At 40.8% G+C, this 57,671-nt stretch carries 51 protein-coding genes and 2 pseudogenes (2 of these 53 only partly in view); 38 read left to right on the top strand and 15 right to left on the bottom strand.

Features of this window, described 5'->3' with window-relative positions:
• The 5 genes from ftsI to A9J31_RS05845 all read left to right on the top strand — a co-directional run.
• Positions 1-720, top strand: partial view of a penicillin-binding protein PBP3 gene (gene ftsI, locus A9J31_RS05865; RefSeq protein WP_067763014.1) — the end only. It extends 1,110 nt beyond the left edge of the window; 720 of the gene's 1,830 nt are visible here — the last part of the coding sequence; the start codon falls outside the window, past its left edge; it ends in the stop codon at positions 718-720.
• 7 nt (positions 721-727) lie between these two features.
• Positions 728-2,224, top strand: coding sequence for a UDP-N-acetylmuramoyl-L-alanyl-D-glutamate--2,6-diaminopimelate ligase (locus tag A9J31_RS05860; protein ID WP_067763012.1), 1,497 nt, complete (start codon positions 728-730; stop codon positions 2,222-2,224).
• 9 nt (positions 2,225-2,233) lie between these two features.
• A complete protein-coding gene (locus A9J31_RS05855; RefSeq protein ID WP_067763011.1) occupies positions 2,234-3,643 on the top strand; it encodes a UDP-N-acetylmuramoyl-tripeptide--D-alanyl-D-alanine ligase in 1,410 nt (469 codons plus the stop codon).
• Positions 3,643-4,761: a phospho-N-acetylmuramoyl-pentapeptide-transferase gene (mraY, locus tag A9J31_RS05850; protein ID WP_067763009.1), complete on the top strand. Its 1,119-nt coding sequence runs from the start codon at positions 3,643-3,645 to the stop codon at positions 4,759-4,761. The genes A9J31_RS05855 and mraY overlap by 1 nt, the downstream gene beginning before the upstream one ends.
• Before the next feature lie 76 nt (positions 4,762-4,837).
• Positions 4,838-5,641 (top strand): putative RNA methyltransferase, encoded by an 804-nt coding sequence (locus tag A9J31_RS05845; protein WP_067763252.1) that lies wholly within the window; start codon positions 4,838-4,840, stop codon positions 5,639-5,641.
• A 42-nt stretch (positions 5,642-5,683) separates the two neighbouring features.
• On the opposite strand, the gene ponA is transcribed toward A9J31_RS05845, so the two are convergent.
• Complete coding sequence (ponA, locus tag A9J31_RS05840; protein ID WP_067763008.1) at positions 5,684-8,221, bottom strand: penicillin-binding protein PBP1a; 2,538 nt, start codon at positions 8,219-8,221, stop codon at positions 5,684-5,686.
• A 165-nt stretch (positions 8,222-8,386) separates the two neighbouring features.
• On the opposite strand from ponA, the gene A9J31_RS05835 reads away from it, so the two are divergent.
• From A9J31_RS05835 to A9J31_RS15950, 15 genes and pseudogenes are all read left to right on the top strand, one after another.
• Entirely contained in the window at positions 8,387-9,445 is a 1,059-nt protein-coding gene (locus tag A9J31_RS05835) for a pilus assembly protein PilM (RefSeq protein ID WP_067763007.1), read from the top strand.
• Positions 9,445-10,131: a PilN domain-containing protein gene (locus tag A9J31_RS05830; RefSeq protein WP_067763006.1), complete on the top strand. Its 687-nt coding sequence runs from the start codon at positions 9,445-9,447 to the stop codon at positions 10,129-10,131. The genes A9J31_RS05835 and A9J31_RS05830 overlap by 1 nt, the downstream gene beginning before the upstream one ends.
• Complete coding sequence (locus tag A9J31_RS05825; RefSeq protein ID WP_067763005.1) at positions 10,128-10,886, top strand: type IV pilus inner membrane component PilO; 759 nt, start codon at positions 10,128-10,130, stop codon at positions 10,884-10,886. The genes A9J31_RS05830 and A9J31_RS05825 overlap by 4 nt, the downstream gene beginning before the upstream one ends.
• Positions 10,886-11,413, top strand: coding sequence for a pilus assembly protein PilP (locus tag A9J31_RS05820; RefSeq protein WP_067763004.1), 528 nt, complete (start codon positions 10,886-10,888; stop codon positions 11,411-11,413). The genes A9J31_RS05825 and A9J31_RS05820 overlap by 1 nt, the downstream gene beginning before the upstream one ends.
• 61 nt (positions 11,414-11,474) lie before the next feature.
• Entirely contained in the window at positions 11,475-13,592 is a 2,118-nt protein-coding gene (locus tag A9J31_RS05815; protein WP_167348719.1) for a type IV pilus secretin PilQ, read from the top strand.
• A gap of 36 nt (positions 13,593-13,628) precedes the next feature.
• Positions 13,629-14,171: a shikimate kinase AroK gene (aroK, locus tag A9J31_RS15825; RefSeq protein ID WP_067763002.1), complete on the top strand. Its 543-nt coding sequence runs from the start codon at positions 13,629-13,631 to the stop codon at positions 14,169-14,171.
• A gap of 18 nt (positions 14,172-14,189) precedes the next feature.
• Positions 14,190-15,269, top strand: coding sequence for a 3-dehydroquinate synthase (gene aroB / locus A9J31_RS05805; RefSeq protein ID WP_067763001.1), 1,080 nt, complete (start codon positions 14,190-14,192; stop codon positions 15,267-15,269).
• 11 nt (positions 15,270-15,280) lie between these two features.
• Positions 15,281-16,126: a hypothetical protein gene (locus A9J31_RS05800; protein ID WP_067763000.1), complete on the top strand. Its 846-nt coding sequence runs from the start codon at positions 15,281-15,283 to the stop codon at positions 16,124-16,126.
• A 469-nt stretch (positions 16,127-16,595) separates the two neighbouring features.
• The gene (gene gltB / locus A9J31_RS05795) at positions 16,596-21,071 is read left to right on the top strand and encodes a glutamate synthase large subunit (protein WP_150922956.1); all 4,476 of its coding nucleotides are present in this window, start codon (positions 16,596-16,598) and stop codon (positions 21,069-21,071) included.
• Between the two features lie 73 nt (positions 21,072-21,144).
• Positions 21,145-22,566 (top strand): FAD-dependent oxidoreductase, encoded by a 1,422-nt coding sequence (locus A9J31_RS05790; RefSeq protein ID WP_067762998.1) that lies wholly within the window; start codon positions 21,145-21,147, stop codon positions 22,564-22,566.
• A 227-nt stretch (positions 22,567-22,793) separates the two neighbouring features.
• Positions 22,794-23,679 (top strand): annotated as a pseudogene (locus tag A9J31_RS05785) (metal-dependent hydrolase).
• 149 nt (positions 23,680-23,828) lie between these two features.
• Entirely contained in the window at positions 23,829-24,419 is a 591-nt protein-coding gene (locus A9J31_RS05780; protein ID WP_067762997.1) for a LemA family protein, read from the top strand.
• 29 nt (positions 24,420-24,448) lie between these two features.
• A complete protein-coding gene (locus tag A9J31_RS05775) occupies positions 24,449-25,516 on the top strand; it encodes a TPM domain-containing protein (protein WP_067762996.1) in 1,068 nt (355 codons plus the stop codon).
• Positions 25,510-26,070: a TPM domain-containing protein gene (locus A9J31_RS05770; protein WP_067762995.1), complete on the top strand. Its 561-nt coding sequence runs from the start codon at positions 25,510-25,512 to the stop codon at positions 26,068-26,070. Before A9J31_RS05775 ends, A9J31_RS05770 begins: the two co-directional genes overlap by 7 nt.
• 206 nt (positions 26,071-26,276) lie before the next feature.
• The gene (locus A9J31_RS15950; protein WP_081410279.1) at positions 26,277-26,633 is read left to right on the top strand and encodes a prepilin-type N-terminal cleavage/methylation domain-containing protein; all 357 of its coding nucleotides are present in this window, start codon (positions 26,277-26,279) and stop codon (positions 26,631-26,633) included.
• A gap of 441 nt (positions 26,634-27,074) precedes the next feature.
• Here the strand turns inward: A9J31_RS15950 and bfr are convergent, their stop codons facing one another.
• The 6 genes from bfr to gmk all read right to left on the bottom strand — a co-directional run bounded on the left by bfr (position 27,075) and on the right by gmk (position 31,952).
• A complete protein-coding gene (gene bfr, locus A9J31_RS05760) occupies positions 27,075-27,539 on the bottom strand; it encodes a heteropolymeric bacterioferritin subunit Bfr (protein WP_067762994.1) in 465 nt (154 codons plus the stop codon).
• A 258-nt stretch (positions 27,540-27,797) separates the two neighbouring features.
• Positions 27,798-27,992 (bottom strand): bacterioferritin-associated ferredoxin, encoded by a 195-nt coding sequence (locus tag A9J31_RS05755; protein WP_067762993.1) that lies wholly within the window; start codon positions 27,990-27,992, stop codon positions 27,798-27,800.
• A 219-nt stretch (positions 27,993-28,211) separates the two neighbouring features.
• On the bottom strand, positions 28,212-28,595 hold the full coding sequence (locus A9J31_RS05745; protein ID WP_067762991.1) for a RidA family protein: 384 nt from the start codon (positions 28,593-28,595) through the stop codon (positions 28,212-28,214).
• A 51-nt stretch (positions 28,596-28,646) separates the two neighbouring features.
• The gene (locus tag A9J31_RS05740; protein ID WP_067762990.1) at positions 28,647-30,752 is read right to left on the bottom strand and encodes a RelA/SpoT family protein; all 2,106 of its coding nucleotides are present in this window, start codon (positions 30,750-30,752) and stop codon (positions 28,647-28,649) included.
• Positions 30,753-30,970: 218 nt separating this feature from the next.
• The gene (gene rpoZ / locus A9J31_RS05735) at positions 30,971-31,252 is read right to left on the bottom strand and encodes a DNA-directed RNA polymerase subunit omega (RefSeq protein WP_067762989.1); all 282 of its coding nucleotides are present in this window, start codon (positions 31,250-31,252) and stop codon (positions 30,971-30,973) included.
• A 76-nt stretch (positions 31,253-31,328) separates the two neighbouring features.
• Positions 31,329-31,952: a guanylate kinase gene (gmk, locus tag A9J31_RS05730; RefSeq protein ID WP_067762988.1), complete on the bottom strand. Its 624-nt coding sequence runs from the start codon at positions 31,950-31,952 to the stop codon at positions 31,329-31,331.
• Between the two features lie 134 nt (positions 31,953-32,086).
• On the opposite strand from gmk, the gene ispH reads away from it, so the two are divergent.
• The 12 genes from ispH (at position 32,087) to rplS (ending at position 42,509) form a co-directional block, all read left to right on the top strand.
• Positions 32,087-33,037 carry a 4-hydroxy-3-methylbut-2-enyl diphosphate reductase gene (ispH, locus tag A9J31_RS05725; RefSeq protein WP_067762987.1) on the top strand — a complete coding sequence of 317 codons (951 nt, stop codon included), beginning with the start codon at positions 32,087-32,089 and terminating at the stop codon, positions 33,035-33,037.
• A 164-nt stretch (positions 33,038-33,201) separates the two neighbouring features.
• Positions 33,202-33,633 carry a pilus assembly FimT family protein gene (locus tag A9J31_RS15815; protein ID WP_067762986.1) on the top strand — a complete coding sequence of 144 codons (432 nt, stop codon included), beginning with the start codon at positions 33,202-33,204 and terminating at the stop codon, positions 33,631-33,633.
• Between the two features lie 4 nt (positions 33,634-33,637).
• Positions 33,638-34,081, top strand: coding sequence for a prepilin-type N-terminal cleavage/methylation domain-containing protein (locus tag A9J31_RS05715; RefSeq protein ID WP_067762985.1), 444 nt, complete (start codon positions 33,638-33,640; stop codon positions 34,079-34,081).
• A complete protein-coding gene (locus A9J31_RS05710; protein WP_067762984.1) occupies positions 34,078-34,923 on the top strand; it encodes a PilW family protein in 846 nt (281 codons plus the stop codon). Before A9J31_RS05715 ends, A9J31_RS05710 begins: the two co-directional genes overlap by 4 nt.
• Positions 34,920-35,696, top strand: coding sequence for a PilX N-terminal domain-containing pilus assembly protein (locus A9J31_RS05705; RefSeq protein ID WP_067762983.1), 777 nt, complete (start codon positions 34,920-34,922; stop codon positions 35,694-35,696). The genes A9J31_RS05710 and A9J31_RS05705 overlap by 4 nt, the downstream gene beginning before the upstream one ends.
• A gap of 10 nt (positions 35,697-35,706) precedes the next feature.
• On the top strand, positions 35,707-39,354 hold the full coding sequence (locus A9J31_RS05700; RefSeq protein ID WP_162270477.1) for a pilus assembly protein: 3,648 nt from the start codon (positions 35,707-35,709) through the stop codon (positions 39,352-39,354).
• Positions 39,355-39,356: 2 nt separating this feature from the next.
• Complete coding sequence (locus A9J31_RS15900; protein ID WP_081410277.1) at positions 39,357-39,761, top strand: type IV pilin protein; 405 nt, start codon at positions 39,357-39,359, stop codon at positions 39,759-39,761.
• An 8-nt stretch (positions 39,762-39,769) separates the two neighbouring features.
• Positions 39,770-40,183, top strand: coding sequence for a type IV pilin protein (locus tag A9J31_RS05690; protein ID WP_067762982.1), 414 nt, complete (start codon positions 39,770-39,772; stop codon positions 40,181-40,183).
• Between the two features lie 139 nt (positions 40,184-40,322).
• Positions 40,323-40,580: a 30S ribosomal protein S16 gene (gene rpsP / locus A9J31_RS05685; protein WP_005013161.1), complete on the top strand. Its 258-nt coding sequence runs from the start codon at positions 40,323-40,325 to the stop codon at positions 40,578-40,580.
• Between the two features lie 18 nt (positions 40,581-40,598).
• The gene (gene rimM / locus A9J31_RS05680) at positions 40,599-41,147 is read left to right on the top strand and encodes a ribosome maturation factor RimM (RefSeq protein WP_067762981.1); all 549 of its coding nucleotides are present in this window, start codon (positions 40,599-40,601) and stop codon (positions 41,145-41,147) included.
• 42 nt (positions 41,148-41,189) lie between these two features.
• Positions 41,190-41,936: a tRNA (guanosine(37)-N1)-methyltransferase TrmD gene (gene trmD / locus A9J31_RS05675; protein ID WP_067762980.1), complete on the top strand. Its 747-nt coding sequence runs from the start codon at positions 41,190-41,192 to the stop codon at positions 41,934-41,936.
• 198 nt (positions 41,937-42,134) lie between these two features.
• Positions 42,135-42,509, top strand: coding sequence for a 50S ribosomal protein L19 (rplS, locus tag A9J31_RS05670; protein WP_067762979.1), 375 nt, complete (start codon positions 42,135-42,137; stop codon positions 42,507-42,509).
• A gap of 68 nt (positions 42,510-42,577) precedes the next feature.
• Here rplS and A9J31_RS05665 read toward each other — a convergent pair.
• From A9J31_RS05665 to A9J31_RS05645, 5 genes and pseudogenes are all read right to left on the bottom strand, one after another.
• Positions 42,578-43,561: pseudogene (locus A9J31_RS05665) on the bottom strand (esterase/lipase family protein).
• Between the two features lie 222 nt (positions 43,562-43,783).
• Positions 43,784-44,749 carry an esterase/lipase family protein gene (locus tag A9J31_RS05660; protein ID WP_067762978.1) on the bottom strand — a complete coding sequence of 322 codons (966 nt, stop codon included), beginning with the start codon at positions 44,747-44,749 and terminating at the stop codon, positions 43,784-43,786.
• A 181-nt stretch (positions 44,750-44,930) separates the two neighbouring features.
• Entirely contained in the window at positions 44,931-45,941 is a 1,011-nt protein-coding gene (locus A9J31_RS05655; protein WP_067762977.1) for an esterase/lipase family protein, read from the bottom strand.
• A gap of 376 nt (positions 45,942-46,317) precedes the next feature.
• On the bottom strand, positions 46,318-47,301 hold the full coding sequence (locus A9J31_RS05650; protein ID WP_067762976.1) for an esterase/lipase family protein: 984 nt from the start codon (positions 47,299-47,301) through the stop codon (positions 46,318-46,320).
• Positions 47,302-47,340: 39 nt separating this feature from the next.
• A complete protein-coding gene (locus A9J31_RS05645) occupies positions 47,341-48,369 on the bottom strand; it encodes a lipase secretion chaperone (protein ID WP_067762975.1) in 1,029 nt (342 codons plus the stop codon).
• A 152-nt stretch (positions 48,370-48,521) separates the two neighbouring features.
• Between A9J31_RS05645 and truB the strand changes: the two genes are divergently transcribed.
• The 3 genes from truB (at position 48,522) to A9J31_RS05630 (ending at position 50,835) form a co-directional block, all read left to right on the top strand.
• The gene (gene truB / locus A9J31_RS05640) at positions 48,522-49,433 is read left to right on the top strand and encodes a tRNA pseudouridine(55) synthase TruB (RefSeq protein ID WP_067762974.1); all 912 of its coding nucleotides are present in this window, start codon (positions 48,522-48,524) and stop codon (positions 49,431-49,433) included.
• 31 nt (positions 49,434-49,464) lie between these two features.
• Entirely contained in the window at positions 49,465-50,238 is a 774-nt protein-coding gene (locus A9J31_RS05635) for a sulfite exporter TauE/SafE family protein (RefSeq protein ID WP_067762973.1), read from the top strand.
• A 135-nt stretch (positions 50,239-50,373) separates the two neighbouring features.
• The gene (locus tag A9J31_RS05630) at positions 50,374-50,835 is read left to right on the top strand and encodes a hemerythrin domain-containing protein (RefSeq protein WP_067762972.1); all 462 of its coding nucleotides are present in this window, start codon (positions 50,374-50,376) and stop codon (positions 50,833-50,835) included.
• An 85-nt stretch (positions 50,836-50,920) separates the two neighbouring features.
• On the opposite strand, the gene A9J31_RS05625 is transcribed toward A9J31_RS05630, so the two are convergent.
• From A9J31_RS05625 to serA, 3 genes are all read right to left on the bottom strand, one after another.
• Positions 50,921-51,799 carry an EamA family transporter gene (locus A9J31_RS05625; protein WP_067762971.1) on the bottom strand — a complete coding sequence of 293 codons (879 nt, stop codon included), beginning with the start codon at positions 51,797-51,799 and terminating at the stop codon, positions 50,921-50,923.
• A 219-nt stretch (positions 51,800-52,018) separates the two neighbouring features.
• Positions 52,019-52,888 carry an EamA family transporter gene (locus A9J31_RS05620; protein ID WP_067762970.1) on the bottom strand — a complete coding sequence of 290 codons (870 nt, stop codon included), beginning with the start codon at positions 52,886-52,888 and terminating at the stop codon, positions 52,019-52,021.
• Between the two features lie 117 nt (positions 52,889-53,005).
• Positions 53,006-54,238 carry a phosphoglycerate dehydrogenase gene (serA, locus tag A9J31_RS05615; protein ID WP_067762969.1) on the bottom strand — a complete coding sequence of 411 codons (1,233 nt, stop codon included), beginning with the start codon at positions 54,236-54,238 and terminating at the stop codon, positions 53,006-53,008.
• Between the two features lie 370 nt (positions 54,239-54,608).
• Here serA and A9J31_RS05610 point away from each other — a divergent pair, with 370 nt between their 5' ends.
• From A9J31_RS05610 to A9J31_RS05600, 3 genes are all read left to right on the top strand, one after another.
• On the top strand, positions 54,609-56,018 hold the full coding sequence (locus tag A9J31_RS05610; protein WP_067762968.1) for an FAD-binding oxidoreductase: 1,410 nt from the start codon (positions 54,609-54,611) through the stop codon (positions 56,016-56,018).
• Between the two features lie 193 nt (positions 56,019-56,211).
• Positions 56,212-56,583: a hypothetical protein gene (locus A9J31_RS05605; RefSeq protein WP_067762967.1), complete on the top strand. Its 372-nt coding sequence runs from the start codon at positions 56,212-56,214 to the stop codon at positions 56,581-56,583.
• A gap of 345 nt (positions 56,584-56,928) precedes the next feature.
• Positions 56,929-57,671, top strand: the 5' portion of a protein-coding gene (locus A9J31_RS05600; protein ID WP_067763246.1) for a pirin family protein. 139 nt of this gene lie beyond the right edge of the window; the window shows 743 of its 882 coding nt (coding positions 1-743); its start codon is at positions 56,929-56,931; its stop codon lies off the right edge, out of view.

The raw sequence follows: 57,671 nt of genomic DNA, 5'->3' as shown, positions 1-57,671 counted from the left end.
CATACCATTCGCGATACGCATAACTATGGTGCCTTGACACTAGGTGGCATTATTCAAAAATCATCCAACGTTGGTGTGGCTAAAATGGCCTTATCACTGCCGTATGAAACCTTACCAACTTTTTATCAGCGTTTAGGTTTTGGTCAGCGTTCGGCAGTTAAATTCCCTGGTGAAAGTGCGGGTTTAATCTTGCCGAAAAGTAAATGGAATGTCTCAGAAGTTGCGACTATGGCTTATGGTTATGGTTTAAACGCAACCGTGCTTCAGCTTGCAGATGCGTATGCGATGATTGCCAATAAAGGCGTTAAAATGCCACTCAGCTTGTACAAGTTGGAAGAAAAGCCGAAAGGCGATCAAATGATTGATCCAAAAATCGCAGACCAAGTTTTATTGATGATGGAAACCGCGACTTTACCGGGCGGTACGGCAACTCGCGCTGCGATTTCGGGTTATCGCGTGGCAGGGAAAACAGGTACAGCACATAAATTACGTGCAGACCGTAAAGGCTATTCAACTTCTGAGTATCGCGCTTTGTTCGCTGGGGTTGCACCTGTGAGTGATCCACGTCTAGCGATGATTGTCGTGGTGGAAAACCCGCAAGGTTCTTATTATGGCGGCACAGTCTCAGCTCCTGTATTTGCGCGCGTGATGCAAGAATCCTTACGTTTAATGAACGTTCCTTTAGATAAACCTTTAGATACTCCCAATATCCAGAAATAGGTGATGAATGAAAATTACGTTTCAAGATCTATACACCGTTGAACAGCCTGCTGAATGGATGAAACAATCCATTCAGGGGTTCAATCTGGATAGTCGCAAAGTCAGCACAGGGCAAATTTTTATTGCCCTGACTTCATTTTCACAACCTGAAAAAACGGCTCAATTTGCGCAAGCGGCATTAGACTGCGGTGCTATGGCTGTGGTGTCGGAAATGGATTTGGGCGTTAGTCCAAGTATTGTGATTGAAGATGTACGTCATTTGATGGGGCAATGGCAAAAGCAGTATTTGCAAACCACGCAACCTGTACAAGCAGCACGTATTTTGGCTGTAACAGGGACCAATGGTAAAACAACCATTTCACGTTTAATTGCAGAATTGTTAATGCTGCAAGGCAAAAAATGTGCAGTGATGGGCACGACAGGGAATGGTATTTTACCAAATCTTGAAGCATCGTCACACACGACATTAGATGCTTTACATATGCAAAATGCCTTGCATACTTATGCACTTGAAGGCGCTGAATTTGCTGCAATTGAAGCCAGTTCTCACGGTTTAGAGCAAGGCCGTTTAAATGGTTGTGCAATTGAGATTGCCGCTTATAGCAATTTAAGCCGTGACCATTTGGATTATCATAAAACGCTTGAAGCCTACGCCGAAGCTAAGTCGCGTCTATTCAAATTTGCATCGTTAAAAGTGGCGATTATCAATATTGATGATGAACACGCCAATGTGATGTTTGATGCTGCACGTCAAAATCCCGCTCAACCTAAAATTTTAACTTATTCAACGCGTCAAGCAGCTGATTATCAAGTGACGGATATTCAATACAGTTTAAGTGGGGCACAATTCAAATTACGCACGGCTGATGGCGAGTTTGAAGTGAGTAGCCCATTACTTGGACACTTCAATATTGAAAATATTGTCGCGAGCTTAATTGCAGCTGAACAAGCCGGTTTTGATTTGGCGGCATTGATTGCGACAGCGCCCAAATTGAAAGGTGCGCCAGGTCGTATGCAAGTGATTCGTGATGACGCGCGTTTATTTGTGGTGGATTATGCACATACTCCGGATGCTTTGATTCAAGTTTTACAAACATTAAAACGTCATGTATCGCAGCAGCTTTGGGCTGTGTTCGGTTGTGGTGGTGACCGTGACCGCGGTAAGCGTCCTTTGATGACACAGGCGGCATTAAATCATGCTGATGTGGCGTTGATAACATCGGATAATCCACGTACGGAAAATCCTGAACAAATTTTTGCAGATATGAAGGCGGGTGTAGGTTTTACTGGAAAAACTGTCCATGAAATTCATGACCGCCGTGAAGCGATTAAATTCGCAGTAAACCAAGCGCAAGCGGGTGATATTGTGGTGATTGCTGGTAAAGGTCATGAAAACTATCAAGAAATTGAGGGTGTTCGTCATTGGTTTGATGATGTAGTTGAAGTGCAATCGGCGATTGATGCGCAGCACCACAACACTGACTCGGCTTATCCAGCGCAATAGGAAAGAGATATGCATACTTCTACCACCAGTACGGTTCCATTAGAACCATGGACAGCGGCGCAATTCGTTGAGGCGACACAAGGTCACTGGTATAACGATAAAGCACCTACGGGGCCGATCAAGCGTATTTTGACAGATTCACGTCATGCAGAGTCTGGCGATGCCTTTTTGGCTTTAAAGGGCGAACGTTTTGATGCGCATGATTTTGTCGCTCAAGTGGCAGCCAATGGTTGTGAAATTGCCATAGTGAGTCATCCTATCGATGCTGATATTTGTCAGTTGGTGGTGGCAGATACGCGTTTGGCCTTAGGTCATTTAGGCGCATACCGTCGTGAACAAAATTCTCAACTCAAAGTGATCGCATTAACAGGTAGTAGTGGTAAAACCACAACCAAAGAAATGCTTGGTAGTATCCTTTCTCGTATTGCTCCGACCTTAATTACTCGCGGTAACCTGAACAACGATTTAGGTGTACCAATGATGTTGCTTGAGCTACGTGCAGAACATCAATATGCAGTAATGGAACTCGGTGCAAGCCACAAAGGTGAAATTGATTACACCTCAAATCTGGTGCAGCCGCAGGTCGCAGGGATTCTGAATATTGGTACCGCACACATGGGTGAATTTGGCGGCCGTGATGGTATTTGCCATGCCAAATCTGAAATTTATGCACATATTACTCCGACAGGTACATCTATCGTACCTGCGGATGATGATTTTACCGACTCGATCCGTGAAGCAGTACAAACCGAAAACGTTATGAGTTTCGGTCAGGGTGGTGATGTTTACGCAACAGAAGTAACGCTGCAGGCGCAATCTTCAAGTTTTGTTTTAAACACACCACAAGGCTCACGTTCAGTTCAATTGCCATTTGCCGGTGAACATAATGTGCAAAATGCCACTGCCGCGACTGCATTTGCATTATCGATTGGTGTGAGTTTAGACGATATTGTGATTGGTCTAGAACATGCGACTGGTGCAAAAGGTCGTTTGAACTTTATTCCTCACAAAGAACATTTATTCATTGATGATACTTACAACGCCAATCCAACCTCAATGCGTGCTGCTGCAGAAGTACTAGCACAGCAAGCAGGCATCAAAGTGATGGTGATTGGGGATATTGGCGAATTAGGTGCATCAGCTGCACAGCAGCATTACATGTTGGGTCGTGACCTTGTTTCAGTGAAAGACATTAATTTTGTGGTGTCTGTGGGTGAGTTTTCTCCCGCTGTTCAAGAAGGTGCACGCAGTACCCAATATGGTAAAAAATTACAGGCCTTCTTGTCACAAGAACAGGCTTTACCGCTATTAATTAGCCTAGTCAAAACACATCAGCCTCAGTCCATGAGTTTCCTGTTTAAAGGTTCTCGTTATACCCACATGGAAACTTTGATGGCTGAATTGATGGAGAAACTTTAATGCTGTTATGGTTATTTGAGCAGCTTGCGGGTTATCACAGCTCGTTTCAGGTTGTTCGTTATTTAACGCTTCGTTCGCTACTCAGTGTCTTAACGGCATTGGCCATTGGTCTGCTGCTTGGACCGGTGATGATTCGCAAATTGCAAGCTCTCAAATATGGTCAAGCAGTCAGTTCATTTGCACCAGAAAACCATGCAAAAAAAATGGGTACGCCGACCATGGGTGGCGTACTAATCCTGCTATCCATTGGTATTTCAACTTTACTTTGGGCTGATTTGTCTAACCCATACGTATGGATTGTACTCGGGGTAATGGTAATCTTCGGTGCTGTAGGCTGGGCGGATGACTGGATTAAAATCCGTTATAAAGACAACGCAGGGCTACCCGCGAAGAAGAAATTCTTCTGGACTTCAGTGGCATCTTTAGGTGCAGGTATTGCTTTGTATGTCATTGCAACGCAACAAACGAATCCTGTGCATACTGCCAACATGTTGGATTTGTTGATTCCATTCTTTAAAGATATCAGCATTCCACTTTCAATCATTCCTTTGGGTATTGGCTTTATTGTCTTTACTTATTTAGTGATTAATGGTGCGTCTAATGCGGTCAACTTAACCGATGGTCTTGATGGTTTGGCGATTATGCCAATTGTCTTGGTTGCAGCAGGTTTAGGTGTCTTCGCATACCTTGCCGGTGATGTGCGTTTTGCCAATTATCTGCATATTCCGTATGTGAAATATTCATCTGAATTGGTGGTGATCTGTGCCGCAATGATTGGTGCTGGTTTGGCATTCCTATGGTTTAATGCGCATCCTGCTCAAGTGTTCATGGGTGATGTAGGTGCATTATCATTGGGTGCTATGCTTGGTACGATTGCGGTGATGGTTCGTCAAGAAATCGTGTTTGCAATTATGGGCGGTGTATTTGTAGTAGAAGCGATTTCAGTCTTTCTACAAATTGGTTCGCTACGCATGCGTAATAAACGCGTGTTCTTAATGGCACCATTACACCATCACTATGAGAAAAAAGGCTGGCGCGAGACGCAAGTGGTGATCCGTTTCTGGATTATCACAATTATGCTGGTAGTTTTAGGTCTAATGACTTTAAAATTACGTTAAGCAAATAAATAAACGAAACCGGCATTTGCTCCCACAGATGCCGGTTTTTTTATTTCAAAATGAATTGGAGTTAAAAATGAACCTGCTGATGTGTCCAGTATGCCATGAAGCATTAAAACTCACAGAACGAACATGGCGCTGTGAAAACAATCATAGCTACGATGTGGCAAAGCAAGGTTATGTGAACTTACATGTGGTGCAGCATAAGCACAGTAAAAATCCGGGGGATACGCCGGAGTCCGTTCAGGCGCGCCGCGCATTCTTAAGCGCAGGTCATTACGCACCATTGCAGCAAGCCGTAGTGAATATTATTCGTGATTTACGTATTGAAAATTTATTAGATATTGGCTGCGGTGAGGGGTATTACACCAATGCGATGCAGGCTGAAGTCTTACAATGTGTGGGTGTTGATATTGCTAAAAATGCAGTACAAGTTGCTGCTAAATTGAATAAAGACGTGACTTGGGTGGTGGGTACCGGAGCAACGTTACCGGTGCTCGATCAATCCATTGATTTGTGCACCAGTCTGTTTAGCCCCATTCCAAAAGATGAAATATTACGTGTGTTAAAGCCTGAAGGGCACTTGATGGTAGTAACACCTGCGCCAGAACACCTTTATGCAATGCGTGAAGCATTATTTGAAGAAGTGAAGCCTCATGAACCAAACAAATTTGTAGAGCAACTTACAGCAGCATTTGAATTGGTAAGTGAGCAAGTTGTAAAAGCTGAGATGGTTTTACCACAGCAAGATCTGAAAAATTTGATTGCCATGACACCTTATGCCTATAAAGTCAAAGCTGAACGCCGCGAAGCATTGGAGCAAAAAGACCAATTTGCTTTAACTGCACAGTATCAAATTTATCTATTTAAAAAGAAGTAAAAATAGGTATAAAAAAAGCCCTCAAACGAGGGCTTTTTTTATTTATTGCACTTGATCAATCAGGTGGTCAAGTGCATCTGCTTTATGTTCATTATTTTGCGGTTTAGTCGGTTGCATTTGTGGTGGAGCCGAATGCACGGGATTTAAATTGGTTTCCGCCGTGCTTGGTAAATCCTCAAAATCATTTTTAGTGGCTGGTGCTTTAGGTGCAACAGGCGCTGGGCGATATAAAGGTTGTGCCAGAGGCGGTGAAGATGCGCCATCACGCTCAGGTTGAGCTTGATCTACTTTAGCTGCATTACGATTGATCGGATTTTTGGCATGTGTATCAAGGTGTACCCAAGATTCAGGTGTGCCTTTTAACGATTTTGCCATGAAGTCAGACCAAATAGGGAGTGCTGCAACGCCACCATATTCACGGCGTCCAAGTGTTGAAGGTTGATCGAAGCCCACCCACGCAACGGTCACTAATTTCCCGTTAAAACCTGCGAACCATGCATCTTTGGCGTCATTGGTCGTACCTGTTTTACCGCCTAAGTCACCACGGCCAATTTTCAATGCTGCACGGCCTGTACCGTGTTGGATTACATCACGGAGAATGTTGGCCATATCAAATGCTGAGCTTGATTTTAAAATGCGTTGTGCTTGACGATAGTTAGCCGCATCAGGGTCAACAGTTTCAGGTTTAGCCTTTTCGAGATTGGTTACTTCAATGACCTCATCATCAGGTGTTGTTGGTTCAGCAGACTCAACCTCATCCTTTTGATTTATACATTTTATGCAGGCGTACTCTGGATTGGCTTGATAAATGACTTTGCCATAAGCATCTTCAATACGGCTGATGAAATGTGGTTGAACACGGTAACCACCGTTGGCAAAAGTGGCATAACCTGTTGCCATTTGGATGGGTAAAACTTGCGGTGTACCCAGTGCAATGGTGTAGTTACGCGGGATTTGATTTTCTTGTAAACCAAAGTCCATGAATAATTGGCGAGTACGTTCAATACCTACGGTTTGAAGTAAACGTACTGAAACCGTATTACGAGATAAATATAGCGCACGGCGCAGTGGAATCATTCCTAAATAGCGACCATCCGAGTTTTTCGGTGTCCATTTACCAATGGTGATTGGGCTGTCATTGACCATTGAGTAAGGGGTCATACCGCGTTCAAGTGCTAAAGCATAAACAAAAGGTTTGATGGTTGAACCGGGTTGGCGCCAGCCTTGTAATGCACGGTTAAATTTCGATTGATAAAAATTATAACCGCCGACAATCGCTTCAATACCACCGTTATTGGGGTTAATCGCAATTAATTGACCTTGAACTTTAGGAATCTGTACCAGTGACCATGAAGTTTTATTCGCATTTGGGCGTAAACGAATAATATCGTTAACTTTTACAATTTGTGAGGCGTTGCTCGGTCCATTGCCTACGCTATTTGCACTGCGATAGGGGCGAGCCCAAGACATACCCGACCAGAGAACGGTGATTGTACTGCCATCTTGCATTAAAGCATCAAAGCTAGTTTTATTTACTTTTGTGACTTGTGCAGGGTAGGTATTAGCATAGGCGATAAAATTTTTAAGTGGTTCATCATGTGCTTCAGCACCACGCCAACCATGGCGGCGATCATAATCTTCTAAACCATCTTGTACTGCTTGTTCCGCATAGGCCTGGCGTTGACTATTTATTGTGGTATAAACCTTATAGCCAGAATCAGTTGCTTGTTCACCAAACTTTTCCACTAATTCTGAGCGAACCATTTCACCTACATAGGGATATTTATTGCTGACACCACGATCAGGCATGTCTAAGTTAATAGGTTCAGCAATAGCTTTTTGATATTCCGCTTGGTTGATATACCCCAATTGCAACATACGACCTAAAATCCAGTTACGGCGCTCAAGTGCACGTTTTGGATTGGCTACAGGGTTGTATTTCGATGGTGCTTTAGGCAGCCCAGAAATCATCGCCATTTGCGCTAAACTGAGGTCTTTTAAGCTTTTGTTATAGTAAATTTTTGCTGCTGCTGCGATACCGTAGGCATTTTTACCGAGAAAAATTTTGTTGACATATAACGTTAAAATTTCTTCTTTACTGAGGTTTTGTTCTATTTTTCTTGCGAGGAAAACTTCGGTGAGTTTGCGTTTTAGTGTTCGGTCTGAGGTTAAGTAATAATTTTTGGCGACTTGCATGGTGATGGTTGAACCACCCGTTTGCACATCAGAGCCAGTAATACTTTCGCTCACTGCACGCCCCAGACCCTTAAAGCTAATACCACTATGCTCAAAGAAAGACGAATCTTCGGCAGCTAAAAAGCCTTGAATAAAATGAGTGGGGATTTGATCGTACTCGACCGGCACAGAAAGTTTGCCACCATATTCTGCAATCAGCTCATTATCAGCACTATAAACTTGTAGTGGCTTTAATAATGGTGCCTTTTTTAAAGTGGACATTTCAGGCAAAGACGGGGCAATATAGAGATACATGCCATAGAAACCCATTGGAATTGCGACCAAAATAATAATTACGGCCAAAAAAAATGGATGAACAAGGCCTGAACAAGATAGCTTTTTCATAACAAGTAAGTTTTAATAAGAGCTAATGGCAAACTAATTGGTGGTCAGTATATCCTTTCGATATACGGATTGTTAGATGAGTTATTGTATCTGTAGAAAATTATAGACCAATACTAATTAGTGGGTTACTTTTTTTGGGGATAAAAAAATAATAGGAATTATATTGTGCTCAGGTTATATCGTAAGCCAAATAAGGGGTTAATAGGAGTAGATATTAGTTCGACTTCTGTTAAAGTTTTGGAACTTTCTGTTAAAAGTGGACGGTATTGGGTTGAAAGCTATGCTTTGGTCCCTCTACCTGAAGGTAGTGTAGTTGAAAAAAACATCTTAAATCCGGAAGCTGTCGGTGACTGTTTAGAGCGTGCAATTAATTTAGCCAATACTCAGACTTCGAATGCGGCTTTGGCTGTGCCGACATCTATGGTGATTACAAAAGTCATCGAAATGGATGCCGACATGAACGATGATGAACGTGAAATTCAGATTCGTGATGATGCTGAACAATATATTCCTTTCCCACTGGATGAAGCGAGTCTCGATTTTGAGGTCTTGCCTGATCGTTTATCGAATCCAAATCGTGTCAATGTGTTGCTCGTTGCAACACGTATTGAAAACATTGAAGCGCGTGCTGAAGTATTACAGCTGGCAGGACTGACACCAAAAATTGGTGATGTAGAAAGTTTTGCCTTAGAAAATGCATTCAAAGTGTTCTCAGATACATTGCCAATGGGTGTAAATACGGTCGGTATTTTAGATATCGGTCACAGTATGACGACATTGTCAGTGATGCAAAATAATAAGGTCATTTATACCCGCGAACAGGTGTTTGGCGGTAAACAATTGACTCAAGAAATTCAAAATCGTTATGCACTTTCATTTGAAGAAGCTGGTCGTGCGAAGAAAACGCGCGCTTTACCAGATGATTATGATGTTGAAGTACTTGAACCCTTTCTAGAAGCCGTAGTGCAACAAGCGGCACGTTCATTACAGTTCTTCTTTTCATCATCTCAGTTTAACGAAATTGATCATATTTTATTGGCAGGGGGGAATGCCAATATTCCGGGGCTTGCGAAGTTACTACAACAAAAGTTGGGTTACCGCGTAACGATTGCCAATCCATTTTTACAAATGGGTTTTTCACCTCAAATTGACATTAAAAAAATTGAAAATGACGCTTCATCACTCATGGTGGCATGCGGTCTAGCATTGAGGAGTTTTGATTAATGGCAAAGATTAACTTGCTCCCTTGGCGTGATGGGCTAAGAGAGAAACGAAAAAAAGAATTTATTGCAATTTGCATTGGGGCGTTTTTAGTTGGGGCATTAGGGGTAGGTTCTACATGGCTTTACTATGATTATAAATTGCAAGATCAAGAACAAGCGAACCAACTGATTGTCAGTACCAATCAAAATCTTGATGTGCAATTAAAGTCGTTAGAAGGCTTACAAGATCAACGTAATGCCATCATTGAACGCATGAAGTTGATTCAAGGCTTACAAGGGCAGCGTCCGATTGCTGTTCATTTAATTGACGAATTGGTCCGTGTGACACCAGCAAATATGTATATTACGAAGTTTGATCGCTCTGCTGATAAGTTTACGATTGAAGGGCGTGCAGAAAGTCCAAATACGGTGGCTGAATTACTGCGTAACTTAGAAGCGTCACCTTGGTATCGTAATGCATTTATGAGTTCGTTCTTGGTGGTAGAAGAGAAGAAAGATAAAGCGCCAAGTTCAATAGTTCCGCGCGTTGAAGAAAACTATGGAACATTCACAGTGACTGCTGATTTAGATCAAATTGCACAACCTGTTATTGCTGATCCTGCTGCAAATCCTGCCGCTACAACAGCAACTGACCAAGTTGCAACTGGTCAAGCTGTAGCAGCTCCTACGACGGAGGCCGCAAAATGAGTCGTGATGAATTTGAACAATTAAATCAAGATACTGTTGTTGTCCCTAAAAAGAAAATGACTTTTGAAAAGTTCATGCAGCAGTTTAATACCCTTGATCCAAACAATTATGGTAGCTGGCCTTTATCTGTAAAAATCACCTGTTGGATTTTTATTATTATTCTTGTTGGGATTTTGGGTTACTTCTTAGCAATTAAAAACAAGATTGAAGCGATTTCCAGTGCCAATGCACAAGAACAAAATTTGTTAAATGAGTTCCGTGAAAAAGATTCAAAATTGCGTAACTTACAACAGTATCAAATCCAATTGCAGGATATGGAAGCGCGTTTTAATCAGCAACTTGAACAATTGCCGAAGGAAACTGAAATTCCTGGTTTGGTTGAAGATATTAACTTAACTGGTGTGAATTCAGGTTTGAAATTTAAGCAAATTAAACTTGAGCCTGAAGTAAAACAAGAGTTCTTTATTGAGCAGCCAATTAGCATTGATGCAACCGGTGATTATCATGCCTTTGGTTCATTTGTCAGTGGTATTGCAGGTCTATCTCGTATTGTTACTTTGCATAATTTCACAATTACTGCGACTCAAAATAAAGAGAAAAATTCTGATATTCCAAAAGTTGATTATCAATTAAGCGCTAAGACTTATCGCTATGTTGGAAATACAGAATCTACAGCTGTGACCAGTGAAGCAGGAACGGATAATACTGATAAATCTTCTGGCAAAAATAGTAAAAAAAGTAAGGGGAGCAAGTAATGAATAAATCAAAAATTACATGTGCTTTTCTTGTTGGATTACTTTTAGCAGGATGTGAATCGCGTATTGATGTGGTCAATCAAGAAATGGCAAATATTCGCAATCAAGAGCCTTTACCGATTGAGCCTGCACCTGATTTTGTGCCTGTTGAAACCTTCAATTATGCTGCACATTCATTAAAGAGTCCTTTTTTACCAAGTTCTTTAGCAGCAGAGCTAAAAATTATGGCAGGCAAACGTGTTTATCCAAACTTAAACCGTCAGCCACAGCCTTTAGAAAGTTATGCGCTTGAAACCTTGAATATGAAGGGCAGTATGCGTAATCAATCCGGTCAAACACTGGCATTGATTCAAACACCAGATGGTGAAGTTGAGCGCATTCAACGTGGTAGTTATATGGGGCTCAATCATGGTCGTGTTGTGAATATCACACCAACACAAATTGATTTGATTGAGATTATTCCAGATGGCCGTGAAGGATATGTGGAGCGTCCTAGAAGTCTTATTTTAATTGGACCAGCACCTTAAGCTTAAAGGAATAAAAATGAAGAATAGTGTACAAGATTTTATTTTTGGGGATGGCAATACAATGAATCGTATGTTTCGTCAGTTTTCGATGGGTGCTGTGGCAATGGCGATTATGCAAGTGGCCAATGCACAGGTAAGTGTAACGAATATTGTGCCAATGCAAATTCCTGGGCAAGGCACTGAAATTCGTGTGATGTTTAATGGGTTACCACCGCAGCCTCAGGCGTATCAATTAGATCAGCCTTCACGTTTGGTCTTGGACTTTGATAAAGCACAACAAAATTTAAAGCAAAGTTCAATTCCTGTAGCAACAAATGAAGCTACTTCAGTTGATGTTACTTCAGACGCTCAGCGTGCTCGTTTAACAGTCAATTTAGCAAATGCCGGTGCATTTACGACACGTGTTGAAGGTAATACCTTTATCCTAAAAATTAATTCAGCACAGTTAGCAACTTTGTCTCAACCAGTAGTTCAGCGCCAACAGCAAGGTATTTCAAATATTGGATTCCAACGTGGATCGAATGGTGAAGGTCAAGTTGTTGTGGATTTATTGGGGGGTAACACACCTGTTGATGTGCAACAGCAAGGTAGCAAAATTGTGATTCGTACTTTAGGAAATAAAGTACCTGCACACTTAACGCGTCGTTTAAATGTAAATGATTTTGCAACACCAGTGGCTTCAGTAGATGCGCATAATGATGGTGGAAACGGTATCATCACGATTCAATCAACAGGCAGCTATGAATATATGGCATATCAGTCAGACAATAAATTGACTGTGAGTTTAAAACGTCCTGAAGATAAAAATCCTTTACGCCCTAAAGCAGCTAACCATTACACCGGTAAGAAAATTTCTTTAGATTTTCAAGATATTGAAGTGCGTCGAGTACTACAGTTGTTGGCAGATTTCACTGAAATCAATATGGTGGCTGCTGATACCGTACAAGGTAATATTACACTACGCTTAAAAGATGTGCCTTGGGATCAAGCATTGGATATTGTGCTTAAGACGAAGAATTTAGATAAACGTCGTAATGGTAATGTGATTTGGATTGCTCCTGTTACTGAGCTGATCAAAGCTGAAGAGGAAGAAGCAAAAGCTTTACGTCAAAGTGTTAAGTTATCTCCGTTACAAACTGAATACTTGACCCTCAGTTATGCAAAAGCGGCAGATATTGAAAAACTTATTACACAATCAAAAACTGCAAATACAAGTAATAATAGCTCATCTAATAGTAATAATGCTGATGATGACCGAGGAAACTTATTAAGTCCTCGCGGAACAATTTCTGCGGATACGCGTACAAATACGCTGATCATCAATGATACGGCTCAGAATATTGATCAAATTCGTAAAATGGTCGATTTGCTCGATGTATCTGTAAAGCAGGTGATGGTAGAAGCTCGAATTGTTAAAGCGTCTACGGACTTTACCAAAGAAATGGGGGTGAAATGGGGGATTTTATCTCAAGGTATTAATCAGAATGATCATTTGTTGGTAGGTGGTAGTGATACAACGCTTTGGGATCTTAAAACACCTGATGATGATGGTAAATATACCATTCAACGTCCAAGTAATTTAAATGTGGACCTTGGTGTAACGACAGCAGGAGCAAGCCGTATTGCCTTCGGCTTAATTAGTTTATCTGATTTTATGTTGGATCTTGAACTATCTGCGTTACAAGCAGATGGGTATGGGGAAGTAATATCCACCCCTAAAGTGCTAACTGCTGATAAGCAAACTGCAAAAGTTGCCTCTGGTCAAGAAGTACCATATACAACAACGACCAATTCTGGTGGGAGCTCTTCCACAGATACACAATTCAAAGAGGCTTTACTAAGTTTAGAGGTAACTCCTAGCATTACTCCTGATGGAAAAGTCCAAATGAAATTAAATATTGGTAAAAATTCTATAGCGGGAGCGGCTCCAAATGGAGAATTGATTTTAAATAAAAATGAAATTCAAACCGATGTTCTTGTTGAAAATGGCGAAACTGTGGTCTTAGGGGGGATTTTTGAGCAAGAAACACGAAATGGGCAAACGAAAGTTCCATTCTTGGGAGATATTCCATATTTAGGGCGTTTGTTCCGTAAAGACTTAAAGTCGGATAGTAAGAATGAGCTCCTGATTTTTGTTACACCTCGAATTGTTAATGACAGTGTTTCAAGAAATCATTAATATATTTTGAAATTAACAAAATGAATAGGTGACTCCTTGCCAAGCAAAGAGTTTGAAACCCTACCAAATATTTATTTGGTAGGGCCAATGGGGGCAGGAAAAACAACCGTAGGGCGACATTTAGCTGAATTGTTAGGTCGAGAATTTCTTGATAGTGATCATGAAATTGAGCGAAAAACAGGGGCAACCATTCCTTGGATATTTGAAAAGGAAGGGGAGTTAGGTTTTAGAAGTCGTGAGACGAATGTTATTGATGAGTTGACGGCAAGATCGCAGTTGGTTTTAGCAACAGGTGGTGGCGCCGTTACTCAGTCCCCAAACCGTGAATTTTTAAAACATCGCGGCATTGTAGTTTATCTTTATACTCCTGTTGAAATTCAGCTTCAACGAACGTATCGCGACAAAAATCGTCCTCTTCTGCAAGTTGAAAATCCAGAGCAAAAGCTCCGTGATTTACTCGCTGCACGTGATCCACTATATCGTGAAGTGGCGCATCATATTATTGAAACCAATCAAGGTGCTGCACGAGATCTCGCACAAAAAATACTTCATCTGATTGTTTCTTCAAATACACCCTAGTCAATAATGGTTAATGTCATGCAAACCCTACATGTTGAACTTGGCGATCGTCGCTATCCTATCTTTATTGGCAGTGAGTTAGATCCACAAGCACTGTTAGAGCCTTATATTCATGGCAAACAAGTCATGGTGGTTTCGAATACCACGGTTGCACCGCTGTATTTGCAGCATTATATAAATGCAATCGAGGCTTTAGGAAAAAAAGTTGCAACCTGTATTTTGCCTGATGGTGAAAAATATAAAGATATTCAACATCTCAATTTGATTTTTGATGCATTACTTGAAGCGGGCTTTAACCGTGATTGTACGGTGTTAGCTCTAGGTGGCGGTGTAATTGGGGATATGACCGGTTTTGCATCAGCTTGTTTCCAGCGTGGTGTCTATTTTATTCAGGTACCAACCACATTATTGTCGCAAGTTGATTCAAGTGTCGGTGGTAAGACAGGGATTAACCATCCACTGGGTAAAAATATGATTGGTGCCTTTCAGCAGCCACAAGTGGTGTTGGCAGATATGGCACAATTAAAAACTTTACCGCCCCGTGAGCTTTCTGCTGGATTGGCCGAAGTTATTAAATATGCGTTATTAGGGGATGTTGAGTTTTTGACTTGGCTTGAAATGCATATGGAAGCGTTGGTTGCTGGGGATGCTACATTGTTGGCAGAAGCGGTATATCGCTCTTGTGCACATAAAGCGCGGATTGTGGCGAATGATGAAAAAGAACAAGGTGAGCGTGCATTACTAAATCTTGGTCATACTTTTGGTCATGCGATCGAATCATATTTAGGCTATGGTGAATGGCTACATGGTGAAGCCGTTGCGACAGGTATGGTTATGGCTGCAGATTTATCTCATCGTATGGGATGGATTTCGACAGAAGATTTAGAACGTACAAAAAAAATCATTTTACGTGCGCAATTACCAATCGTATGCCCTAAAATTCCGCTTGAGGAATTCCTTGCGTATATGTCCCATGATAAGAAAGTGTTAAATGGACAATTACGACTGGTTCTTATGAAATCATTAGGTCAGGCCATTATTACGAAAGAGTTTGATGTGGAACTGATGAAACAAGCAATTTTGGCCAATCAGGCATAAGTAGGTACAACATGGCAGCACGTCAGTTACAGTGGCAAAAAATACATCACTATATTTGGTTGGTGGCTGGTACTGTATGTCTGTTTGCTGCCTTGGTGTTTTGGGCGATTACCGATACCAAAGAATTGGTAGAGGTTGGAAAAGTTGCAGAAACTGAAGTTGAATTACAGATTCAACCTGAAAAAGTTGCTGCAATGTCCCATCTTGGTGCATTAAATGAAGAAGTTCGTCCACTAGATATGACCACACGTGTTGTTGCTACAGCACAACATGAACCTGAATTTCGTGGGACAAAATTTATTAGTGATACTTCAAAACAGTATGCGATAGAATTATTTCGTGTTTCTAATGAAGATATTTTAAAAAGCTTTCTACGCAAACAAGTTGAACGACATAAATTTGTATATTTACGTCTTTCAGGTGAAGACCATCCTGAACAATATGTAATTCTACTTGGCCCATATTCATCACAAAATGATGCGAAAAGTAATTTAGCTGAACTAAATATTGCCTTACCAGCATCTGTAAAGCCTGCTGTTGTTGAGTTGAAGCAGTATCAACCTTATGTCAATGATTTGGGGTCGGATGAAACATCGTCAAACCAAAAGCTATATGCTGTTAAGTTAAAGCCAGCAGCATTACCTAAGATTGATGAAGCGCAATTGGCTGCTCGTAAAGCTTTGGCCGCTGTATCAAATGCGATCTCGCCTCAAGCTAATGCGACCACAAGTACGACCGTAACGCGACGTGATGCTTCAGGTAATGTGGTGGATGTGCAAAAATCTCAGAGTTCTGTAGAGACACCGCGAGCAAAACCAGCACCTGCTGAACAAGAAGTCACAGATCCGTTTAACTAAATCCTTGTCTATTAATATTTGAGTTCTAAAATGGCGCAATGGAATGCGCTAAAGAGATGAAATGCACGATTAGAGTGCAATAAAATCTGAAAAGATAGCTAAAAATAATCTATACATATTAAAAATGCTTGTGAATAGGCGGCTTATAAAAAAATGCATCAAGTTGGCATATTAATTGCTTAATTGGTGCGTAAATTGAACTTTTCTCCCTATTTTGGCGCGAAAATGATTCGATAAAAGTGCGAAGTCATTAATCCAGTCCGAATTCCTGATCTGAACTGCAAAAGCTGAAAATTTGACTTTTATCCATGCATTAAAGATGAAATCAGTTTATCTTAAGGGTGTGAATAAGAAATAATTTTGCTCAACAGAACAATTCATGTGAGTAAGTTAAGACGAATCGCAACAAGAAATTAAGTTTGTTCAGTGCTCGAAAGAGCTGTAAAGAAAAGAAGGGTACGCTATGCACATGCCATCGCCTAATACTGTAGCTCCCGCTCAAGGTTTATACCAACCGGATGAGTTTAAAGATAACTGTGGTTTCGGTTTAATCGCCCATATGCAGGGTGACGCAAGCCATGACCTCGTCAAAACCGCAATGCATAGTTTAAGTTGTATGACCCACCGTGGTGGTATTGCCGCAGATGGCAAAACTGGTGACGGCTGTGGCTTGCTACTGGCTATGCCTAAAGAATTCTTCCGTGAAGAAGCAAAAAAGTTAAGTGACATTACACTGAGCGAAATTTTTGCTGTGGGTACGGTTTTCTTAAACCTTGATCCTGCAATTGCTGCACATGCAAAGCAAGTCTTAACCAAAGAAATTGAAGAAGAAGGCTGTGTTGTATTGGCTTGGCGTGTGGTGCCAACCAATAATGACGCACTGGGTTCGATTGCAATGCAATCTTTACCTGCCTTTGAGCAAATTATTGTGAACTGCCCGATGGGCGTAACCGAAGTTGAGTTCAACCGTAAATTGGTTATGGCACGTCGTCGTGCAGAACAAAAACTGGTAGGTGATTCATCATTTTATGTAACGACTTTATGCTCAACTGTGATTAGCTATAAAGGTTTAATGATGCCAGCAGCAATTGCTGATTTCTATACCGATCTAGCTGATGAGCGTTTAAAGTCTCACATTGTTGTATTTCATCAACGTTTCTCGACCAACACTTTACCACGTTGGCCTTTGGCACAGCCGTTCCGTTACTTAGCACATAATGGTGAGATCAATACAATTACTGCCAACCGTAACTGGGCAATGGCGCGTACACCTAAATTTGAAACACCATTTCTACCAGGCTTAACTGAACTCAATCCTATCGTTAACCGTACAGGTTCAGACTCTTCAAGCCTTGATAATATGCTTGAAGTGCTTGTAGGTGGTGGTATGGACTTGTTCCGTGCGCTACGTATGTTGGTTCCACCAGCGTGGCAAAACGTTGAAACTTTAGATGCTGACTTACGTGCATTCTATGAATTCAACTCGAAACACATGGAAGCTTGGGATGGACCAGCAGGTTTGGTAATTCAAGACGGTCGTCATGCCATCTGTATGCTTGACCGTAATGGTTTACGTCCAGCACGTTGGGTGATTACTAAAAATGGCTACATTACTTTGGCATCTGAAATTGGTGTTTGGGGTTATGAGCCGGAAGATGTTGTTTCTAAAGGTCGTGTTGGTCCTGGTCAAATCTTAGTGATTGATACCTTTACCGGTAAAATGCTAGATACCAATGATATTAGTAACCACTTGAAACGTATGCGTCCATATCGTGAATGGTTACGTGAAAATTCAGTACGTGTTCAAGGTAGTCCTGAGCTTGAAGAATATTTATGTGATCAAGGCTTAAAAGGTGATGACCTAAAAGCTTCACAAAAAATGTTCATGGTGACATTTGAAGAACGTGATCAATTGTTACGTCCAATTGCTGAAAGTGGTCAAGAAGCCGTGGGTTCAATGGGTGATGATACGCCGATGGCGGTATTATCGCGTCAAGTGCGCCATGTATCAGACTTCTTCCGTCAACAGTTTGCGCAGGTAACTAACCCACCAATCGATCCGCTACGTGAATCGATTGTAATGTCTTTAGAGACTTGTTTGGGCCGTGAACAAAACGTGTTTGAACAAGGTCCAGAGCATGCAGATCGTTTGATCATTTCAAGCCCTGTACTTTCAAATTCGAAAATGCATCAAATCCGTACCCTTGGTCGTAAAGGATATGAAATTGCAGATATTGATTTGAACTATGCAGAAAATGAAGGCTTAGAAGCTGCGATTACACGTATCTGTGAAGAGTCTGCTCAAGCGATTCGTGATGGCAAAACGCTATTAGTATTGTCAGATAAGAAAATTCGTCAAGGTTTCTTACCTGCGAATGCCCTAATGGCAACGGGTGCAGTGCATCACTATTTAATCAATGCGGGTCTTCGTACTGATGCCAACATTATTGTTGAAACTGGTTTAGCACGTGATGCGCATCAATTTGCAGTAATTCTTGGTTTTGGCGCGACTGCGATCTATCCATACCTTGCGTATGACGTGATCAATGACTTGATTGCAAAAGGTGAGCTATTGGGCGACCCAATCCATGCTCAAGCGAACTTCCGTAAAGGGATTGAGAAAGGTCTGTTAAAAGTACTTTCTAAAATGGGTATTTCAACCGTTGCGTCATACCGTGGCGGTCAGCTATTCGAAGCTGTTGGTCTATCGGATGAAGTGGTTGCGAAATGCTTCACAGGTGTGCCAAGTCGTATTCAAGGCGCAACTTTTGCTGACCTTGAAAATGACTTGAAAAAATTGGCAGATTTGGCGTGGAAATCACGTAAACCAATTGATCAAGGCGGTATGCTGAAATTCGTGTTCGGTAAGGAATACCATGCATTTAACCCAGACGTGATTAATGCGCTGCATAAATCGGTGCGTTCTGGCAACTATGCAGACTTTAAAGAATATGCAGAGCTTGTCAATAATCGTCCAATCGCAACGATTCGTGACTTATTTAAGCTTAAAACTGACAATTCAATTGCGCTAGATCAAGTTGAATCGGTTGAAGAAATTCTGCCACGCTTTGACTCAGCTGGTATGTCTTTGGGTGCACTTTCACCTGAAGCACATGAAGCGATTGCGATTGCGATGAACACAATTGGTGGTCGTTCGAACTCTGGTGAGGGCGGTGAAGACCCAGCGCGTTACGGTACGATTCGTAACTCGAAAATCAAACAAATTGCATCAGGCCGTTTTGGTGTTACTCCTGCATATCTTACATCTGCAGAAGTCCTTCAAATTAAAGTGGCTCAAGGTGCAAAACCAGGTGAAGGTGGTCAGTTGCCGGGCGGTAAAGTGAATGGCTTGATTGCGCGTTTACGTTACTCTGTGCCAGGTGTGACTTTAATTTCTCCACCTCCGCATCACGACATCTACTCAATTGAAGATTTATCACAGTTAATCTTTGATTTAAAACAGGTTAACCCACAGGCGATGGTGTCAGTTAAGCTGGTTTCTGAGCCCGGTGTTGGTACGATTGCGGCAGGTGTGGCAAAAGCATACGCAGACTTCATTACCATTTCTGGTTATGACGGTGGTACAGCGGCTTCTCCACTTTCTTCAATTCACCATGCAGGTTCGCCATGGGAGTTAGGGTTGAGTGAGGCACATCAAGCGCTTCGTGTGAATGACTTGCGCGGTAAAGTACGTGTACAAACTGATGGTGGCTTAAAAACAGGTCTAGATGTTGTAAAAGCAGCAATCTTGGGTGCGGAAAGCTTCGGTTTCGGTTCTACACCAATGATTGCCTTGGGTTGTAAATACCTGCGTATTTGCCACTTGAACAACTGTGCGACCGGTGTTGCTACACAGCAAGATCACTTGCGTCAGGAACACTATATCGGTGAGCCTGAAATGCTGATCAACTTCTTCCACTTTATTGCGGAAGAAACACGTGAATGGCTGGCAGCGCTTGGTGTAGCAAGCTTGAAAGACTTGATTGGCCGTACAGATTTGTTGGAAATGCTTCCGGGTGAAACAGAGAAACATGCGCATCTTGACCTGAGTGCATTACTTGAATCTCACCCAGCAGCTAATGGCAAAGCACAGTACTGCGAAGTACAAGGCAATGCACCATTCGATAAAGGTTTATTGGCTGAGAAAATGGTAGCTGAAATGCTACCAGCAATTGAAGCAGGTACAGGTGGTGAATATAGCTTCACAATTGGTAACTGTGACCGTTCAATTGGTGCGCGTATTTCTGGTGAGATTGCAAAACGTTATGGCAACCTGAGCATGGAAGCACATCCAGTTAAGGTGAATCTGAATGGTACAGCTGGTCAGTCTTTAGGTGTATGGAACGCAGGTGGTCTGCATATTAGCCTTGAAGGTGATGCGAATGACTACGTCGGTAAAGGCATGGCAGGTGGTCGTATCTCGATCTTCCCACCAAAAGGTTCACCATTCCAAACGCAAAACACTGCAATTATTGGTAATACCTGTTTATATGGTGCAACGGGCGGTAAATTGTTTGCTGCAGGTACTGCAGGTGAGCGCTTCGCAGTTCGTAACTCAGGTGCCTTCGCTGTAATTGAAGGTGCAGGCGACCACTGCTGTGAATACATGACAGGCGGTATTGTGACTGTATTGGGCAAAGTGGGTCATAACTTTGGTGCAGGTATGACTGGTGGTTTTGCTTATGTACTCGACTTAGATAATGACTTCGTTGACCACTACAACCACGAACTCATTGAATTGAACCGTATCTCAACTGAATCGATGGAAGAACATAAAGAGTTCTTGTGCCGTATTTTAGATGAGCATATTAAAGAAACCGGTAGTGCTTGGGCGTATAAGATCCGCCATGAGTTTGATTTCTACGGCCGCAAATTCTGGCTTGTGAAACCAAAAGCTGCTAATTTGCAGACTTTGTTGAAAACAACTCAAGCTGATCCACAATAATTCCACTACTGCAGATTTGATAGGCAGGTGTAGCGGATAAATAAACCGACTACACCTACCCACGGAGAGAGACATGGCAGAGCGCCTAAATAATGACTTTCAGTTCCTGGATGTAGCACGCCAAGATCCAGAGAAAAAAGATCTAGTTGTCCGCAAAGCAGAATTTGTGGAAATCTATAAACCGTTTACAGCTGAAGTTGCAAAAAACCAAACTCACCGCTGCCTTGGCTGTGGTAACCCGTATTGTGAATGGAAATGTCCAGTACATAACTACATTCCAAACTGGTTGAAACTGATTGCTGAAGGCCGTATTTTCCAGGCAGCAGAATTGTGTCACCAAACCAATACTTTGCCAGAAGTCTGTGGTCGTGTATGTCCCCAAGACCGTCTGTGTGAAGGTGCTTGTACCTTAAATGATGGTTTTGGTGCAGTCACCATTGGTAATGCTGAAAAATATATCAATGACACCGCTTTCGCTTTAGGCTGGCGTCCAGATATGTCACACGTGAAATGGACTGATAAAAAAGTTGCCATTATTGGTGCAGGTCCTGCTGGTCTTGGCTGTGCTGACATTTTGGTTCGTAACGGTGTAAAACCCGTTGTATTCGATAAACGCCCTGAAATTGGTGGTTTGCTGACTTTTGGTATTCCAGAATTCAAGATGGAAAAAGACGTAATGAAGCGTCGCCGTGAGATTTTCTCAGGCATGGGCGTTGAGTTCCGTTTAAATACTGAAATTGGTACAGATGTCACCATCGATCAACTGCTTGCAGACTATGATGCAGTATTCATGGGTATGGGAACCTATACTTATATGAAAGGTGGTTTCACAGGTGAAGATCTTGATGGTGTGGTTGATGCGCTCGATTTCTTAATTGCCAATGTCAACCGTACTCAAGGTTGGGAAAAAGATCCAGCTGAATACATCAGTATGGAAGGGAAAAAAGTGATCGTTCTTGGTGGTGGTGATACTGCAATGGACTGTAACCGTACATCTATTCGTCAAGGTGCTGAGTCAGTAGTATGTGCATACCGCCGCGATGAAGAGAACATGCCGGGTTCACGTCGTGAAGTAAAAAATGCGCGAGAAGAAGGGGTGGAATTCCAGTTCAACCGTCAGCCAATTGAAGTTGTGGGTGAAAATGGTAAAGTGACAGGCGTTAAGTTTGTGACCACTCAGTTGGGTGAGCCAGATAGCCGCGGTCGCCGTAGCCCTGAGCCTGTGCCGGGTTCTGAAGAGGTTTTACCAGCGGATGCTGTGTTACTGGCATTTGGTTTCCGTACCAGTCCTGCAGAATGGTTTTCATCGACAAATATTAATGTAGATGGTTCAGGTCGTGTAATTGCAGCCGAGCAACAAGAATTCAAATTCCAGACATCAAATCCAAAAATTTTCGCTGGCGGTGATATGGTTCGTGGTTCTGACTTGGTTGTAACTGCAATCTGGGAAGGTCGTCAAGCGGCTGAAGGAATTTTAGATTACTTAGATATCTAATCTTGTTTTTAATATTTTTATAAAAAACCTGCTTCGGCAGGTTTTTTTGATCATTCAAAATTTCCCTTAATGATATGTGAAAGGTTTCATCTGATAAATTTGAAATAAATGTGTTTAACACAGGCTAAAATTGAGTGAATTTGCAAATCAACTAAGCCATTTTGCCATGTGTAAAATGTGTGCTAAGTCACATACTGCCAGCATGATCACATTTAATGGATATTATCATGACTCAAGTGACGGCACAAAAATCATATCTTAATCGTCCGAAAGCCATTGGTATTACAGTACGTCGCCCACAATTTAATCCAAAGGCGATCAAGCGACATTATTTTGCCAATTCACCGGTCATGTCGCATTTACTGACAGCATTATCATCGACCTTTCCCATTGGTGAACAATTTTTTTGTACACAGTGTTCGAAACGTTCGCGATAAAGTGACTGATGAAAAACTGCTAGCGGAAATTGCTGCATTTATTGGACAGGAAGCAATGCACTCAAAAGCACATGCAGAGTTTAATGACGCTTGGCGAAGTGATGATTATAATTTGGATCGCTTTCAAGCTTGGTTGGCTCGAAAAGATCGTTATGTAAAAAATCTACATCCCAAAATACAACTCGCCATTACCTGTGCTTTTGAACATTTTACTGCGCTGTTGGGGGGGTATATTTTAAGACATCCTGAAGTGCTCAGTACTTTGGATGATGATGCGATTAAACTCTGGGTTTGGCATGCAATTGAAGAAATTGAACACCGTGCAGTAGCCTTTGATGTCTATCAACATGTCTATGGTGATGACAAAATCCGTCGCATGATTATGCGCAGTGTTACCACAGGTTTTGCCAGCTTAACCTTTTATTCTGCCACGAGATTGTTTTTGCAAGATAAGAAAAAAAGCTTACCTAAAGTAGGAGGGAATGTATTCGGTATATATTTATTGGGCAAAATGTTTGTTCAGTTGGTGCCAGAATACTTATCTTATTACAAAGCAGGATTTCATCCCGCTGAGATTGATTACAGTAAAATTGTAGGTTATTGGAAAACTAGACTTTCTGAAGACTACCAATTTGAAGGTTTTCAAGATCATCAAACACAGATTTTATATAGTTAAGATTGCAGCCCTCGAAAGAGGGTTTTTCTTTGAATAAAGAGAATAGATGAAAAAAATGGATCACAAAGAAAATACATAAAAAAGGTAAAAATTCAGGTTAGAATGAATTTATTTAAACAATTACAAATAAATACTTGAGGTTAAGGGATATGAATTTAATGAAAAAAAGCATGCTCACTGTAGCCCTTGTGAGCACACTAACATTAAGCGGTTGTGGCTATAACACTTTACAAGTCAAAGATGAGGCCGTTACAGCAGCATGGTCTGAAGTACAAAACCAATATCAACGTCGTGCAGACTTGGTGCCTAATTTAGTGAATGTCGTAAAAGGCTATGCAAAACATGAAGAGCAAGTGCTAACGGAAGTAACGCAGGCACGTGCCAATGTAGCGGGTCTAAAAGTGGATAAAGAAGTATTGGAAGATCCAGCATTGTTCCAAAAATACCAAGAAGCACAGGCACAAATGACTAGCGCACTTTCACGTTTAATTGCAGTATCCGAAAATTATCCAGACTTAAAAGCCAATGAGCAATTCCGTGATTTACAAGTTCAGTTAGAAGGCACTGAAAACCGCATCGCTGTCGCACGTAATCGCTACATTACTACTGTACAAGACTTTAACGGCTATGCACGCCAGTTCCCGCAAGTGATGACAGCTAAAGTCATTGGTATGGATACAAAGCCTAACTTTAGCGCAGAGCAAAGTGCACAAACTGCACCGAAAGTTGATTTTAATTAATTGGCGTCACTGGATTGTGAGGTGGGCTGATGGTGGATTTTGAGCTAAAACATACAGGTTTGTTGTGGTTGCAGCGCATGGTTTTTGCATGTCTATTGTGTATGGTGGGTTTCACACATGCAGAAACGGCGACTGCAACAGATCAAGAAGCTGAAACTGTCGTGGTAGGAAAAATTTTAAAAGAGCAGCAGTCAGCAACGCAAAAAGAATCCACGGCACAGCCTGAAATTAAAATTCAGCAACCACAAATTGCCAATGATATGGCAGATGGAGAGTCCATACGTGGGCTGCCAACACTGAATGAGCCGGTGGTCGATCAGGCAAATTTACTTTCTGCAGCCGAGAAGCAAGCAATCAGCCAGAAAATTCTGCAATTGCATGAAGACGGCAAAGCTCAAATTGGCGTGGTCATTGTGCCGACAACAGGGCAGGAAGATATTTTTGACTATGCCATGCGTGTTGCTGAAAAGTGGCAATTAGGCTCTGCCAAGCGCGATAACGGTATTTTAATGGCGATTGCAGTGAATGATCGTCGTATACAGATTCTGACTGGATATGGCTTTGAAGGCATTATGCCGGACATTATTGTCAGTCGAATCATTCGTAATCAAATTACACCGTACTTTAAGCAAGCTCAATATGCCCAAGGCATTGAGGCTGGCTTGAATGAAATAAGTAATATTTTAAATCAAGACCCAGAAGTTGCTGCTCAAGCCGCACAAGAGTTAAAAGAACGCCAAGAACAAGCCTTACATGAACAGCAAGCCAAAGAAAAAACCTTTACCACAGCACTGATTATTTTAGTGGTGGGTATTTTTGCTTCGTTTATTGTCGGTAAGCGTTTAAGCGCTTCGACAGCAGCCGTTGCGGGTACTGTAGCGGGATTAGTCAATGGCGCAGGCTTGTTGACTAGTCTACTCATGGGCGGCGCTATTTTCTTTTTACTGATCACTGCGATTGCACAAACTATCTTTCAAATGTTTCTTGCCGGTAGTGGAGGCGGAGGTGGTCGCAGCGGCGGTGGTGGTTTTGGTGGTAGTGGCTATAGCGGAGGCGGTGGTGGTTTCGGCGGTGGGGGAGCATCAGGTTCATGGTAACGAAAACAGAAACAACAGAAATTGTCACCTGTCCAAAAACACAGGAGATTCATAAACCCAGTTTTAAACGTTGGTTAAAGCACTTTTTGTATATGCCTGCGGCGAATCGCTATTTTAACAAGCAGGATCAGCAGGCCATTGCACAAGCAGTAACAGCAGCTGAGCAAGGACATGTGGGCGAAATACAGGTTGTGATTGAGGGGCATATTCCGTCAAATCAAGCTTATTATCAAAACACCCGTGCCCGTGCTGAACAGCTCTTTGCTGAGTTAGGTGTTTGGGATACTGAGTTTAATAGCGGAGTATTATTGTATTTGAATATCTGCGAACGTCAGGTGGAAATTATTTTTGACCGTGGGCTGCGTCAAGCAACGAACGGTCAAATTTGGCAAGATATTTGCCAAAATATCATTGCTAAAATGCAAACTAAGGACTACCGCAATGCAATGACAAATGGCGTAAATGAAATCGGAATGGTACTGAACACATTTTATGCTGATAAAACACAAGACCGTGTTAATGAATTAGCCAATGCACCGATCGTACTACGTTAATAAACAGGTATAAAAGTGACACAAATCGTCACTTTTATACACAAAAAGAGACGTAATGATTACAAAAAATAAAAATATTTTTTTAAAGTGCTGTTTTTTCTGTCGTTTTCACTATAATAAATCTTGGCACGCTCTGTGCTATTTATAAAACAAGCTATATAGCTTTAATTAAATAATTAAATTAAAAAACATTTGTGGAGAATGTTATGAAATCAGTTCAAAAGGGTTTTACTCTTATCGAATTAATGATCGTTGTTGCAATTATCGGTATTCTTGCTGCGATTGCGATTCCTGCTTACCAAAACTATACTAAGCGCGCCTCTGATAATGCTTGTTTAGCAGAGATGAAAGGGTTCGCTAATAAGCTATTCTTAATCCAAAATGACCCTAACGGACCAGGCACTTTTACAGCAGCAGATTTTGATGCTAAAGCATGTGATGAAAATGACATTGAAGAAGACAAAACCACTATTAAAGGTAAAATTAAGAATCCATCTGTAGCAGCTAATACTCACGCTGTGTGTGTTCTTGGTGAAACGATTACTTGTGAAACTGGCTCTTAATTAATGTAATATAGTAATAAAAAACGCATCTTTAGAGATGCGTTTTTTATTCTAACTCAAAATTTTCTAACAATAGAGAATTACACTTTTCTAAAAGTTTTTCATAATTCTCTTTTAACTGCTTATAAATACTTTTCACAGCATTGGACTTATATTTAGCTTGTTCTATCTGCTGGGCAGGTGAAAGGTTATTATCCTACTTCTTGTGCAGCTAGCTCATTCTACTCCTACTTGCGGGATTTTGGTGCTTCTTAATCGCTCTACGGTTAGCTCTACCGTTCAATACTGTAGTGTTGTTAGCTAGATAAATAATTTTGAATAACTTTAAGTTTAAATGCTTGAAAAATATTTAGCCATAGAAAAGCACCCTTCAAATTATACTAAAAGTGTCCAACTTTTACGGTGCAGTTCAAATCACAGGTTTTTTCTTAGCTAAAATATTTAAATCTGACTTTGAATATAATTTTCTATACCTACAGATTCAACTAAGTCTAATTGGGTTGTTGTCCAATCCAACCATTCTTCTTCTTTCTCTAAAATTTCCTGCACTAAATCGCGAGTCACATAGTCCAGTTGCTCTTCAGCAAGCTTAACTGCCGCTTGAATGGATTCGATGTTCTCTTTGACTTTACGTACATCACAATTTAAAACTTCAACGGTATGTTGTCCAATATAGAGTTTACCTAGGTGCTGTAAGTTTGGTAAACCTTCTAAAAATAGAATGCGCTCAATAATTTTATCGGCATGCTTCATTTGACGGATTGATTCTTTATATTCTGCTGAACCAAGTTGGTTAATGCCCCAATCATTAAACATACGCGAATGTAAAAAATATTGGTTAATTGCAGTTAAATGATGATAAAGCACCTGATTTAACTGATTAATTACATCACGATTGCCTTTCATGTTTGACTCCTTAACTGCAATAAAGCTCGAACTAAGCAATATAAATTCGATATTAGAATAGAAATATCTTAAACAACAAAGTGCAATTTAGCGAGTGTTTTATAGAACAGCAAATGAAAATCACAATCAAAACAAGGCACTAATTCTCAGATATTTAATAAATAAAAAACCCGCTTAGAGTCATAAGCGGGGGAGGAGGAATGGTCTTCGACCATTAAATTTATAATTATGGTTGTTGGGGGGATTTTATAATTGACGTTAAGCAGCTATAGCAATGCGTGCAGCGATTTGTGAAACTTCATCACTGATGATCATACGTGCTTCAGGTGCGCAGCGACCACAGCAAGTTCCGAGGTCAAGCATGTCACGAACTTCACGATAGCTTTCTGCTCCACTCGCAATAGCATTTTTAATATCTTGATCAGTAATACCACGGCACAAACAAACGTACATGAAATGGAACCAAGTCTATAAATGGGATAAGTAATATTATTGATAATTATTATCGTTTGTCAATAAAAATCATTTGAAAATGCTTTTAAACTGATTGGCTTTTTGAATAAAAAAATGCCACTTGAGCGGAAATCCAAGTGTTGCTTAGATTGTCGCGCAAGATGGCTAGGTAATTTAGAATTAAGTTTTAAGATTAGTTTATTGAATTTTCTTTGTAAGCTATTGATTGATAATGACAACACCATCCATTTCAACCAAAGCATCTTTTGGTAGGCTTGCTACACCGAGTGCTGCACGTGCTGGATAAGGCTGAGCAAAATATTCGCCCATAATTTGATTAACCAATTGGAAGTTGGATAAATCTGTAAGGAAGATATTCAATTTTGCAATGTCAGCTAATGATCCACCAGCAGCTTCACATACAGCTTTAAGGTTATCGAACACGCGACGAATTTGAGCTTCAATGCCTTCAACCAACTCCATGCTATATGGATCTAATCCTATTTGACCTGATAAATACAAAGTATTGTCGACTAAAATTGCTTGAGAATAAGTACCAATGGCAGCAGGTGCATTTTCAGTATGGATTACTTGGCGGGACATCTATTTCTCCTATTATCATCTCAGATAAGCTGTAATGAAACAGCTTATCAATTAGCTGGCTACCTGTGCTGTTTCAGTGATGGCGATAGGTTGTGCCAATCGACTGATGCGAGGGAAGCCAAAATGCATTCTTAAATTGCGGATAATTTGGGCAATTTGTTTACGGTTGTGTACAACAATATTCACATAGGTTTTTTCTTCATGTGCGCGGACAGTCTCTACACCCACTTTTTCTTTGCGGCATAAATAAATGAGTTCTGAAATTTGTTCATCGTTTAGCAACATGTTTAGACACAAGTAGGCAGTAAAGCTTATGTCTTCACTATCTTCAGTGGTCCAGTGCAATGGCATGATATTTTCAGGATGTAAATGTTGTTCATGCAATAAATTATGACAACGTGAACGGTGCACAATCAAACCACGACGTGATAAATGACCTTGGATTGGATCACCTAAAACGGGGTTACAGCAGTGCGCATATTTGACATCGACACCATCAGTACCCAAGATCAAGCGTGCAGAATTTGAAGTCTGAATGGTATCTTGAGCATATAAATGATTGGCAACTAATTGAGGCAGTAAGTCACCCACGGCGATCTGTTCAAATAATTGTTCTTTATCATTTAAATGCCGCCAATTCAGCACATTTTCCCAATCCGCTAATGTTAAATCACTCATAGAACGATTAAAAAGTTTTAATGCGCGATTTAAAGCTTGCTGTCCCACTAAGCGTTGTTCATCTTGGTCTTGGTCACGGAGGATATTTTGTAATGCGCGGCGGGCTTTTTGGGTATTAATAAAGCTTAGCCAGTCAGGGTTTGGTGTTGCAAGAACATCAGTGATAATTTCAATCACTTGACCACTCAGTAATGGTGTTGAAAGGGGCTTGGTTTCCCCATCAATTTTCGCACCAACGGCATGGTTGCCCAAAAATAAGCTTGCTGAATAAGCAAAATCAACTGCTGTCGCACCCTGAGGGAGTTCATGCAAATGACCGTGTGGGGTATAAACCCAAATTTTCTCTTGATGTAGATAATCGAGTAATTCACTAAATGTAGTCTTTGCGCATTCGCCATCCACTAGCACATTTAAATTTTGCATAGATGCTTGGATCGCTGAGCGACAAGCTTGTGGTGCATTTTCACCGAGAACCACACCAAAGCGCGCCGCTTTACGCATCAACTCCGTTTGGATAGTCAGAGATAAAATAGTCTTTTCGCCTTTTAAGCGCATCATCAGTGACTGGTTGCCACCAGGGAGTGGGCGACGGATATGATCGGCGTAATTTAAAACTTTAAAGCTTTCTTTGAGGATGTCTGCCAGTCGGTCACAGTCTGCGATGCTTTGTAAAATAATTTCAAAGGCATGACTATGGGTGAGCTCTTGCAGATCGATATCGTTTTTTACAAAGTGACGAAGTAATTCAATATTATTATTTTTCTTTTTAATTCGACCTGAAATATGGTGCTGTTCAAGTAGGGTAGTGAGGTTGTTTTCCCATTTGGTCTGGTATTCGCAGCGTTTCGGTTTGGTTTGTAATAAAGCTTCTTGAACATTGTTATACATATCTAAATCTAGATTTTGATAACACAAATGTTCAAGGTTGTCGGCCATTTCATTCATACCGACGAGGCGTGCCATGGGCACAAAAATTTCAAAAGTTTCTTGGGCAATACGAGCACGCTTATCGGGGCGTAAAGCACCCAATGTGGTCATATTGTGATAGCGATCTGCCAGTTTAATAATAATGACACGTGGGTCTTGTAGGGTGGCTTGCAGAATTTTACGGAAGGATGCGGCTTTATTATATTCTTTATCGCTAGAATGGCTGAGTTTGGTGACGCCGTCGACGAGTTCGGCAACGGTCAGACCAAATTTTTCAGTAATATCTTGTTTGGTAAATTCAGTATCTTCGATGACATCATGCAATAAAGCGGCCATCAAAGTTTCCGCATCAAGACGCATATGCGCCAAAATACAGCTCACCGCAATTGGGTGAAGGATGTAGGGTTCGCCACTTTTACGTGTAATGCCATCATGGGCAATATCAGCGTAATCACAAGCTTCTAGCACGCGTTCGACTTCACTTACTGAAAGGTAAGCGTCGATGATCACATTTAACTGTTGCTTGGCTTGGCTGACCATTGGGCCTGGCATAGAACACCCTTTTACTACTGATTTACAAATGAAACGGTTAATACTTTAATGAAATGCATATTGGATGACTTGTCAATTTTTTAGTTTAAAAAAATGAAAATCTTTTTCGCTTACTTTGCACTTCTTAAGCTTATGTTATAACTGTTCTGAGTAAAATATTAAAGAGAATCCATAAAAAAAGCCTAGTTAAAAACTAGGCTTTTAAGGTCAGGTTTATCTTATTGGAAAGAAAAACCGTCTAAGTTTAGGTTATTTGCAGAAAGTGCAAGGTCTAAACTTGAAGTTTGGTAGTCTTGTTCACGTTGTTTCAAAATGTCTTTAGAAACGTGACCCGCTGCGATTTCACGAAGAGCAACAACGGTTGGTTTGTCATTGTCCCACTCAACAGTAGGTTCGATACCTTGACGTGCCAATTGACGCGCGCGTTTGCTTGCCACTAGTACAAGCTCAAAGCGGTTGTCTACATGGTCTAAACAATCTTCAACGGTTACGCGTGCCATAAGAATTCTCGTTTGAATATAAATTTTTAACAGACTGTGCAGTATAAGGTGCTTTGCCTATAGACTCAAGTTTTAATCACTGCTCAGTCGGCGTGATTAATTTTTCAATTAACTGCTGATGACGTGTCGCTTGCTGTTTTAAAACCAAGCGATTAGCAATAATCACAGATTCTAAATCATGTAAGGCTTTATTAAAATCATCATTAATAATGACATAATCAAAATTTACATACTGCTGCATGTCTTCAACTGCACAGCTCAAGCGATGTTCAATCACTTCAACTGAGTCAGTACCACGGTTTGATAAGCGTTGACGTAAGTCAAACTGGCTTGGTGGGAGAATGAAGATTTGTCTAGATTCAGGAAAAAGCTTACGAACCTGTTCTGCGCCTTGCCAGTCAATTTCAAGTAAAACGTCATGGCCTTTCGCCAATTGTTCTTTAACTGTACGTTGTGCTGTGCCGTAATAATTACCAAAAACTTCTGCATATTCAATAAAACCACCTTCTTCAACCAAAGATAAGAAGTCTTCTTTTTTTGCAAAATGGTAATGTACGCCGTCTAATTCGCCAGGACGCTGACCACGAGTGGTATGAGAAACAGAGACATGTAAATTGTTTACACGTTCAAGCAGGGCTTTAACGAGGGATGTTTTGCCCGTTCCCGATGCAGCAGAAACGACAAACAAGAGACCCGACATGATATTTTTCCTGATATGATAAAATATCTTCTCTATTTTAGAGTAGACGCGCGCCAAACTAAATAGTCAGACGTCTATTGTTTACATTTATTTCAAGTGATACCCGTAAAAAATGAGTGGGCATTGAGGATTCTATGGAAATTGTTTTAGCTAATCCACGCGGTTTCTGTGCAGGGGTAGATCGTGCTATCGCGATTGTGAACCGTGCGCTTGAATGCTTTAACCCGCCAATTTATGTGCGTCATGAAGTGGTACATAATAAATTTGTCGTAGATGATTTACGTCAACGCGGAGCTATTTTTGTAGATGAGCTTGATGAAGTGCCTGATGACAATATTGTGATTTTTAGTGCACATGGTGTTTCTAAAGCGGTACAACAAGAAGCGGAACATCGCGGTTTAAAAGTATTTGATGCGACATGTCCATTGGTGACTAAAGTGCATATCGAAGTGACTAAGTATGCCCGTGAAGGTGTGGAAGCAATTTTGATTGGTCATGAAGGTCACCCTGAAGTTGAAGGGACGATGGGCCAATATGACACCAAAAATGGTGGTTCGATTTATTTGGTTGAAGATGAACAAGATGTTGCTGAACTTGTCGTGCGCAATCCACAAAAAGTGGCCTTTGTAACGCAAACCACGCTTTCTATTGACGATACTGCAAAAGTGATTGATGCCCTACGTCAGAAGTTCCCTGAAATTCAGGGGCCGCGCAAAGATGATATTTGTTATGCGACGCAAAACCGCCAAGATGCTGTACGTGATCTGGCTGAGCAATGTGATGTTGTACTGGTTGTGGGTTCACCGAACTCTTCGAATTCGAACCGATTACGTGAATTGGCAGAACGGATGGGTAAGCATGCGTATTTGGTCGATAATGCCGATCAGTTGCAGCAAGACTGGTTTAATGAGCACACAAAAATTGGTGTAACTGCAGGAGCATCTGCACCTGAAATTTTAATTAAACAAGTAATTCAGCGCCTACAAGATTGGGGTGCGAAAGCACCGCAAGAGTTAGATGGTCGTGAAGAAAATATTACATTTAGTTTGCCAAAAGAGTTACGTATTCCTGTAACTCAGGCATAAAGTGTTAATGACTTAACATTCTGAATTTTTTTAAGAATTGACAGATAATTGCTTTTTGGCAATTATCTGTTTTTTTATGCCTTTTATCCTTATTTGTGTTTGTTTTGTAATTTAATTAGATATTATTTTTAATAGGGTAAAGTTTGGCGCGCCTTGGGGGGAGTATGCAGAAAACTAATGGATTTACATTAATTGAACTCATGGTGACGATTGGGGTGCTTGCGATCATTGCTTCTATTGCCGCTCCTTCAATGAATGATTTTAGAAAAAATCAACAGATAAAAGAGCAGGAAAATAAGCTGAGATTGGCGCTGACCGAGGCACGTACAGAGGCTCGTCTGCAAAATAAACCGATGACAGTTAAGTTTAGCTCTGCGACATCAGGGACTTCTAATACAATTTTTGTTGATATTGATGATTCTAAATTTAATTTTAATATGAAAAATAAAAAAATTGTCTTTTACAGTAATGGTTTGGCTGATATTTCAGATGGAGCATGCTTGAGTATTTCTGATCTTGATGGTGAGCGTACTAAAGCATTAACAATAGATAAATTGGGAATGCTTTCAAATACTAGCAGTTGTTCTGGAGGGTGAGTGATTGATAAATAATCAAAAAGGTGTGGGCTTAATTGAGATTATTGCTTCATTAGTCATTCTTGCAGTCGCCGTTATGGGATTTATTGCTTTGCAATATAGGACTTTGGAGGCTGCTTCCGAGTCGTTAAACCGGGTTGAAGCAGTCAATATTGCCAGAAATCTTGCAGAACGTATGTATGTGAGTCGAGCTTCCTATAAGGACTGTCTAAAATCCTCATGTTCTGGAACTACATTTGCTGGTAAGGATTGGAGTGATGTGAATGCTTTGGCGAGTCAAAGAGGGATGAATGTCGGTGTGTTTACCTGTCCTGATACGCAGAATGGTCGTCAATGTATTTATGTTGCATGGGGAGAAACGGATGCTAATCCAGGTTCCTGCACCGAAACTAATAAGTTTTCATATAAATCTGACGCTAAGTGTGTAGTTGTGGAGGCTTACCAATGAATAAGCAACATGGTTTTACACTGATTGAACTTATGGTTTCTCTTGTACTTGGTCTCATTATAGTGGGTGCTGCATTTCAAATGCTGATTTCTGGGCAGCGAAGTTTGGCATTTCAAGAGTCGCTTCAAGGATTACAAGATAATGCCAACATAGGGATTAACTATGTTGTAGATGATATTAAGCTTACAAATCTTAATTTGCCATTTTCTGAAATTAAACCGGCTCAGGTATCGGGATTAATTGTAAATACTAGCAATTATATAAGTGGAGCTGGGAGCACAACTGTTTCGGGAGAAGGGAGTGGATCTGGCTTTATAACTGCTAAAAGTGATGTCTTAGTTATTCAATATAAGCCTGATCAAACTAAAGAATATGATTGTGAAGGTAATAGTATTGGTGCTGATGATGTCATTGTTCAACGTTACTTTATAAGAAAAGATGATAATGGTAGTGCCAATGATTATGTGTTGGCATGTGATGCAGGGAAATATAAAGAAGGTACTGCACTAACGGGTTTAAATGGAACCGGACAGATTATTATGAAAGGCGTTGACTTGTTCAAAGTTCGGGTCGGGGTAAGGGATAGTGCGAATAATATGTCATATAAAACATTGGCTGAATTTAAAGCACTTTCTAACACATCTAAAGCTGTTTCTTTACAAATTGGCATCTTAGCGCGTTCCTTAAATGGTGTTACTGATAATTCAGTAGAAAAGTTAGAGCAAAATATATTTGGTAGCAAATACTCAATAACAAAACCAACTGCCGAAAAGAAAAAATATGTATGGATTCCTGTTGAACGGACAATTGCTTTGCGCAATGGATTGGGAGAGGAGCTATGAACAAAGCAAGTCAAAAAGGTTCAACAATTGTTGTGGTGATGGTGGTCGTGATATTGCTTACGATTATTGGGGCAATGGCCATGAGAGGGAGTGTTTTTGGTCTTAAGATTGCTACTAACAGCCAAGCAAACAACATCATGGATCAAAATAATGATGCTTCATTTTATTATATTGAAAATTTAGATTTTATTAAGAGTCAATTGGTTGGAACAGGGTTATTTGGTTTTCCTAAAATGGCTGATAACCGTAATAAAGAACTAGTACTTTGTTATCGTGGTGGTTCTACGAAATTCTATCAACTTGGTAAGGTGAGTTTAGTCTATTCAGAACTCGAAGGTGGTTCAGAAAAACTAAAAAAAGAGCATATTGGGGGCTCTTCAAATATGGGGTTCTGCCAAGTTGATTCTTCTAAGTCTGACTTTGTAAGTGGTCGTGGTGCTGCAATGACTCAAATCGCTGTGCGTATATCAGGTTATTCAGAGGATGAGCCATTTGCGCATTATCAAATCGGGACAGATGCTGAAACAGGAAAGCTAGAGGACACATTACGTGTAGTTGTAACCTCAACCACAGTTATGCCAGTACTTAGCTCTGCAACGGATACCACCATAAATAATTGTATGCAGAACTTAAGTTATATCGATGATCCTGATTCAGATTTACCGACTGTCTCTGAATGTTTAAGTAGTGAAAGTATTCCATTCAAAACGCAGGTCGCTGAATACAATCTAGGTCAATTCATTAAAAAATATGTTGCTCCACCAAGCGCATAGGAGAGCCGTTATGAAAATTAGCACACAGGTGAAAACAAAATGGATGCAATTTAAAGTATCGGCTTTATCTGCATCAGTAACAGCATTAATTGTCAGTAGTATTCCGACTCAAATTTCAGCGTCTGATATTGATATTTATCAAGCTGGAGGGACGGGGGCAATTAATATTTACTTTATGCTCGATGCATCAAGTAGTATGTGGAGTAGTACTATAGCTTCGGATTATAAGGCGACTTCATCTAAAAATAGTGATTTTAAAACATATACACAGAAAGATTCAGGTGGTCATAAGCTGACTATTAACGAAGTAGGGTATGGGCTAGGCAGTTATGTAAAAGATGGACGGAATAATAAATATATAGAGAGTCCTGGAGGGAATTATTCTATTGCAGTTTCTAATGCAGACAAAGATACGAAAAAGATTGATAGATTTGATCTTTCAACAGCATCCCAAAAATACTCTGTTTGTTCAACTTATGTAGGATTAAGTCATGATAGAAAAATCAATCATGTAGTCAATAATCCTAAAGACGATGATGATGGAAAGGCATTTGAATTTATATATGCAAAACAAGGTAATCCTCATTGTGTCGTGAATGTGTCGACGACATATTGGAATTTAAGTGATTCAAATGATAAGAAATATATAAATAAAGTCAAAGAAATTTGTGAACAAGATTCAACAAATACTAATATTTATTATTGTTTATCACGGTTAGCTAATTTAAAAAAAGGCGTGATGCAAGTTGTTTTAGATGAAGCTATAAATGAAGAACACAATTTTGCAGTCGGTCAGTATCCTAAACAATCAAATAAAAATGGTGCTGAAACTAAAATTGGCTTTACTAATCTTGGGACGTTTGCCAGTAAGGCCTTATTTATTGATGCTGTTGAATCAATTGAGAATAAGTCATCAACACCGATTAGTTATGGCTATACAGAGGCAGTATCAAAACTTCAATCTTATACTTCGAGCTCGACTAATACAAAAGCAAGTTGTAGTGGTAATGGGGTCTACTTATTAACAGATGGTGAACCTAATGATACTGATAGTATTTCCAGCGCTATTAATGGTAAGACAGAAGTAGCCACAACTTATTGGGCGAATAAGTCAACATCATACTGGAAAAAAATGGCTCAATATGCGATCGAGCTAAGAGAAGATAAAAAGTTAAGAATTAAGACTGCTACTGTAGGATTGGGAGGGGGATTCTATACAATTGATGAATATGCTCGAGATGGAGCATATAGCTGTGCAGACATTAGGAGCTCTAGTAATACTCTTACAGACAATGATAAGCATCATCAAAATCTCTGTTATGTTGGAACAAAACAAAAAAATAATGGTATGGGAGGGTTTTATAATGCTCAATCTGCTAAGGACATCGTAGATAGTATCGACCAATTTGTAAATGATGTAACAGAAGATATTGAAGGCACAACTATGGGAACGAGTACTATTCCTGTGGATGCATTAAACCCTACACAACTACAAAATTATTCCTATTTCCCGATGTTCCAACCAATTGTTGGGGGAGATGAACAGTTGTGGGCTGGAAATCTAAAGAAATTTTCAATTAAGACAAGTACAGGTGTGGTTGTAGATAAACTCGGTAATTCGGTATTTAACGGAAATAAAATCCAAGAAAAATTAACAGACTATTGGTATGAAAGTGCCGGCAGTTCTGAAGATGATGTTTATATGGCTTGGGGTGGTTTGTTAAGCAAGCTGAAAGTACATCATAAGCCATTAGTTACATCAGGTACTTTAGGCTTTAATCGGAATGTCTATTTAGATTTTGGGGTTAATAGCGGCGATGATCTAAAGCATGCTGTAAGGGATATTCTGAATGGTAGTGTGACTCTAGATAATAAACAATATTTATATGGGTTATTAGGCTACTCAAAACTCACTCAAAGTGACTTCGATGCATTAGCAAGCAAATCATACAATGACCAAGTAAATTATTTACAAACAAAAATAACCAATCAAGACTTCCAAATGGGATCTGTGATTCACTCAACGCCAATTATGCTGACGCAAAAAGGTATCTTTGAGGAAAAAGATGGTGAATATGGTATTTCTGAGCGGGAGGACTATATTTTAGCAGGGACGACTCAAGGTCTAGTTCAGGTTGTAAATGCAGAGAATGGTAAAGAAGTCTTTAGCTTCTTACCGAGTGAGTTTTTAACCCGTAGCAATAAGTCTCAAGAAAAAGGCTTTGCTGAATCATTGGCAATGAATCGTTATCCAGCTAGTGAGAGTGCGGATATTGATAACTTCTTCTATGGGGTGGATGGACCATGGGTTGCGCATACTGAATACGAGTATAGCTTTGAAGGCGACAAAGAAATTATGACGGCTAAAAAGCAATATGCTTATGGCGGTCTACGCATGGGTGGTAGAAGTTATTACGCATTAGATTTAACAGATTTAGGCAAAACTTCGGGTAAACCTAAACTACTATTTACGATTAAACCAGATGATCATGAGACCGGAGCTTTAAGTTATATGGGTGAAAGCTGGTCAAAACCAGTCATTACTTATATTCCTTGGAAGGGGCAGAAGAGGTTAGCCATGATCGTAGGTGGCGGTTATGATCGTAAGTATGAACAGCAACTGAGTAATGCTGACTTAAGTGGCAAGGTGGATGGTAATGGAATCTATATCTTTGCTGCTGAAGATTTGGATACTAATACCAAAGCGGGTACTTTGTTGTGGTGGGGAAGTAGTAATGCGACTTCTAAAGATGGTGCTATTGAGTCTACAGAAATTGAAGCAATGACACATAGTATTCCATCACGAGTTAAAGCCGTCGACCGCAATGGGGATGGTATTACAGATCACTTGTATGTGGGTGATTTGGGTGGACAGGTTTTCCGTATTGATTTTAATTCCAAGTTGGGTGTAAGTGCAGTTAATACGCCATTAGTTTATCAAGCAGTGAAAATTGCAGACCTAAATACCCCTGGTAAATCTCCAAGACGTTTCTATGAGGCTCCTACCTTTACCATTCATAAAGATGATAACGGTAAACGCTTTGCAATGGTGACCTTGGCTTCAGGTGATCGTAGTAGTCCATTAGACACGGGCACGTCTTATCCTCAAGATTATGTTGTTGCAATTAAAGATGATACTGTGACGTCTAGTCCAATAGGTACTCCTACATTAATTACCCTAGATTCGATGCACGATATAAGTGGTACTGGTAGCTTTAATAAAGGTACTCATAAAGGCTGGTTTTTTCCAATGCCTAAGTCAAGTAGTAAACAAGTGCGCGGTATAGAGGAAGGAATAGCAATTGATAATGATCTGTATTATTCAGTGTTTAATCCAGATGCGAGTACAGCCACAGAAGACGGAGCAGAGGATTGTACCGGTGGGGTAACAGGAAAAAGTATCGCTTATAAATTCTGTCTGCCATACGGTGATAAAACTTGTTTAGGAACGTCGACTTCGACTAATCCTGAGAAGATTGGAGAATTGGGTGCAGGTATTATTGGTTTAACACTTGGCGCTGGTCGTTCACAAGCTACAAATAGAACCTTAATCTTTAACAAGGATATTGATCCTAAACCACCAGAGTATGCAGTATCTGACAAATTGGTGCCTAAACGTTGGTTTGAATATTTACCATTTAACTCTGGTGGTGACTAGTTATGGAAATCAACAAAGGCTTTACTCTAATAGAGTTAATGATTGTAGTTATTGTCTTGGCGATCTTGGCCGCCATCGCGTTACCAAGCTATCAGGCACAGGTTCGTAAAGGTAATGAAAAGCTTGCTTTGCAACAAATCGCTGATTTGAGCATGGAGCTTGAAAAAGAAAAGACCCGTAATTTTAGTTATGACGGGCTAGATGGGAAGAGTTTGTCAGCGAAAGCAGGAAGTAAAGTTATATACAATACTACGGTTTCTGCTCAACTTAGAGAATGGTCAATTAAGGCATGTGTGAATCAGAGTTTGAATGATGCAAGCTTATATAAGAACTTTGCTTCCAATAGCCAAGGAGCTACATGCGAGTGGTCTGATACCTCGTGTACAGTTCCTTCAAAATGTCAATGAGGGATCATATGGAATCATACAATAAAGGTTTTACGCTCATTGAATTAATGATCGTTGTTGTAATTTTAGGAATTTTGGCTGCTATTGCATATCCAAGTTATACAGGATACCAAGAGCGAGGTAAAAGAGTAGAAGCGCAAACAGTATTGCTGGATATAGCACAGCAAATGTCTGCATATAAAGTCGCTCATGGTAATTATGATAATGCTTCCTCAGCTTCTTTTGTTACAGCTAAGATTCCAAGTACTGGGACTGAAAATTATAGTGTAGTGCTAACAGTGTCAGCGGATAAACATTCTTGGACTTTAGAGGCCATCCCTGCAAATTCCATGGTAAACACAGGCGCCCTTACATTAGATAGTTCTGGCCAGCAATGTTGGGAAAAAACATCAGGTGCTTGTGATCCCTGGGATGGAAAATAAATTCAAAATTGTAGCCAACCCACTTTTTAATCTTTCATTCAGGGCAAATATCACGTAAAATATTGCCCTCTATGAAAGGGGTTTGAGTTGTATCGATGGTCGGTACAAGGATAATCCGTAAAAACTATAAGGTTCTATCATGGTTGTTATTCGTCTTGCACGCGGTGGTGCTAAAAAACGTCCGTTCTATCAAATCATTGTGACTGATAGCCGTAATGCACGTGACGGTCGTTTCATCGAACGTATCGGTTTCTTCAACCCTACAGCTCAAGGTAAAGCAGAAAAACTTCGTTTAGATGCTGACCGTTTTGCTCATTGGGTTTCTCAAGGTGCTCAACCTTCTGATCGCGTTGCTTCTTTAGCTGCTCAAGCTAAAAAAGCTGCAGCTGCTGTTTAATACGGTAGTAGATTGCCCATGACACCAACACAGAATGTTCCCGAAGATCGTATTCAGATTGGACAGCTACGTTCAGCATATGGATTAAATGGGTGGCTCTGGGTCTATTCCAATACAGAACCTATGAGCAATATTTTTGACTACCTGCCTTGGTACATTGAGACCAAAGCAGGTTGGCAAATTGTAGATGTAAAACGTTGGAAACCGCATGGTAAAGGCTTAGTCGTTTCGCTAAAAGGTGTGAGTGATCGCACAGCAGCAGATGGTTTGGTCGGCACCAATGTTTGGATTTCAAAAACTCAGTTGCCTCAAGCAGGTGTAGACGAATTCTATTGGTCAGATTTGAAAGGTCTAACTGTGTTAGGTCTAGATAACGAAGATCAAGAAGTCAATCTCGGTCAAATCCATGAAATGTTTGAGACAGGTGCTAACGATGTGATGGTGGTACGTGCCACTGCCGAAAGTGTTGATAGCGAAGAGCGTATGATTCCATGGCATAAAGATGTGGTACAGCGTGTTGATCTCGAAGCTGGTCGTATCTACGTGAATTGGGGCGTAGATTACTAATCCTTTAAGGATTGACGCAGCAGGAAAATAGAGGAATCTGCGATGTTTTTTGCAGTCATTACGCTTTTTCCTGAAATGTTTGAAGCGATTACAGCGTACGGAATTAGCGGGCGCGCAGCAAAACGTGATCTTGTGCAAGTCCATTGCATCAACCCACGAGAATTTGCTGAAGGGAACTACAAACGAGTGGATGAACGTCCATTTGGTGGTGGTCCAGGTATGGTGATGATGGCTGAGCCTTTAGCAAAGTCAATTCAACGTGCCAAAGAGCTTGCAGCGCAAGCAGGTGCAGTTCATGTTCCTGTGGTGTATATGTCACCGCAGGGCAAAACTCTAAATGAACCGGCAGTACAGCAGTTTGTCGATTACGATGGATTGATTGTGTTATGTGGTCGTTATGAGGGCGTCGATGAGCGCTTAATCCAAAAATATGTTGATCAGGAATGGTCAATTGGGGATTACGTACTCTCAGGCGGTGAACTTCCTGCGATGGTTTTATTAGACAGTATTATTCGACGTTTGCCGAATGCAATGTCTGATGAACAATCACACGTTCAAGACTCTTTTGTGGATGGTCTTTTAGACTGCCCACAATATACCAAGCCAGATCATTTTGAAGGTTTGGATGTACCTGAGGTTCTTAAATCTGGGCATCATGCAAATATTGAGAAATGGCGATTTTTGCAGCGTTATCAGCGTACACTTGAGCGCCGACCTGAGTTGGTTGAACAAGTTGAGTTGAGCAAGCAGCAAAAAAAATGGCTCAAAGATTCGCAAATTCAAAAGTAGACTCTATTTCTGAATTTGCAAAATCAGAAGCTTTGCTTCGAACAGATACTTAGAGATGACTTTAAGTATTTTAATTAGGCTCTTAATACATTGAAGTGGTCAAGTATTGAGAGAAAGTTAAACGGGTAACATGCGCTTTAGCCTCTATACCCTGCGATGATCAGACCTCTTCTGACTCGCGTAATCGGAGATACCCCCATGAGCGGTAAACATCCTTTAGTACAAGCTGTTGAAAATGCACAGTTGAAACAAGACATCCCTGCTTTTGCTCCTGGTGACACAGTAGTTGTTCAAGTAAAAGTAAAAGAAGGTGATCGTGAACGTCTTCAGGCATTTGAAGGTGTTGTAATTGCTAAGAAAAACCGTGGTTTGAACTCTGCGTTCACAGTACGTAAAATTTCTAGCGGTTTCGGTGTTGAGCGTGTATTCCAAACTCACTCACCAATCGTTGCTGGTATCGAAGTGAAACGTCGTGGTGACGTTCGTCGTGCTAAACTTTACTACCTACGTGAATTGTCTGGTAAAGCTGCACGTATTCGTGAAAAGTTACCTGCTCGTAAAGTTAAAGCTTAATTTTAAGTTTTAATGAGTGAAAAAAATGCGCCAAATGGCGCATTTTTTTATGTTTGTCGCATTTGAACTTATAAACCTTGCAGCTTTAAGCGATTGGCATGTTGGCGATAGACATCCACAGGATCAGGCGCAAATAATGCTTTTAAGCCCAGTACTTGGTTGACCTCGTCCAAATGATTCCAGTTGTAATTGTCACGGATGGTTTTACCGAATTTCGCGCTACAGCGTGGAACGAGACCGTCATTGTCCTTACCGCCATCAATTAATAAACTCGTTACTTTCAGTATTGAGTCCACATCTAAAATATTGGTAATGGTGCCAACGCCAGCAAAAGAATAATTATAAATTCCTTGTTGAGTATATGCGCCTTCACCACAAGCAGTCGTTGGCATACCAATAGGGAAACGTTGATTAAATTTTGCAGATCCAGCTATACTTAAGCTGTTTGCACCAGCAAGTGAGTCATGTGGGAAAGTGTTTGGATCTAAACCTTGCGCCCAAACTATGGCTTTTGATAGCAGGTTCACCGCAGCAACAATAGGTGTTTCTAAAATTGGAGCAGCATCGCGAATATTTAAAATGAAGTCGGACACAGGTGAGCCTTTGTGTGGTGCACCGACTGTTGTTAATGAAGCGACATACTGCGGCTTAATCCCAGCTACATAACGAATGGTTGGTCCACCATGTGAGTGACCAATTAAATTCACTTTGGGTGACCCAGTAATGGCAATGATATCTTCAACTTGCGCTAGTAATTGTTCGCCACGGACTTCCGATGAGTTAAATGGTTAAACACGTGTTGCCCACACATTAGCTCCATTTCGAGCTAGATTGGGTAAAATTTGATACCAATAGTCTAAACCTATCGGGTCGGTACCAACTCGAATAAAACCAGACATACCATGTCCAAATACGATTGGATATTTGGTTTTTGCATAGTTTGAGCTGGCATTGGCTGTCACCTGAGTGGCTTGCGTTGCAGCGAAGGTTGGGGTCGTTGCTAAAACTGTAGGAAGGCCGATTAGGCCTACTATGAATGATCCATATTTCATCAAATTTTCCTCATTTTTTGTTTTAGTGCAGCATCGTGAAATCTATATTTATTAAGATGAATTTCATTGTGCTGTTTATGACAATCTTACTTGTCAAATAAGAGTATAGGCAGAATTTTAGCTTATAGTGTGAACTAGTCGATGAAATGTGGGTTTGTTTGTAAGATAACTGCATAAAAAGCCCGACACATAGATCGGGCATTTAATGAAATATATAAGTATTTATAAACCTTGAAGTTTTAAACGATTGGCATGTTGGCGATATACATCAACGGGATCCGGTGCAAAGAGGGCTTTTAGGCCGAGCACTTGATTAACTTCGTCCAAATGATTCCAGTTGTAATTATCTCGAATCGTTTTACCAAATTTTGCACTGCAACGTGAAACTAAGCCATCGTTATCTTTACCACCATCAATGAGTAGGGCAGTAACTTTTAAAGCAGAATCTAAGTCTAAAATATTGGTAATTTGTCCAACACCGGTAAATGAATAGTTGTAAATTCCTTTCTCAACGCTATTACCATCTGCGCAGTTCGATTTAGGCAAGCCAAGCGGGAATGCTGCATTGTATTTTGCTGAGCCTGCGAGGGTTAGGCTTGAACCACCTGCAAGTGAGTCGTGCGGATAGCTATTTGGATCCAGTCCTTGTGCCCAAGTTATAGCTTTTGATACAAAGTTCACTGCGCCAACCAATGGTCCTTCGATGGGGGTACCTTCAGCTTTTAAAATTAAATCTGCGACAGGAGAGCCTTGATGAGGACCTGCAACACTGGTGAGAGATGCAACGACATCTGGTCGTACACCTGCAACATAGCGAATGGTTGGACCACCGTGACTATGACCAATCAAATTGACTTTTTCAGTCCCCGTGATCGCACGAATTTCTAAGACTTGTTGCAGTAATTGTTCACCGCGAACTTCGGTCGAGTTAAATGGGGACACACGCGTAGCCCAAACATTGGCACCATTTCGTGCTAAATCAGGCAAAATTTGATACCAATAATCGAGTCCGAAGGAGTCCGTCCCGACTGTAATAAAGCCACCCATACCATGGTTAAATACCACTGGATATTTTGTTTTTGCATAGCTTGATGTAGCTTTTGCTGTGACTTGTGTCGCTTGGGATGCAGACACTGACGTGAAGCAAGATGCAGCTAGTAACGCGGTGATGAAAATTCCATATTTCATTTTTTAATACTCACAATAATATTATTTTTAAAGAAGCATAAGGATCAATCACAGGATTGACCTTAGTATTAGTTCAATGATTTCATCTGAGCAGTGATTGAATTAAAGCGGTAGAGCTTAGTAAAGAATGAATATCGCTTTAAAAATAAGGGAATGAATACATTACCTTAACAGATTGGTTTTATAAGCCTTGTAGTTTTAAACGGTTGGCATGTTGTCGATACAGCGCTACAGGATCTTGTGCAAACAAGCCTGTGAGACCAAACATCATGTTGGCCAGGTCAGTGTGGTTCAGTTTATAACTGTCATTAATGACTTTACCAATATACGCGCTACAACGGGCAACCATACCGTCATTGTCTTTATTGCCATAAGAAAGTGGGCCAAGTTGCATCAAGATTGTATCAATATCTAGTAGGTTGGTGGTTTGTGCCACACCCGTCCATGAATAGTATTGAATCCCTTTGCTATCGACGGGTCTTAAGTTCTTGCTGCAATTTTCTGAAGAGGCCAATACCCCATCTGCCACGGCCGATTTTGCAACTGTGCTGTTAAAGGTCGCTGACCCAGTTTGACTCAGAGACTTCATAGATGCATCAAAATCAATTTTCAGTTCGGGTTTTAGCTGCCCTAATGCGATGAGTGGGCCAACAATATAGTCACCTAAAATGTTAAATGCAGTGCGAGAAAGTTTATTGCCCTGAATATCGTCTGCAACTTTAGAACCATGATATGTGCCCGCAACTCCTGTAATTGAGGCAATATAATCAGGTTTGGTTTGGGCAACATATAGCACCGTTGGCCCACCATGTGAGTGACCAATTAAATTCACTTTAGGCTTGCCTGTAATGGCGATGACATCTTCAACTTGTGCAATCAGTTGTTCACCACGATAAGCCGTAGTGTTTGCAGGAGATAATTGAGCAGCAAAGACCGTAGAGCCGTTGCGCGCCATGTCTGGTAAAATTTGATACCAATAATCGAGACCGACTGATTCCGTACCAATACGAGACCATCCTAACCAACCATGTACCATTAAAATGGGAAACTTGGTTTTAGCATAGTCTGATTTTGCGGTTTCCTTTACTTGAAGCACACTTGGCTCAGCTTGGGTAGTTGCTGATAAACCGATTGCTAGACCAGCAATGGCAGCAGCAGAGGCCATCTTGGCCGTTTTTACTAAAGTTCGCATAAACATTCCTGTTCTGATGTTGTTGTTTTTTACTTTTTAATAATTTGACGCGTTCTCTCTTTTTTAAACAGCATCTTTGCACTGACAAAGCCAGATCATTGAATTTAGAGAGTTTAAATAAACAAAGATGCCTTCACATTTTTTCATGCTAGCAGTTAAATTCCATGTCATTAGAGGTCACGACGAATGCTTTGATGACATGTATAAATTTATACAATTGTGCATAAATTTAGGTTGATTACTTAGACTTTGTTATATAAATATTTTTTGAAATGTCTTAAATATGGTTAACAAACAATAACATTGTAAAAAAGGACGCATGGCGTCCTTTTTATAAGTAAATTAATGAAATTTCATGCTTTTTAAAGCATGGAGATTAAAGCCCTTGAAGTTTCAAGCGGTTGGCATGTTGACGATAGAGCGCAACAGGGTCAGGTGAGAAAATACTGCGTAGACCGAAGACCATATTTACTTCATCTAAATGGTTATGATTGTAGTCATCACGAATGACCTGACCGATATGTGTACTACAACGACCGACTAAACCGTCATTATCTTTATTCGCATAAGCTAAGGGCCCAAGCTGAGTAATAATGCTGTCTAGCACATCAAGTACATTGGTCGCTTGTGCTGTACCCGTCCATGAATAGTAATACACACCGTTATCGACTTTAGCACCGGCTTTATTACAGTCATTTGCCATGGCTGTCGTAGGAAATTTAGCATTAAATGCGGCTGAACCTTTTTCACTGATTGCAGTGAGTGATGCATCTACACTGTTTGGCAGGCTTGAGTTGCCTTCAGCCCAAGTAATAATCGGTGCAAGTAGCTTATCGCCTAAAATACCAAAAATAGAATTAATCCCTTTATTGGCTTGGATTTTATCGGCAACTAGAGAGCCGCGATAGGTACCTGCAACACCTGTGACAGATGCGACATATTGCGGTTTTACCGCAGCAATATAACGTGTGGTTGGACCACCATGTGAATGACCAATTAAATTCACTTTAGGTTGACCAGTTATAGCAAGTACATCTTCAACTTGTACCAGTAATTGTTCACCACGCACTTCAGTCGATTCAAGAGGAGAGACTTGCGCTGCAAAAGTGTTTGCACCATTACGGGCTAAATCGGGTAGGATTTGATAAAAGTAATCCATACCAAAGCTATCAAACCCGATACGGGTAAAGCCGAACATCCCGTGGGTAAACACAATGGGATACTTAGTTTTGGCATAGGTTACTGAACTGTTGGCAGTTACATGCTGTAAACCTGCGGCAGCTTGTGCAGAGGAAATACCAATAAAAGCGGTTGCTGCTACGAGCGCAGAACGCAGTAATCTTTTTTTCTTGTATCGCATTATTTCGTCCTGAAATAAAATAATAACTACATGATCGGATTATTCCGAGAAGGGAAGTTTTCCACCTTGATCATGGACCGTTTCAAAAGTGCTTAAGCGCAATTGATCTTCTTTTGATTTAAAGTGCTGATTACGCAGCTGCTGTACAGCTTGTTGTTTGGCACTATCACTCATATTACTTTTCATGATGCTGTCGCGTTCATCTAAATATTGATTTACATTGCCTTTCCATTCGCTGCGCTGTGTATCCAATGTTTCAAGGCGCTGCGTTGCTTCTGGACCAACCAAATTTAAACGCATTTGACGAATTTCTTCGCTAGAACCGCCACGGGCTTTAATGTCCGCAGTGAGCTTTCTCAGATCATCCAATTTATTGATTTGTTCTAAGCTTTCTTTCCAATCTTCTGGTAGCTCATCAAACAGTTCTTTAAGTTTTTTGGCTTTTTCAGATTCAGATAATTTTTTATCATTGACCACTTCCATACGCTTTAATGTGTATTCGTGGTAGGTATTTTCTTTGCCAAATAAACCTTCAATTTCATAGTTGGAAAAGAACTGCTTACGCAAATTTTGCGTACTGTTATAAATCGCACGGTAATATTGTGGAGATTCTTTGTCTTCACTTGGCGGGACTAAATCGCCCAAACGTTCACGATATTGCATGTAGCGATCCCACAAATCATAAATTTGTGATAAAGCGGGTTCTTTATGACCTTGAGCAATATATGTTTTGAAATCCTTTTTGATTTGATCAATCGACTTCTCACCGTATTGGGTGATGAAATATTCAAAACAATTACGTGTTTGTTCATTCACAATCAGGCGGTTGGAACCATCCATGCTGATTTGGCAGTTTACTTCGGTGTCTTGCTGACTAGCACTAATGAGAGAACCACCTACTGCATTGGGTAAACCCGTTGCTGCTGAAGAGTTCGCTGCGGCACTTTGTTGCTGTTCGATATTGTGTTGTGAATCTTGCTGAGAATCTTTCGGCGCAAGCCAATATATAAATGCGGCTGCCGCAATAATCACAATGGCTAAAATCAGCCAGAGTTTATTTTTTTGCATATCCCAATGCACCTTTTTCCGTTTTAATTGTTTTATGAGTTCTAAATGTGAACTCAATATGACATAAAAGAATGATAAAAACATAGAAAAGTTGTAAACGCTTAGCATGGATTGATACCATTGCGCAGTTCTCTTTTTGCCCTATTTTAGTCATGAAAAAAGCTTCTCCTAAGATTCAGCGTCGTCCAGTACATGGTGTATTTTTATTAAATAAGCCTTTGGGCATTAGCTCGAATGCGGCATTACAAAAAGTGCGTTGGTTGTATCGAGCACAAAAAGCAGGACATACAGGTGCGCTAGATCCATTAGCCTCAGGTTTATTACCAATTTGCTTAGGTGAAGCAACAAAGTTTTCGCATTTTTTATTGGATTCGACTAAACGTTATCAAACCACCGTTTTTTTAGGTCATAGCACCACGACTGGCGATGTTGAAGGTGATGTATTGTTAGAAGCGACTGTGCCGGCTTTAACTGAAGCGTCGATTCGTGAAGTTTTAGCGCAGTTTATTGGGGACATTCAGCAAGTACCACCCATGTATTCGGCATTGAAAAAAGAAGGTCGTCCTTTATATGAATTAGCACGTCAGGGTATTGAAATCGAGCGAGAAGCACGTCCGATTACTATTTATGATATCGACTTATTATCATTTACTGAGAATAGTATTACACTTGATATCACTTGCTCGAAGGGTACATACATACGAGTCTTAGGTGAAGATATTGCTAAAGCATTGGGTAGCTTTGGTCATTTGACCTATTTACACCGTATTAAAACCGGTCACTTTGACCTTATCCCAAGTTATACCATTGAATATCTTGAAAGCTTAACTGAAGTTGAACGTGAAGCACTGTTACTGCCGGTGTACGCACCTGTCGATCATTTTCTCAAAGTTCAAGCGCCTGAAGGCCGAGCTGAATTTTTCAGTCGCGGTATGGAAAGTAATATTGAACATGAAGCCGAAGCACAAGTTTTGGTATTTGATGGCGAACGTTGCTTAGGCCTGGCAGAAATTACAGACCGTAAACGCTTGGTTCCGAAACGTGTGTTAAATCTTGAAAGCTAATCCAGCATCACGCTAATTTAGAAGTAATCCTATGGACATTGAAATTATCTTAAGCCTTCTGTTTTTTGCATTTTTTGCAGGTGCAATTGATGCGGCAGTTGGGGGCGGAGGACTGATTCAAATTCCAGCCATTATGAATGCCATGCCGCAGTTGTCTCCAGCGACGGTTTTTGGCACCAATAAATTATCTTCTATTTTTGGTACGGCCTCAGCGTCTTATAGCTTTTTAAAGAAAGTGAAATTGCGCTGGAAATTACTGGCAGTGATTGCGATTTGTGCCTTTGTTGCATCCTTTGCAGGTGCAGCATGCGTGTCGATGGTGCCCAAAGAAATTTTGCGTCCATTCGTTTTGGTCATGCTTATCGTGATTGCGATTTATACCTTTACCAAAAAACAATTTGGTCAAGTGCATGTCCGACAGGAACTCACGCCTAAAATATTAGTTCTCGCTGCTGTAGGTAGTCTTGCGATTGGTTTCTATGATGGTATTTTCGGCCCCGGCACAGGTAGTTTCTTTATCTTCTTTTTTATTCGCTATTTGCAAGCGGACTTCTTGCATGCATCGGCATTATCTAAAGTGGCGAATTTAACGACGAACTTAGCTGCCTTGAGCTTTTTTGCACCGGCAGGGCATGTACTGTTTGCGATTGGCGCAATGATGGCAGTTGCCAATATTTTAGGTTCCATAGTTGGGGTACGAGCAGCATTAAAATACGGCAGTGGATTTATACGCATCCTGTTTTTAATTTTAGTGAGTATTTTAATTGTACGTTTGGGCTATCAAACCTTTACAGGACAAGCTTGAACAAATCTTAACAGAGCGTAGCTGAATTCTGTTGCTGAAGCGATTAGTATGAAAAATAAGCGACTCGGTTGAGTTGTGGATAATAATTAAATTTCATAATGCACAATTAGCTAAGCATCAGAGGTCATCATTACAATGAATATATTTGAAGCTCTACGCCAAAGTCATGAAAAACAACGTGAACTTGCTGAAAAACTCATTCAAACCTCAGGGGATACACCTGAACGTCGAGACTTATTTGAGCTGCTCAAAAATGAGTTATTTGCCCATGCCGTTGGCGAAGATCGTTATTTTTACATCCCGTTGATGATGAGCGATTCCGGTCTAAACATCACTCGTCATGCGTTGGCTGAACATCATGAGATGGATGAATTATTAGAGCAACTGACGGAAACTGAATTTAGTAATCCAGGTTGGTTGGCGATTGCGAAAAAATTATCTGAAACGGTACATCATCATTTGCAGGAGGAAGAACACGGCTTTTTTCAGCAAGCAGGTAAAATCTTAGATGAAAAACAAAAGGAAAGTTTAGCCAAACAATATTTGGCGGAATATAAGAAATACAAGAAAGCAGATAAAGACAGTTTGACGGGCTAAACGCAAGTGAAGCCTGAAGACGAATGCAAAATCAAAAAAAAGACGGCAGAGGCCGTCTTTTTGTTTCAACTATAAATATAAAAATTTAGTCTGATACGCTGCTCGGAGTATTGCGAGAGGAACGTAAAGTCACCCCGACGGACGCCAACATAATGCAGATTAAGGCCACCCATTGCCACGTCCCAATATTTTCGCCAAGCAGAACCATACCTGTAATTGCAGCTAATGCAGGCGACAAACTCGATAAAGTCCCATAACTGAGTTTACTGAGGATTTTTAACGCTTTTAAATCCAGTGCATAAGGTATGGCCGTGGCTAAAATCGCAATTAATAAGGCTTTCGGCCAATATTGGGTATCGAGTAGGGCGGGTGCATTGTTATATAGTCCAATCGGGAGCAAGGTCAGTGCGGACAGTGTGATGGCAATCGTTAGCGCATGCATACCAATATTTTGATGTACCACTTTTTGTCCAAAGTAAATATAGAATGCCCAACATAGCCCTGCTGCTAAGGCACAGGCTGCTCCAAATATTGAGAAACTACCATCATGAGCTTGTCCCCAAGGCACCATCAAGGCAATACCTAAGATGGCTAAAAAGACCCAAATATAATCACTGCGGTTTTTAATGGATAATAATGCCAGACCCAAAGGCCCAATAAACTCTAAGCCCACTGCAATGCCTTGTGGTAATTTACCCAGTGACATATAGAACAACACATTCATCAAACAGAGTGCCGCGCTATAGCAGAGCAGATCACGCCATTTTAAAAACGACAGCCGTTTTAAAATGTGCCATGAACGAAACATTAAGCAGATAATAATTGAAGCAAAACAGAGTCGTAAAATGGTCACGCTGAGCGGATCAAGCACCAAAAATAATTGCTTGGCGAATGATGCACTGATTTGATAGGAGATCATGGAAAGTACCATGAAAACGACTGCTAATAATTGTGAGTTTGGCATGCGGCACGCTGTGGTGGGGGGAACAAAGTACCCCAATTTTTAATTCTGCTCAGTATAGCGGTTAATATTGAGTCATTGAGTTTTTTCAGGTGTCGAAATGCAATTTGCAGGTTTTGAATTTAAAAAAATTGAATATAAAAAATCGTCTTTAAATCGCCACCATTTTTAAATTCAAAATAAAAAATGGAGATATTTTCAAAAGAGTGAGGCTGTTTGAATTTAAATTGATTTGGCCTTTTGCGTGGTATAAGTACAGCCAATGGATGCACAGATGATGACAGCAAGGGCTAACCACTGGGTCCACAGTAATTGTTCATTTAAGAAGACAAAACCCGAGAGAGCGGCAACAGCGGGTTCCAAACTCATGAGTGTACCGAAACTCAACGCAGTCATGTTACGTAGCGCAATCATTTCTAGGGTAAAAGGTAAAGCACTGGCTAGGGTCGCAAGTGCAATAAAATACAGCAGACTACTTGGCTCAAACGCCTGTGCCGGCATACCTGCAAAGAGTGCGATGGGCATCAAAACACACATGCCGACGAACATGCCTAGGCAAACGGTATGATTGCCTGAGACCCCTGACGGTTTTTGACCTGCCACGATATAGAGTGCCCAACAAGCACCTGCACCGAGGGCAAGTAAGATCCCAATTGGGTCAAGACGTTGTGCTGCTTGATCAAATGGAAACAGCAAAATTAGGCCTAGAATTGCAAGGCCGACCCAGACGAAGTCGAATTTTCGTCTTGCTGCCAATAGTGCAACACTTAAAGGGCCAATAAATTCAAAAGACACGGCAATGCCGAGCGGAAGGCGATCAATGGACAAGTAAAACAGCATATTCATGCCTGCAAGAGCACAGCCATAGCTGATAATCGCTGACCATTTGACTTGTTTAAAATTGATATGCCAAATTTTAAAGATGATCGCCAAGATTAATGCACCAAGCAGTAAACGCATCGCGGATACGGTCAGGATGGGAAACTGACCAAACAGGTACTTGGCGAACGAACCACTGCTTTGCATACTGATCATTGCAATAAGCAAGATCAGTGGTGCTTGTAGGGCAGGGGTAATTTTAAAATTTGGCATAGACTAAATTTGTTTCGATGACTCGAATAGCGGGAGATTGGCAAAAGCCAGATTTTAAAAGTCTACTACAATAAAAAAACCACAGCCCGAAGGCTGTGGCTTCAGTGTCTAATTAAATTAGAACAATACGCGAACGCGGATGGTACCTTCAACTTCGTGAAGTGTATCCAACGCTTCTTTAGATGCAGTTGCATCAACGTCCATCACAAGATAACCCACATCGCCTTTGGTCATTAAAGACTGACCAGAGATGTTGATACCGTGTTCAGCAAACAAGTTGTTGATTTTTGAAAGAACGCCTGGCACGTTTTTGTGGATATGAAGTAAACGGTGTTTGCCTTCAGTCAACGGTAACGCGATTTCTGGGAAGTTCACTGCAGATAAAGTCATACCTTTATCAGAGTAAGCAACGAATTTTTCAGCAACTTCAAGACCGATGTTTGCTTGCGCTTCCATGGTAGAACCACCCACGTGAGGCGTTAAGATCACGTTGTCTAAGCCACGAAGTGGAGAAACAAATTCTTCACCGTTTGCTTTTGGTTCTTTCGGGAATACGTCAACCGCAGCACCTGCAATGTGACCAGATTTGATCGCATCTGCAAGGTCTTCAATGATGACACATGTACCACGTGCAGCATTTAGGAAGATTGCGCCTTCTTTCATTTGAGCAAATTGCTCTTTACCGAAGAAGTTACGTGTAGATGGAACGTCAGGAACGTGTAAAGAAACCACGTCTGCATTCGCAAGAAGTTCACCCATAGAACCGACTTGACGTGCATTACCCATTGGAAGTTTAGTTACTGCATCGTAGTAAATAACGTGCATCCCTAAACCTTCTGCAAGTACAGAAAGTTGTGAACCGATCGAACCGTAACCCACAATACCTAAAGTTTTGCCACGAGTTTCAAATGAACCAACTGCAGATTTGTTCCAACCACCACGGTGAGTTGAAGCAGATTTAGCAGGAACACCACGAAGTAATAGAATCGCTTCAGCAAGTACAAGTTCAGCAACCGAACGTGTATTTGAGTATGGTGCGTTAAATACTGGAATACCACGAATCATGGCAGCATTTAAGTTCACTTGGTTTGTACCGATACAGAAACAACCCACAGCAATCAGTTTATTCGCCGCTTCAAAAACTTCTTCAGTTAATTGAGTACGTGAACGAATACCAATGAAGTGAGCATCTTTAACCGCTTCTTTCAACGCTTCACCCTCAAGCGCAGTTTTACGGTAATCAATGTTGGTGTATCCAGCAGCATTTAGTGTGTCGATTGCGTTTTGGTGAACGCCTTCTAACAACAAGAAACGAATTTTATCTTTAGGCAAAGAAAGATGTTGGCTCATTACGGCTCCGCTACAAAGGCCAAATTTAGTGGCGATATAATAGCATAGGAAAAAGCCCTATATACATTTCCTTTATGACGGCTGTGTCAGGTATTTTGGTGAATTATGTGTCAAAACTTGTCGCTTGCGGTCTAATTAACTGCGTAATATTTCTAATGACATTTCAAAAACACGTTTTTCTTTCGGTTTTGTCAAAAAAACGCAGTTATAGCTTATAATGGTGCGGCTCAAATTTCGCTTGGCCTATTCATGGCCTATTTGATGCACTCAGTTTCAGGCTTTTTCCCTTGAAATATGCGGATGCCGCAATTTTGACTGAATCAGGTCTGGACCTTTAAAACTTGTTTACTTCTTGCAAGGTCTGAAAACGATGAATGCTCCAGTCGCTTTAACCCCAGAGTTATTAACCCAATTGACCGCTATTGTTGGCGAAAGCCGTATTAAAACAGATGCGGATAGTCTCCAAAATTGGGGTCGTGACCATACTAAGCACTTCGATCCAAATCCGTCGGTCGTCGTTTTCCCTTCAAGCACAGAGCAAGTTCAACAAATTGTTAAGCTGGCAAACCAATTTAATGTTGCGATCACACCAAGTGGCGGTCGTACAGGTTTGTCTGCGGGTGCTGTGGCTGCTAACGGTGAAATCGTGGTGAGCATGGACAAGATGAACCAAATCTTGGAATTCTTCCCAGCTGACCGTATGGTTCGCGTACAAGCAGGTGTAGTGACCGAACAACTTCAGAACTATGCTGAAGAACAAGGCATGTACTACCCAGTTGATTTTGCATCTTCAGGTTCATCACAAATTGGCGGTAACATCGGTACCAATGCCGGCGGTATTAAAGTGATTAAATACGGCATGACTCGTAACTGGGTGTTGGGCATGACTGTGGTTACTGGTAAAGGTGACATCCTGCGCTTGAATAAAGGCATGATCAAAAACGCGACGGGTTATGCACTTCAACACTTATTTATTGGTGGTGAAGGTACTTTAGGCCTCGTGACGGAAGCTGAAATCAAACTTGAACGCCAACCCCATGACTTACAAGTGTTGGTTCTCGGTGTGCCTGATTTTGATGCGATTATGCCTGTTCTACATGCCTTCCAAAAGAAAATCGACCTGACTGCATTTGAGTTCTTTGGTGAGCTTGCAATGCAAAAAGTATTGGACAATGGTCATGTGCAACGTCCGTTTGAAACACCATGTCCGTTCTATGTCTTACTTGAGTTTGAAGCACCATTCGAACCGATCATGGATGCGGCAATGGAAATCTTTGAACATTGCATGGAACAAGGTTGGGTATTGGATGGCGTAATGAGCCAAAGCTTAGACCAAGTACATAACTTATGGCGTTTACGTGAAGACATTTCAGAGTCAATCGCACCGTTCACTCCATACAAAAATGACATCTCAGTTCTAATTACACATGTTCCTGCATTTATTAAAGAAATTGATGCAATTGTGGAAGCGAACTATCCAGACTTTGAAATTTGCTGGTTCGGTCATATTGGTGACGGTAACTTGCACCTAAATATTTTGAAACCTGCGGATTTAAGTAAAGATGAATTCTTTGCAAAATGCCAAGTGGTAAATAAATATGTATTTGAAACTGTGAAAAAATATGACGGTTCGATTTCAGCAGAACATGGCGTGGGTATGACTAAAAAGCCTTATCTCGATTACACACGTTCAGCTGAAGAAATTGAATACATGAAAGCTCTGAAGAAAGTATTCGATCCAAACGCAATTATGAACCCAGGTAAATTATTTGATCTTTAATCTTTAAAGTTCATACAAAACGCATCTTCGGATGCGTTTTTTTATAGCTGTATTTTTGAAATAGCACTCATTAAGGATCAGAGCTTCTTTCACCAATTTATGGATTTCATTGTTTCTTTACATTGCTTTAATAGTGTTATGAATAAAAAATCTGCATGATATAGCGGTAAATAATGATTTTTTAGGTTGGCTTATGTATCGTCTAATTGCAGTTTCAGCACTTTGTGTGGGGATTTTGTCGGGGTGTGCGACTACACAAAAGATCGTATCTAAAGTGGGTTCGTCAGATACGCCATTAAACCAAGTATTAAAGGATCGTCCTGATTTACGTAAAGAATTATCAACAGTTGAAATCCGTCAATACTTTAACCGTGTGGAATCGCCAAATGCAGGGCAGGTGAAAGTGACTGAAACGGGTTTAATGGATGATTCTGTTCGCTCTATTCGCACCATTTATAACTTTAAATTGGTGGATGGGGTTTGGCAGCGTGTAAGCACGAAGAAGGAGTATCAGTGTCAACGTGGGAAAAATACTAAGACTTTCCAGTCGGCGAAGTGTCCTTAAATTATAAAAAGTTAAGGTCTAAATTTCTTATTAAATGTTCAGCATGACGGGGTCATTTCATTTTAAATTCGATGATTGGAGCTCGTAGCTACTTTTGTTTCGGCAAAAGTAGCAAAACCATCTTTCATCCGCAAAACTCGTCAAATACCATCTTCAATTGTGTAGATCGCAGAAACTTTACATATTGAATGTGTCCTGACTCGGACAGTTGCGGATGAGTTTCCGCGTATCCTAATTTTTCATCCTCAACATAGAATATTCAATCCTAAAAATTTTCTCGTGAGTTCGTATAGTTTTTAATAATATAAGACCGAATTCACATCATTATTAGATTTCAAATTTATGATGAAAACCCTCGCGTTTATACACGTCAATGACTTAGGCTCACCTGTGGGTGACTTTGCTCCAGTGACTTCAGTTTTTTCTCATTATGAATTGGGCAATACCGTTTCGCCTTTTTTACTGCTCGACCATTTAGGGCCTGGGGTACTAAAACCAACCAAACTGAAAAAAGGCGTGTTGGAACATCCACATCGAGGGTTTGAAACCGTCACATTGGTGTTTAAAGGTGAACTTGAACATCATGATACAACTGGCGGCGGTGGAGTCATTGGTGAGGGCGATGTACAGTGGATGACTGCTGCTTCAGGCATTCAACATGAAGAAGTCTTTAGCCAAGCCTTTGCACAGCGGGGCGGAGCATTTGAAATATTGCAATTGTGGGTCAATCTGCCTGCCAAAGATAAAATGAATCCTGCACGCTATCAGAGCTTAACCAAAGCCAGTATTCCAAAGGTCAATTTAGCCCAAGATGCCGGTTATGTACGGATCATTGCAGGGCAATATTTAACGGCCCACGGCCCCGCAGAAACACATACACCCATGCAAGTGTTTGATGTCTTTGTCAGAGCAAATCAAAGCATCACACTGCCTGCACCAGAAGGGGATACCACACTGGTATATTTACGCTCAGGCAAACTGAAATTTACTGAAACCGATGAACAGTTAAATGCACAGCATATGGCAGTCATGTCGAGCCAAGGAGAAAATGTAGAATTGACGGCAGTTGAAGATAGTCACATGTTGTA

Origin of the sequence: Acinetobacter gandensis, from assembly GCF_001678755.1 — a bacterium.
GTDB classification, from domain to species: domain Bacteria; phylum Pseudomonadota; class Gammaproteobacteria; order Pseudomonadales; family Moraxellaceae; genus Acinetobacter; species Acinetobacter gandensis.
The sequence above is the reverse complement of the archived record's forward strand: the minus strand, read 5'-3'. Positions and strand labels throughout refer to the sequence as shown.

What these genes read in the sequence shown, in the direction of transcription:
- A9J31_RS05860 (WP_067763012.1), top strand. Translation starts at nt 728, where the DNA reads ATGAAAATTACGTTTCAAGATCTATACACCGTTGAACAGCCTGCTGAA.
- A9J31_RS05855 (WP_067763011.1), top strand. Translation starts at nt 2,234, where the DNA reads ATGCATACTTCTACCACCAGTACGGTTCCATTAGAACCATGGACAGCG.
- mraY (WP_067763009.1), top strand. Translation starts at nt 3,643, where the DNA reads ATGCTGTTATGGTTATTTGAGCAGCTTGCGGGTTATCACAGCTCGTTT.
- A9J31_RS05845 (WP_067763252.1), top strand. Translation starts at nt 4,838, where the DNA reads ATGAACCTGCTGATGTGTCCAGTATGCCATGAAGCATTAAAACTCACA.
- ponA (WP_067763008.1), bottom strand. Translation starts at nt 8,221, where the DNA reads ATGAAAAAGCTATCTTGTTCAGGCCTTGTTCATCCATTTTTTTTGGCC.
- A9J31_RS05830 (WP_067763006.1), top strand. Translation starts at nt 9,445, where the DNA reads ATGGCAAAGATTAACTTGCTCCCTTGGCGTGATGGGCTAAGAGAGAAA.
- A9J31_RS05825 (WP_067763005.1), top strand. Translation starts at nt 10,128, where the DNA reads ATGAGTCGTGATGAATTTGAACAATTAAATCAAGATACTGTTGTTGTC.
- A9J31_RS05820 (WP_067763004.1), top strand. Translation starts at nt 10,886, where the DNA reads ATGAATAAATCAAAAATTACATGTGCTTTTCTTGTTGGATTACTTTTA.
- A9J31_RS05815 (WP_167348719.1), top strand. Translation starts at nt 11,475, where the DNA reads ATGAATCGTATGTTTCGTCAGTTTTCGATGGGTGCTGTGGCAATGGCG.
- aroB (WP_067763001.1), top strand. Translation starts at nt 14,190, where the DNA reads ATGCAAACCCTACATGTTGAACTTGGCGATCGTCGCTATCCTATCTTT.
- A9J31_RS05800 (WP_067763000.1), top strand. Translation starts at nt 15,281, where the DNA reads ATGGCAGCACGTCAGTTACAGTGGCAAAAAATACATCACTATATTTGG.
- gltB (WP_150922956.1), top strand. Translation starts at nt 16,596, where the DNA reads ATGCCATCGCCTAATACTGTAGCTCCCGCTCAAGGTTTATACCAACCG.
- A9J31_RS05790 (WP_067762998.1), top strand. Translation starts at nt 21,145, where the DNA reads ATGGCAGAGCGCCTAAATAATGACTTTCAGTTCCTGGATGTAGCACGC.
- A9J31_RS05780 (WP_067762997.1), top strand. Translation starts at nt 23,829, where the DNA reads ATGAATTTAATGAAAAAAAGCATGCTCACTGTAGCCCTTGTGAGCACA.
- A9J31_RS05775 (WP_067762996.1), top strand. Translation starts at nt 24,449, where the DNA reads ATGGTGGATTTTGAGCTAAAACATACAGGTTTGTTGTGGTTGCAGCGC.
- A9J31_RS05770 (WP_067762995.1), top strand. Translation starts at nt 25,510, where the DNA reads ATGGTAACGAAAACAGAAACAACAGAAATTGTCACCTGTCCAAAAACA.
- A9J31_RS15950 (WP_081410279.1), top strand. Translation starts at nt 26,277, where the DNA reads ATGAAATCAGTTCAAAAGGGTTTTACTCTTATCGAATTAATGATCGTT.
- bfr (WP_067762994.1), bottom strand. Translation starts at nt 27,539, where the DNA reads ATGAAAGGCAATCGTGATGTAATTAATCAGTTAAATCAGGTGCTTTAT.
- A9J31_RS05755 (WP_067762993.1), bottom strand. Translation starts at nt 27,992, where the DNA reads ATGTACGTTTGTTTGTGCCGTGGTATTACTGATCAAGATATTAAAAAT.
- A9J31_RS05745 (WP_067762991.1), bottom strand. Translation starts at nt 28,595, where the DNA reads ATGTCCCGCCAAGTAATCCATACTGAAAATGCACCTGCTGCCATTGGT.
- A9J31_RS05740 (WP_067762990.1), bottom strand. Translation starts at nt 30,752, where the DNA reads ATGCCAGGCCCAATGGTCAGCCAAGCCAAGCAACAGTTAAATGTGATC.
- rpoZ (WP_067762989.1), bottom strand. Translation starts at nt 31,252, where the DNA reads ATGGCACGCGTAACCGTTGAAGATTGTTTAGACCATGTAGACAACCGC.
- gmk (WP_067762988.1), bottom strand. Translation starts at nt 31,952, where the DNA reads ATGTCGGGTCTCTTGTTTGTCGTTTCTGCTGCATCGGGAACGGGCAAA.
- ispH (WP_067762987.1), top strand. Translation starts at nt 32,087, where the DNA reads ATGGAAATTGTTTTAGCTAATCCACGCGGTTTCTGTGCAGGGGTAGAT.
- A9J31_RS15815 (WP_067762986.1), top strand. Translation starts at nt 33,202, where the DNA reads ATGCAGAAAACTAATGGATTTACATTAATTGAACTCATGGTGACGATT.
- A9J31_RS05710 (WP_067762984.1), top strand. Translation starts at nt 34,078, where the DNA reads ATGAATAAGCAACATGGTTTTACACTGATTGAACTTATGGTTTCTCTT.
- A9J31_RS05705 (WP_067762983.1), top strand. Translation starts at nt 34,920, where the DNA reads ATGAACAAAGCAAGTCAAAAAGGTTCAACAATTGTTGTGGTGATGGTG.
- A9J31_RS05700 (WP_162270477.1), top strand. Translation starts at nt 35,707, where the DNA reads ATGAAAATTAGCACACAGGTGAAAACAAAATGGATGCAATTTAAAGTA.
- A9J31_RS15900 (WP_081410277.1), top strand. Translation starts at nt 39,357, where the DNA reads ATGGAAATCAACAAAGGCTTTACTCTAATAGAGTTAATGATTGTAGTT.
- A9J31_RS05690 (WP_067762982.1), top strand. Translation starts at nt 39,770, where the DNA reads ATGGAATCATACAATAAAGGTTTTACGCTCATTGAATTAATGATCGTT.
- rpsP (WP_005013161.1), top strand. Translation starts at nt 40,323, where the DNA reads ATGGTTGTTATTCGTCTTGCACGCGGTGGTGCTAAAAAACGTCCGTTC.
- rimM (WP_067762981.1), top strand. Translation starts at nt 40,599, where the DNA reads ATGACACCAACACAGAATGTTCCCGAAGATCGTATTCAGATTGGACAG.
- trmD (WP_067762980.1), top strand. Translation starts at nt 41,190, where the DNA reads ATGTTTTTTGCAGTCATTACGCTTTTTCCTGAAATGTTTGAAGCGATT.
- rplS (WP_067762979.1), top strand. Translation starts at nt 42,135, where the DNA reads ATGAGCGGTAAACATCCTTTAGTACAAGCTGTTGAAAATGCACAGTTG.
- A9J31_RS05660 (WP_067762978.1), bottom strand. Translation starts at nt 44,749, where the DNA reads ATGAAATATGGAATTTTCATCACCGCGTTACTAGCTGCATCTTGCTTC.
- A9J31_RS05655 (WP_067762977.1), bottom strand. Translation starts at nt 45,941, where the DNA reads ATGCGAACTTTAGTAAAAACGGCCAAGATGGCCTCTGCTGCTGCCATT.
- A9J31_RS05650 (WP_067762976.1), bottom strand. Translation starts at nt 47,301, where the DNA reads ATGCGATACAAGAAAAAAAGATTACTGCGTTCTGCGCTCGTAGCAGCA.
- A9J31_RS05645 (WP_067762975.1), bottom strand. Translation starts at nt 48,369, where the DNA reads ATGCAAAAAAATAAACTCTGGCTGATTTTAGCCATTGTGATTATTGCG.
- truB (WP_067762974.1), top strand. Translation starts at nt 48,522, where the DNA reads ATGAAAAAAGCTTCTCCTAAGATTCAGCGTCGTCCAGTACATGGTGTA.
- A9J31_RS05635 (WP_067762973.1), top strand. Translation starts at nt 49,465, where the DNA reads ATGGACATTGAAATTATCTTAAGCCTTCTGTTTTTTGCATTTTTTGCA.
- A9J31_RS05630 (WP_067762972.1), top strand. Translation starts at nt 50,374, where the DNA reads ATGAATATATTTGAAGCTCTACGCCAAAGTCATGAAAAACAACGTGAA.
- A9J31_RS05625 (WP_067762971.1), bottom strand. Translation starts at nt 51,799, where the DNA reads ATGCCAAACTCACAATTATTAGCAGTCGTTTTCATGGTACTTTCCATG.
- A9J31_RS05620 (WP_067762970.1), bottom strand. Translation starts at nt 52,888, where the DNA reads ATGCCAAATTTTAAAATTACCCCTGCCCTACAAGCACCACTGATCTTG.
- serA (WP_067762969.1), bottom strand. Translation starts at nt 54,238, where the DNA reads ATGAGCCAACATCTTTCTTTGCCTAAAGATAAAATTCGTTTCTTGTTG.
- A9J31_RS05610 (WP_067762968.1), top strand. Translation starts at nt 54,609, where the DNA reads ATGAATGCTCCAGTCGCTTTAACCCCAGAGTTATTAACCCAATTGACC.
- A9J31_RS05605 (WP_067762967.1), top strand. Translation starts at nt 56,212, where the DNA reads ATGTATCGTCTAATTGCAGTTTCAGCACTTTGTGTGGGGATTTTGTCG.